Here is a 57,671-nt window from a genome sequence, read left to right on the forward strand (position 1 = left end):
TCACTTTGCTCAGCCACTACTGAGCATTCTCCGGTAAAATTACGAGAACATTTTGCGTTCATCGCACAGCCTGAAGGAGTAGTTTTGCGTTATTTTCTAGCGCTTGGGTCGCTCGTGCTCGGAATTGTGTTGCTGATTTTCGGAGCGGGGCAGCGTGCTTTCCTAGCGGGTCAGCATGATATCCATATGGAGGGTTCCCTGCCAGCAGCTAACTACGTGGTTTTGGAGGGCGCAGAGCTGAGTAAAATCCCTGGCACCCAGCGCTTTGACTTCGGAAAACAAGATGCCACCGTAGTTATCGGAAATACGGTAGATGTGCGTGCCTGGGTGGCGGTTTCAGGGCACACCCCGGTGCAGATTGATGCTGAAAATCGCGCTTTTGTGGCGGGGCAAGCGAGCGCTGCCGATGCTGAGGTGACATTGCCGGAGCAAGCTGTGCAACTTTCTGACAGCGATCTGTGGAGCTTTGTCGCAGCCAGCGACGGTGACAAAACCCTGAATTTTGAGACCACGGTGCAGCCGTGGCAGGCCGTGCTGGTAGCGCAAAATGCCGATACTGCTGCCAGTGCTTTTTCTGTGCACTGGCACGAAACATACAACACTCCGTGGGCGGGGCCGCTATTGAGCGCAGGTGCGCTTTTTACGCTGTGCGGTTTAGTGCTTTATATTTTGTTTGTGGATCGTGACCGCCGTGGGCTCGGCCCGCAGCGTGGCAAGCGCGGGCCGCTGCCCGGTATTCGTGGCAGTTTTAAGCGTAAGGCGAAAGTAGATCCAATCTACCAAAACAGCGGTGCCGTAGCCGCTGCAGAAGATGCAGTTGCCACTACAGAGACACCTACTGCAGACACTGTTTCGGAAACCGGCGCTATCGACACGGTAGAGACTGATGCTAACACCGGAGCAGAGGCTGCAGGTGAGCCGGAAGCTACCGCGGCAGCTGACGAGCCGAAAGGGGCTGCGAAAATGCAGGCAAACAAACCAGCGGCTGCGCGTCGCCGCTTAGCCGCTGTGGTGGCATTGCCGTTGGTGACAGGGTTAACCTTGGCTGGCTGCTCTGCGGAGTACTGGCCACAATTTGGCGCTGATGATAAGCCGAACGCGGTTGACGGGGTGCGCGTGCCAACAGTCTCTGAAACACAGCTCTCAAAAATTATTGAAGATGTTGTTTCGGTAGCGTATGAGGCTGACACTAAAACCGACGCGAAACTGCTGGAGAGTCGGTTTACCGAAGATGCTATTAAGCAACGCGAAGCTAATTATAAGATCAAAGCCGCTGTTGCCGAGTACCCGGTGAAGCTGCCATTCTTGCGCTATGAGCGGCTCGGCTACGAACTTGTGCAGCAGACCGAAGGGTGGCCGCGCACTGTGTTTGTAACTCTTGCAGCGGCTGACACTGCTGAGGGTGTTACTGCTGGAACCGCAGGAGCAGACAGCGGAGCGATTGGTGTGCTGTTGCAGCAAGCATCACCTTTTGAAAACTTTAAAGCCGCGCGGGTTTTGACGCTGCGTGGAGCCTTGCCGGAAGCCAGCCCGACCGAGGAAGGAACCGCGGTGCTCGACAATAAACTGCAAACGCTGCAGTTGAGCCCTGAAAATCTTGGCACGATTTATGCTCAAATGTTGGCACAGGGCAGCGCAGCAGTGCCACAGGCGGAGCTGTTTAACACCACTGGTGACCCGGTTCTGAGCAGCGGTGGTAACGCGTGGGTGGAGGCTGAGCAAGCTCGTACGGCGGGGCAGGAAGCCAGTGCTTCTTATTCTGTTGAGGCGCAGGTTGAAGGTAATGCTTTGGCGTTGTCAACCGGCACCGGCGGCGCGATTGTGTTTACAACCGTGCTAGAGAACCGCACCGTACAAGCAGGAGATAACTCGGAGATTACGGTCAGCAATGTGGTGAAAGCCATTTCCGGACTTGACGGTAAAAAGAAGAAGGTTGTGCAGCAGGTGCAGCACCAGCTAGTTTTCTTCGTGCCACGCGCTGAAGCAAATGAGAAAATTCAACTTTTGGGTTCTAGCAGCGAGATTATCGGAGCGCACGAATAATGAATGGGTCAAAGATTATTGGTGGCGGGGTTGATTTGAGTCACCTGGCTGCTCGCGCGCAACGGCGCAGCGGTGCACAGCAAGAGTTCACAATTAACGGACACCAGGCACGGGCTGCGGTTACCCAGCCTTCAATGAGCGCTGATTCTGTCGGCTCGGCAACGGTGAGCACAGGGGCAGATTATGCGGCTGGTGGTGCTGCAGCTGGTGCAGTGAGCGGTGCAGGATTACCCGCCGCGGGCCCTAATAACCCGGCACAAACTGTTGATATTCCTGCGGTGGTTTTCTCGGTATCTGACGCCACCCTCGACAACGCAGTGCAGCTGTCAGCCGTGGTTCCGGTGGTTCTTCTGTTGACCTCAGCTGAAGCCGAAGCACAGCAGCCGCAGCAGGAAGTCCTGGCGGATTACGTGCGGCAAATGGGTGGCAAAATCGCTTTGGGACTGATTGACGCTGCGGCGAATCCGCAGATTGTTGCAGCTCTGGCTCCCGAAACACTGCCCACAGCGGTGTTACTGCTAGGGCGCCGCCCAGAGCTTTTATATCAGGGTGCACAGAGCGCTGAAACCCTGGCGCAGGTGCTGCCGCAGATCGTTGCGCTGGCGGCACAGCAAGGTGTTGTCGGTGTCGTGAGTGCTCCTGACCTGGTTCTTGGTGAGGGGCTCCCGTCTGCTGCCCCGGAGCCACAGTTAAACCCTGAGCATCAGGCTGCTTTTGATGCTGCGCAGCTGGGCGATTATAAAACCGCAATCGCTGAGTATGAAAAGGTGCTGGCAAAGGCCCCGCGTGATGACGAAGCCAGCGCGGCGCTCGCGCAAGTAAAGCTGCTAGACCGACTCCACGGGAAAACTATGCAGGAGATTCGGGAAGCTGCGGCAGCGGATCCAGAAAACCTTGAAAATCAGATGCTGGTTGCTGACTTAGATATTAGTGGCGGGCACTTTGAAGATGGTTTCCTACGGCTGTTGGAGCTGTTTGAACGCTGTGCGAACGATGACAGGGCTGCTGTGCAAAAACGACTTCTGGAGCTGTTTGAAGTTGTCGGTGTGACCGACCCCACGGTGGTACTGGCACGGCGAAAACTCGCGAATTTGCTGTACTAAAATCCCAAAATTACGGGTTTCGATTTCGATATAGTGTGAATGCTCTGCCCTGCGGTAGTGCATTTCGTTGCCGCAAGGCATTATTTCGCACTGGTCGTGAGCGGGGAACTGGCAAAATTACACTGCAAGTCGTGAATGGAAAGGGAAACAAATTGCGCGCGTACTTCGACCATGCTGCCACCAGTCCGATGCCAGAAGAAGTCTTGGCTGCTTACACCACAGCTTTACGCGCAGTTGGGAATCCAGCCTCGCAGCATGCTGATGGTCAACGGACCCGCGAAATATTGGAGGCGGCGCGCGAAAAGCTTGCGCGGGGGATGGCAGTCACACCTGCGGAAGTGATCTTTACGGCTGGTGGTACCGAAGCGGTAAATCTCGGTATTAAAGGTCTTTATTGGGTGCGTAACAAAGACGCGAAACGGCCGGTGATCCTGGCCGCGATGGCGGAACACAACGCTACTATCGACACCGTGGAGTGGCTCGCTAAAACCCAGGGCGCGGTGGTGCAGTGGTTGCCTGTTGATTCAAGGGGATACCTCAGTCCCGAGGTGCTAGAACAACACATTCTGCAGCACGGCGCTGCTAACATCGCGTTGCTAACGGTGATGTGGGTCAACAACGAAATTGGCACAGTGCAGCCGGTGCCAGAACTGGCAGCCCTGGCAAAACAGCACGGCATTCCTACTCACACCGATGCGGTAGCAGCGCTAGGGCACCTCGATATTCGACACAGTGGGGTGGCTGCTATGAGCCTATCAGCACACAAAATTGGCGGTATTGTGTCCAGCGGTGCGCTGATCTTGGCGCGTGATACCCAGGTAGAGGCTTTGTTGCACGGCGGATCACAGCAGCGTGCGCGCTCGGGATCGCAGGACGCGGCAGCCGCAACCGCCTTTGCAGCCGCTTTTGAGCTTGCTCACACGCAGTGGGATAGTAAAGAAAAACACCTGGCGCAGCTGCAACAGCGACTAATCAGTGAAATCAAAGCGATTGACCCCACTGCGGTGCTGCGCGGTGCGACTCCGGTGGCACCGCAGCAGCTGCAGGCGGGGCAGCGGCCACCACGAGTTTACAATAACGTGCACTTCACCTTCCCTGGGCTGCAAGGGGACAGCCTGTTGTTTCTGCTAGACATGGCGGGGGTTTCGGTATCTACCGGATCGGCCTGCAGTGCTGGTGTGATTCAGGTGTCGCATGTGATGACAGCAATCGGGCTGTCAGAGCAGGAGGCGGCTGGTGCGATTCGTTTCAGCTACCACGACCGTACTACAGAGGCCGAGGTGCAGTTGCTACTGGAAGCTCTGCCCGCGGCCCTGATAGCGGCGCGTAAAGCTGGTTACACAGTAGCGGGATAGCAGCCGCTGCTGCGTAGCTTGCCAGCACTATCAGCTTAACGCGTTAAAATAATCAGTTGTGAAAGTTTTAGCAGCAATGTCAGGCGGTGTAGATAGCGCTGTCGCCGCAGCCCGCGCGGTTGAAGCTGGGCACGAGGTTGTCGGTGTGCACCTGGCTTTGAGCCGAATGCCGGGCACGCTGCGAACTGGCAGCCGTGGTTGCTGCACAGTTGAAGACGCAATGGATGCCAGACGCGTTGCTAACCTGCTCGGTATCCCTTTCTACGTGTGGGATTTTTCAGAGCGCTTCAAGCAGGATGTGGTCGACGATTTCGTGGCTGAGTACGAAGCAGGACGCACTCCGAATCCTTGCCTGCGCTGCAACGAGAAGATTAAGTTTGAGGCTTTGCTAGACAAGGCTATTGCGCTCGGCTTCGATGCCGTGGCGACTGGCCACTATGCGAATCTGGTTAGCACTGCGAACGGCTTAGAACTGCATCGCGCTAGTGCAGAGGCTAAAGATCAGTCTTATGTGCTTGGAGTTTTGACTCAGAAGCAGCTGCGGTACTGTTATTTTCCGCTCGGTGACACTCCCTCGAAAGATTTGGTGCGAGCTGAAGCGGCTGAGCGTGGCATCCAGATAGCAAAGAAGCCTGACAGCTACGATATTTGTTTTATTCCCGACGGTGACACTCGCGGTTGGCTTGATGAGCACACAACCCGCGTGCCGGGGGAGATTGTGGATCAACAGGGCACCGTCGTTGGTACTCATGACGGGGCGCAAGGTTATACGGTGGGGCAGCGTCGCGGGCTTCGGCTCGGGCGCCCCGCGGCAGATGGAAAGCCGCGTTTTGTGCTGTCGATTCGCCCAGTTTCAAATCAGGTTGTGGTGGGGCCGAAAGAGGCGCTGCAGATTGGGCAGCTCGCCGGTGGCAGGATGAGTTTTACAGGCCCCGCAGGCTTTGATATGGCACAGCCGTTTTCTTGCGAGGTGCAAATTCGAGCGCACGGCGACACAGTTCCGGCAACAGCGCAGCTGGTGTCGGTGACAGCTGCAAATCGCACCGAGCACACTCGAAAAGATGCTACTCATGAGCTGGTAGTAACTCCGCAGCAGCCGTTAACCGGGGTAGCCCCGGGACAGAGCGCGGTGCTGTATCAGGGCACGCGCGTGCTGGGGCAGTTCACTATTGATCATGCGGTTTCTGTGACTGCGATGTAGTTTTCAGGGTGGCGGATCCACCACAGCTTTAAATACCGCACAACACTTGTCGACTGTGTGTGACAGTTGTGCGGCTCGCAGGACAGTATTGTGCCTGTCTGGGAGCGGATTCGGCTGCCGCCACGAATAATAAGACAAGGGTCGAGACAACCGGAGCTGCCTCGACCCTGTGGTTCACCCTGCTGACTAGGCTACGTCAGCATCCACCCAGCCTTGAGACTTGGTGACTGCCTTCTTCCAGTTGCGCAGCAAACGGTCGCGCTCGTCGACGCTCATCTGTGGCTCCCAGCGGCGGTCTTCCTGCCAGTTAGCTGAGAGCTCGTCCATGCTTGCCCAGAACCCAGTTGCAAGACCCGCAGCGTACGCGGCGCCCAGCGCGGTGGTTTCCGCAACCACTGGGCGCACTACCGGCACACCGAGCACATCTGCCTGGAACTGCATCAGGGTGTCGTTGGCGATCATGCCGCCATCGACCTTCAGCTCGGTTAAATCTACGCCGGCGTCAGCATTAACCGCGTCGAGTACGTCACGGGTCTGGTAAGCAACTGCTTCCAGCGCCGCGCGAGCGATGTGGTTGCGATTTGAGTAGCGGGTGAGGCCGGTGATTGTGCCGCGTGCCGAAGCATCCCAATAAGGAGCGAACAGGCCGGAGAACGCCGGCACGATGTAGACGCCGCCGTTATCTGCTACCTGACTTGCGAGTTCCTCTACCTCAGGAGCAGCTGAGATAATACCCAGCTGATCGCGCAGCCACTGAATTAAGGATCCGGTAACCGCGATAGAGCCCTCAAGAGCGTAGTGGGTCGGGCCGTCACCGATCTTGTAGCCGACGGTTGTTAGCAGGCCGTTCTTAGAATGCACAATTTCTTCGCCGGTCTGGAAGATCAGGAAGCAGCCGGTGCCGTAGGTATTCTTGCTTTCGCCAGCGGTGAACGCTGCCTGCCCGAAGGTTGCAGCCTGCTGATCTCCCAGAATGCCGGAGATTGGAGTCTCACGCAGTAGTGAGCTGTCTTCGCAATGCCCGTACACTTCTGAGCTAGAGCGAATCTCAGGCATCATAGACAGCGGAACTCCGAAGTCTGCCAGGATGTTCTCATCCCAGGTGAGTGTTTTTAGATCCATGAACAGAGTGCGGCTGGCGTTAGTGACGTCGGTTGCGTGCACACCGCCGTCGGTGCCGCCGGTGAGATTCCACAGCACCCAGCAGTCGGTGGTGCCGAATAACAGGTCGCCTGCTTCAGCCTTTTCTCGGGCGCCCTCGACATTGTCTAGAATCCACTTGATTTTGGTGCCTGAGAAATACGTTGCAAGCGGCAGTCCGACTTTCTCCTTGTAGCGATCAGTGTCGCCCTGAGCGAGTTCGTCAACAATTGCCTGGGTGCGGGTGTCCTGCCACACGATTGCATTGTAAACAGGTTCTCCGGTGGTTTTATCCCACACCACAGAGGTTTCACGCTGATTAGTGATACCAACTGCGGCGATGTCGTGACGGGTGATGTCTGCGCGGCTCAGCGCAATGCCGATAACCTCTTGGGTATTCTGCCAGATTTCGATTGGATCGTGTTCAACCCAACCAGCCTGCGGCATAATTTGCTCGTGTTCTTTCTGACCGACAGAAATAACGTTTCCCGCCTTGTCGAAAACAATAGCGCGGGTCGAAGTTGTGCCCTGGTCGATGGCAATTACGTACTGTGACATGACTTTTCTCTTCTCTGAGTCTTAAGCAAAGGGTATAAGGGGAGTGCCGTCCACTCGCGGAACGGCACTCCCTAAGTGGTTAGGCTGCGAGGCTCAGCAGTGAAGGCGCGAGCAGTGCAGCGAGGGTGCCGCCGATTAGCGGGCCAACAACCGGAACCCATGAGTAACCCCAGTCGCTACCGCCCTTGCCCTTGATTGGGAGGATTGCGTGAGCGATACGTGGTCCGAGGTCACGGGCTGGGTTGATAGCATAGCCGGTTGGGCCGCCCAAGGAAACGCCGATACCTACAACGAGCAGCGCAACTGGCAGCGCAGAAACACCGCCGAGGCCAGCAGGTACGCCTACTTCTGCCACGCCGTAGTCAGCGAAGCCGAAAATCACGAAGACCAGCACGAAGGTTGCGATAATCTCGGTTACCAGGTTCCAAGCGTATGAGCGGTTAGCTGGTCCAGTTGAGAACACCCCGAGCTTGGTAGCCGCATCCGGCTCCATGTCAAAGTGCTCTTTGTAGCTGAGCCAGCACAGTACTGCGCCGATGAACGCACCGAGCATCTGTGCCGCAACTGCCACACCGAACTGTGCTGCGGTAATTTTCCCCGCTACCAGCAAGCCGATTGAAACAGCAGGGTTCAACTGAGCACCTGAGTACGCTGAAACCAGTACGCCTGCGAAAACCGCCAGGCCCCAGCCCCAGGTCACCATCAGGAAGCCTGCGCCGTTACCTTTGGTTCCTTTCAAGGCAACGTTCGCAACTACGCCGCCACCAAGCAGCAGCAGCATTGCGGTGCCAACTACCTCTGAGACGAAGTAGAGTCCAAGGTTAGTGTCCATTGTCAGCAATGACCTTTCTTTTCTAACAGCGGCAAGTGCCGCAAAGGGTGTCTGATGAGTTCATCAGATGTTTCTATTGTTCAGGGTTGCCTACGTTTGCAACTCCTGCCACGCCGGGAACAACCCGATGGTTGTCGTGCAAAATTTTTTCCAGGCGCGAAATCTCTGTTTTTTGTTGTGCTGCATCCCAGTCTAGCGCTGTGCCGATAGCTGCTGCGGTGTCGCTTAGAGTCTCCGAGCTCATCCCTCCCAGGAAAGCAATTGAGGTGCGTCGCAGTAGCAAATCATCAAGGTGTGCAACCTGCTCAGTAGTAGCTAGGTATTGCAGTTCTTGTAGCGAGTAACCCGGTGCGGTGGCGAGTTCATCATCACCTTGCTGTAGGTGTGCTAGCACCGCTGCAGCACGGGTGCCGTAGCGGTGAAACAGTGTTGTGGCTCGATCCACGCCCAGATTGCCGCGATGCTGCTCAATCCAGTTGCGCTGCGCAACCGCGGTGAGTGGATAGTTTTTGCCGCCGCCGATTGCGAGGTCGAGGGTGCTTACCAGGCGCGGTGCCTGCAACTCTTTTAGTGCATCGTTAGTGAGGTGCTCTGCAAGCGCACGGAAGGTTGTCCATTTGCCGCCTACCAGGCTCAACACTGGCACGCTGTCAAGTTCGGCGCGTTCGATTCGGTAGTCGCGGGAGACAAAACCAGGCGCGGTGTCGTCGTGTTTCGGCAACGGACGGATGCCGCTAAAGGTGTAGACAATTTGCTCGCGCTCTAGTTTGATGCTCGGGAATACGTGCCGCACTAGGTCGAAGAAGTAGTCGATTTCGCTATCGGTGCACACAACCGGCTTACTAGGGTCGGCGTTAACGTCGGTGGTGCCGACCAAGACGCGGTTTTTGAACGGGTAAATCAGTACGATGCGGCCGTCAGAGTGCTCGAAGAAAATCTCGTTGCCGCGGGTTGCCGCGTACAGTTCGTCGTTATGAAGCACAATGTGGCTGCCTTTGGTGCCGCCCATGAAGCTGGTTTTTTGGCCCATGGCGTCGTTGGTGAGGTCGGTGCGGGCGCCGGAAACATTGAGCACCACTTTTGCGCGGAAGCTGAACTCTGTGGCGGTGATGTTATCGCGAAGGATCACCGCACCGTCGCTGTACCCAACTGCCTCCACATAGTTGACGGCGCGGGCCCGATCACCGCCTGCCTGCAGTCCGTCTGCTAAGACGTCCAGGGCGATGCGCTCAGGGTCGTGCATTGAAGCGTCATAGTAGGTTGCGGTGTATTTAACGTCGCTGCGCATCTGCGGGAAAGTAGCGAGTGATTTTTTGCGACCTACGAAGCGGTGCCGCGGCACACTGCCGCCGTCCCGTGAGAAGGTATCGTAGACGGTCAGTCCGATTTTGATGAGGCAGGCACCGCGCTCTTTTGGTTTACCTTTGCCGTGTGTCACCAGCATTCGCCACGGTGCTGACAGAATGCCGGAGAAGGTGGAAAAGATTGGCATTGTGGTGCGCAGTGGTTTGACATAGTGCGGCGCGTTTTTGATGAGACGGTTGCGCTCCGTCACTGATTCTTCTACCAGTCGAAATTCGCCGTTTTCCAGATAGCGAATGCCGCCGTGCACCATGTGGCTGGAGGCTGATGAAGCTCCGGAGACGTAGTCGCCGCGCTCCACCAGAGCAACATCGATGCCCTGTAGGGCGAGATCGCGGAAAGTTGCGATGCCGTTGATTCCGCCGCCGATGATGAGCACGTCTGCGGTGGCGCGCTGTTGCAACTGCTGCACTGCGGTGCGGGGCACTGTTTGAGTCATTTGATTTCCTTTTTAGGTATCTCTTGCCGCGCTATCTGCCGGATAGCGTGGATAACAAACTTCTAATACAAACTTTGTCTAATTTTGCACATTTTCGCAACCTTAATGGGCAAACGTGCACTAGTATAATTATTTCCAAGCAGAATTACGCTTAGAAATCATAAAAGTGGGGAAAAATGAATATTGAGCGTGAGAATGTGCGCATTAAGGATGCCATTCGTGCTGCGAAGTTATATTACGAAGCAGCAGAAACCATGGAGTCGATTGCACTGCAGCTGCGAGTCAGCAGATCATCAGTGTCGCGGCTGCTGAGTTTCGCCCGCGAACGCGGTCTGGTTGAGATTCGCATCAACGAGCCGCGTGAGCAGCAGCGGTTATTAGAAGAGAGATTTCTGAAAAAATACGGGGTTAAAGCACATATTGTTGCTGCTCCAAGCGGAGTAACCGAACTAGAGAAATTAGAGATTGTGGCGCAGGCTGCGGCACCAATTATTGCTGCGGCTGTGATCCCGAAACAGATTGTGGGCCTGGCCTGGGGGTCAACTCTCTCTGCAATTACGCGGTTTTTGCCGAATAAAGAGGTTTATGATGTGCAGGTCGTGCAGATGAACGGCGCTGCTAACGTTCGCACCAGCGGCATCAGCTACACTGCGGGGTTGTTGGCGCGTTTTGCGCAGCGCTTTGGCGCGGTTATGAACCAGTTCCCGGTGCCGGCGCTGTTTGATGACCCGCGCACTAAAGAAGCGATGTGGCGCGAAAGCTCTGTGAAGCGTGTTTTGGAGCTGCAGCGTCGGGCTGGGCTGTTTATTTTTGGCTTGGGATCACCCGGTGCCGGGGTTCCTTCACATGTTTTTGCGGATGAATACCTGAACAGTGCTGACCTGGAGCTCATCAAAAAAGAGGCTGTTGTCGGGGACTGTGCAACTACTTTCTTCAGGAAAGACGGTAGTAGTCACGATATTTCTTTGAACGAACGCTCCAGTGGTCCGACTTTTGAGCAGATTAAGGCTATTGCGCACCGGCTTTGCGTGGTCGCCGGGCGTGGGAAACGTGATGCTTTGTTGGGCGCTTTACGGGCTGGTTTGATTACCGAGCTAGTGGTTGATGAGCACTGTGCCAGGGCAGTGCTGGATAAGGCGCAGGCTCAGGCTTAGGGAGGCGAGTGCGACTCTGAGGGGCAGCTTCCTGGGATAGAAACAAGTTAGGCTGTTGGAAAATCCAACAGCCTAACTTTTTCAGGGTGGCTAACGGGACTTGAACCCGCGACCCTCGGCACCACAAGCCGATGCTCTACCAACTGAGCTATAGCCACCATGTTGCTTACCGGGGTAAGTAACTTCTAAAGTATAACCAGAAAGCCAATTGAAAACCAAATGTCTGGCGTGTCTAGGCAGTGCCAACGTTCTCGGGCAGAGGTGCCCGCGGTAGAGCTTTAGGTATCAGCGGCGGGTGCCGAAGCAGTAGCTGGTTCTGACGCACCCGACCCCGTCACCAGCGCTGCGAAGTTCGCGACTGTAGAGCTCTGCTGTTGCCGGGCTGCCGCGGAATCTGGACCCGGTTGCGCGACAAACACGGTGTCGCGGAAGTAAGCTAGCTCGCGAATTGATTCCGCGATGTCGGCCAGCGCCCGGTGACCGCCGTGTTTCACCGGGGCATGCTCATAGCTCGCCGGGAACCAGCGGCGGGCGAGCTCTTTAATGGTGGAAACGTCGATGCTGCGGTAGTGCAACAGGGCATCAAAATCAGGCATATAGTGCGATAGGAAGCGGCGATCCATGCCGATGGTGTTACCCGCAACCAGCGGGCGACTGCTGCCGGAGATGTGTTCCCGTACATATGCGCACAGCTGCCGCTCTGCCTCCGCAACGGTGGCTCCCGCAGCAATTTGCGGCAGCAGCCCGGAGGCAGTGTGCATTTCGGTGACAAAATCATTCATGTTTGCGAGCGCTTCCGTGCCGGGGTTAATGATAATCTCAAAACCCGGATGCACCGGCTGCAAATCAAAATCGGTGATAATTACGGCAACCTCGGTGAGGCCGTGTCGCTGCACGTCGAGCCCCGTCATTTCGCAGTCGATCCACACAATACGAGCGGCTGGATAGTTAGACATGAAGCTCCTTTAAAGCAATAGCGCACAAAACTGACTCAGAGTCTCTAAGCTATATTGTATGGCTATTCTTCCAATTACAATCTGCGGGGAGCCGGTATTGCACGAACCGGCGGCTCCCGTGACCGAGTTTAATGACGAGCTGCGCACCCTGGTGGCTGACATGTTTGAGACCTGTGCTGCGGCTCCCGGCGTGGGGCTTGCAGCACCGCAGGTGGGTGTCGGCAAGCGGATTTTCGTGTGGGATTATGCGGACCAGGATGTCGCGCCTGCAAAGGGCGTGGCGATTAACCCCGAGCTGTGGTTGAGCCCGCTTGAGGTGTCGCCGCTTGATGAGCAAAGCGAAGCAGAGGGCTGCCTGTCTTTCCCGGGTGAGTACTATCCGCTGCGGCGTGCGGCGAAGGCACGGCTGCGGGCACAGGATCTTGACGGCAACTGGTTTGAGTTTGAGGCAAGCGGCTGGTTCGCGCGAATCATGCAACACGAGTTTGATCACCTGCTGGGGTATCTTTATGTGGATCGGCTCGACGATTTCGAATACCGTGAGGCGATGCGGGTAAAGCGTAAAAAGAAGTGGGGTGTGCCGGGGCTGACCTGGCTGCCTGAGGTTCCCGCAGCCGACACTGCCGAGTAACCGTGGCCGCTGCAATATGCGGCGACCGGTAAAGCAAAGCGCGCTGTCTGACCGAGAGGTGAGGCAGCGCGCCCGCATTTTTATGATTATTTATCGCCCGATGGATCCGGCTGACGAATGATTGGGATTGTGCCAGTCTCCGGGCCGATTTCCAGCGCTGCGGTGTGCGTGATTTCAGCCGCGTCAGACTGCTGCATCTGGCGCATTGTGGGTGCCAGCTGGGTGGCATAAGGGTTGCTTTCTGGTGCTAAGAGCCACGCTGCAACCGTTGTTGCGAGCAGCGCTGCAGTAACCCAGAAGCCTAGCTCGAAGCCAGACATATCCACAATCAAACCGATTAAGAGCGGCCCGATTACGCTGCCTAAATCAAGCACCATTGAGTGCATTGAAATCACGCTTGCGCCGTTGCGGTTGCCGATAACGTCAGCCACCGCCGCGTTCTGGGCAGGGTTCAGGAGGGCTGATCCAACCCCCGCAAAAACCATGATGATGAGCACGCCCGCTAGCTCAGACATGAAAGGCAGTGCGGCGTATGCCAGAGTGCTGATACTAAAGCCTAAAAGCACCAGCGGTTTTCTACCGATTTTGTCGTTCCAGCGCCCCGAAGGAATCACTAGCGCGGCGTTGCCCGCGGCATAAGCAGTTAGTGCCCAACCAGGAGCAGCAAGATTGTTAGCACTGATTGCCGCCACAAACAACGGCACTACCGAGATGCGCACACCCCACACCGCCCAACCGGTCGTGAAAGCAGAGTACAGGGCCGCCCAGAAAGTGCGGGAGTGCAGTGCTTCGGAGAGACTGATTGGAGTGTTGTGCTGCTGCACGGGTTGGCCCTGCGCAGTGTTGATTTTCCCTAGCGAAACAGCCACAAAAATCCCGGCGATAACCAGTAGTCCTGTGTATACGAAGAACGGTGCCTGCAGACTGATTGCCGCGACTACTGCGCCGATTGCAGGGCCTATGAGGGCGCCGAGCAGGAAGCTCGCAGCATTGTAGCTGAGAATTTTGCCGCGCATATGCGCGGGTGAGAGCTTGATGACCAGGGTGCTCGCGGCAACCGTGAAAAGCACTGAGCCGATACCGCTGAGAGTGCGGAAAGTCAGCAGCATTGGATAGTTGGTAGCGAAGCCGCAAGCCAGAGTTGTTGCCGCAACAAAAAAGAGGCCTGTGATGTATGACAGGCGCTCATTGGTGCGTTTTACAAACCATCCGGCGAAGGGCGCTGCGATGATTCGCATCAGGGCAAATGCGCTGACGATAGCGCTCGCAGCGGTAATCGAAACCCCGTACGAGGTCGCGAGCTGGGGGATGATAGGGGCCACAATCCCAATGCCTAGCGCGATACAAAACCCGCCCGTAATCAGCGCCCAAATCTCTGTCGGAATCTTGTTACTCTGCATACAACTCCTAAGAGAATCAAGGTTTTCAGCGCCCCCAGCAGGACTCGAACCTGCAACCAACGGATTAGAAGGCCGTTGCTCTATCCTTTGAGCTATGGGGGCGTACAAAGCATAATCTTAGCACCGCGCAGCAACTTGTAAGTTCAGTAGGCTGAGTGCAGCGAGCTAGAGCGGCGTGGAAATTTGCCGCTGTTTGTGTGCAGGCTGTAAACTGGCTGAGTAACTTATCTACACGGAGGCGAAGTGAGCAATCCACATAACGACCCAGGTCACGGCGATTCACCTGCTGCATGGACAGCAGTTGTAATCATGCTGCTAGCTTTTGCTGCAGGCGGTGTGTTCTTCTTCCTTAATATGCCAACCTACGTTTATGTCAGCGCTGGCGTTTTTGTGCTCGGCCCAATTGTCGGGTGGGTTCTTGCGAAGGCCGGATACGGCGTTAAAGGTCCGAAATATACCCCTAAAAAACACTAAATTTTGTTAGGCGACTTATACGCGAGCGCGTTGTCTGAGGCGCGCGCTCGCGAAGAACAAATTGGAATATCTGCTCTTGAAGCGATGATTGCGGAGGGAGCAGCTCCGCTTGATGCCTTAACGGCGCTCAGCCCTACCGAAACTGTGCGGGTGATTGCCGAGGTGAAACGCTCTAGCCCGGCGCAGGGTGATTTGGCACAGATTCCTGATCCGCAGTTGCTGGCACAGCAGTATGAAGCTGGCGGTGCTAGCGCGATTAGTGTGCTCACTGAACAGCAGTACTTTAACGGCAGCCTGCAAGATTTGGCTGCGGTGCGCAAAGCAGTAAGCCTGCCGATTCTGCGAAAAGACTTTATTGCAACCGAGTATCAGCTGCTGGAGTCTCGTGCTTTCGGCGCAGATATCGTACTGCTAATTGTTGCCGGTTTGGAGCAGCCATTGCTGCAGCGGCTATATGATTTTGCCGGGGAACTGGGGCTGACCGCACTGGTTGAGACCCACAGCGCTGAAGAAGTGTCGCGTGCTGTTGATTTGGGTGCGGAGCTGATCGGGGTGAACGCGCGTAATCTCACTACCTTCGAGGTTGATCGCGGGCTGTTTGAGCGGGTTGCCGATCAAATTCCTGCGGGTATTACGCGGGTTGCCGAGTCAGCTGTGGCATCGCTATCGGATGTGGAACGTTACCGAGAAGCGGGTGCTGACGCGGTACTGGTAGGGGCCGCCCTGGTGCAAGATAGCGACCCGGCGCAACTGGTGGCAAGTTTTGCCGCTGTCAGTTAACCTAACTGCTTGCCAGTATTTTGTAATCTTTTACTTCAAGTTGAGTCCATAGACATAGTGTTTGCTGTGCCGGTCAGTGGTATTCTAGATGAAGTACTTAGCCGTTAGTCGGCACCGGTTGTGCGCCGTGATGTTGGTTTTCTAAGCGCAGCAGTTTACGAAATAAGAGGACCCGTATGTTTGTCAGCAGTATTCCCAGCCCCGATGTGTCTTTTTTTGAGATTGGGCCACTGCGAGTGCATTTTTACGCAATCTGCATCATGGTGGGAATTGTTTTTGCCGCGGTTATCAGCGGTCGGCGCTTGACAGCCCGCGGCGGCGAACGCGGTGTTGTGATTGATTTCGTGGTGTGGTCAGTGGTGCTCGGTATCATCGGCGCGCGTCTTTACCATGTGCTGACGCACTGGGCTGATTTCTTCGGTCCAACTGCAACCCAGAACTGGTGGGAAATTTGGAACGGCGGGATCGCTATTTTTGGTGCGCTTGCAGGTGGCGCGCTCGGTGTTTTCTGCGCTTCGCGACTAACTGGGATTCGCTTCTGGTCATTCGCGGACGCGCTGGCTCCGGGCTTGCTTGTGGCACAGGCGTTTGGGCGCCTCGGTAACTGGTTTAATCATGAGCTGTTCGGGGGCCCCACCACGCTGCCGTGGGGGCTGGAAATTTCACCCGATAATCCAGCCGTGCCTGTCGGTTTGCCGGCTGATACTCTGTATCACCCGACCTTCCTCTACGAGATTCTCTGGAACCTCGCCGGTGTTTTCGTGCTGCTGTGGATCGAGCGTAAACTGCGGCCGCGTTGGGGTAAGCTGTTCGCCTGCTACCTCATCTGGTACGGCATCGGCCGCTTCTGGATCGAGGGAATGCGCTTGGACCCGAGCTATAGTGTGTTCGGTTTGCGTACCAATGAGTTGGCGGCGCTGCTGGTAATTGTGCTGGGTATTGTGCTTTGGATTGTGCAGAGCAAACGGCACCCCGGCGTGGAAAAAAATATTTACTTGCCTGGGCGGCAGCGTCCTGGAAAATCAGTGTTGGCAGAGACCGCTGACGCTGAGAAATTCCACCATGTGCTGGTGCGGGAGTCGGCTGCTACGACAGGAAGTGCCAGCCCGGTTGCTTCGGTGCCAGAGGTCACTGAGAAAGCGGCAGCAGCATAGCCCGCAACGCGGTTTTGGGTTGAGCTGAAAACAAAAGGAGTTAAAATATGCGTCACGCGAAGATTGTAGCCACCTGGGGGCCAGCGGTTTCGAGTTATGAGGCGACGCTGCAGCTGCTGCAGGCTGGTGTAAATGTGGCGCGCCTGAACTTTTCACACGGCACCCACGCAGTGCACGAGGGAATCCTACGAAATATTCGCCGAGCCGAGGAACAGGTGGGGCGTCCGATTGCGGTGCTCGCTGACCTGCAGGGGCCGAAGATTCGGCTCACAACTTTTGCTGACGGCCCGCACGAGTTAGCGGAGGGGGATCCGTTCGCGATTACTGTGCGTGATGTTGTGGGAGACCGCACCATCTGCGGTACCACCCATAAGGGTCTGATTGGTGACGTTGCTGTCGGTGACCAGCTATTGATTGATGACGGCAAAGTCGCGCTGCGAGCCGTGGAGGTTACTGCAGACACTGTGCATACCGTGGTGGAAGTGCCGGGGACGGTCTCCAACAATAAGGGGATTAACCTGCCGGGGGTTGCGGTTAATGTGCCCGCACTGTCTGACAAAGACGAAGAAGATTTGCGATTCGCCCTAAAAATCGGGGTTGACTATATTGCGCTGTCATTTGTGCGTGACGCTAAAGACATTACCCGGGTTCACGAGATCATGGCGGAAGAGGGTAAAACTCTGCCGGTGATTGCAAAGATTGAAAAACCGCAGGCTGTGCAGAACCTGGAAGCAATTATTAAGGCTTTTGACGGCATTATGGTTGCGCGCGGTGATCTTGGTGTTGAGCTGCCTTTGGAGCAGGTGCCGCTCGTGCAGACCGAAGCAATTGCGCTGGCGCGCGAAAACGCCAAGCCGGTGATTGTGGCAACCCAGGTATTGGAGTCGATGATCGAAAATCCGCGGCCAACCAGGGCGGAAGCATCTGACTGTGCTAACGCGATTTTGGATGGTGCTGACGCGGTGATGCTGTCGGGTGAAACCAGCGTCGGCGCGTACCCGATCACTGCGGTGGAGACTATGGCTCGTATCATTAAAGCCACGGAGCAGCACGCGCTGGAGCGTATTGATCCACTGAAGAAAAAGCCACACACCCAGGGTGGTGCTTTGACTCTGGCGGCGAATGAGGTGGCGCAGTTCGTGGGTGCGAAGTTCGTGTGCGTGTTTACTGAATCGGGTGACACTGTGCGGCGGATGAGTCGTTTGCGGGCGCCGCTGCCAATTTTTGGTTTCACACCGAGCCAAGAGATTCGACGTCGTATGGAACTAACCTGGGGAGCGCGCAGTTATTTGGCGCCACGAGTTGATTCTTCAGATGAGCTGTTTGTACAGGTTGATGACTATCTCTTGGAGCACTATCGAAAAGCAGAGGTTGGTGACCTTGCACTGGTGATTTGCGGCACCCCTCCGGGGATTACAGGAACTACCAACACTCTGCGGATTCACCGCATGGGGGAATCTACTGGGCGGTTAGCGGATGCGAAGCCGCGCAAGCACCTGCTGCAGCAGCACGACACCGCGTAGCAGCGTGTGGATGTGCATAACTAAGCGTTATGCGGTATGCTTAAAAAGCTGCTACAGCAGCGCGCCGGCTTGGTGGAATTGGTAGACACACTGCACTCAAAATGCAGCGCCGAAAGGTGTGAGAGTTCGAGTCTCTCAGCCGGCACAGAATATTCAATACTTTTATACTAAATTCGAGATTTATAAGGTATTCTGAAATCGTGAATGAAGAAGTAACTACTCAAAAGCGCGTAGTCGTTGCCGAAGACGAGTCTCTGATTCGTCTCGACATTGTGGAGACTCTGAAAGATCACGGGTACGACGTTGTTGGCGAAGCCGGTGACGGTGAGGAAGCTGTGCGTCTTGTTGAAGAGCTGAAGCCTGACGTCGTTGTGATGGATGTCAAGATGCCGAAGCTTGACGGCATCTCTGCTGCTGAAAAAATTAATAAGCAGCACATTGCTCCGGTGGTGTTGTTGACCGCGTTCAGTCAGCGGGAGCTGGTCGAGCGTGCCGCAGAGGCAGGGGCGTTAGCATATGTCGTGAAGCCTTTCACCCCGGATGATTTACTGCCCGCGATGGAAATTGCGATGAGCCGCTTCCAGCAGATAGTTTCGCTTGAGAGCGAAGTTGCTGATTTGGCTGAGCGTTTCGAGACTCGCAAACTGGTGGATCGGGCAAAGGGTATTCTCAATGACAAGATGGGCCTGACCGAACCAGAGGCTTTCCGCTGGATTCAAAAAGCGTCAATGGATCGCCGCCTCACCATGCAGGACGTCGCGAAAACCATCATCGACCAGCTCGGTCCGAAAAAAGACAACAGTCGTTACGAAAATAACTAGTTACTGTACTGCTGGCTGTTCGTTACTACAGCTGTGCTGCGGTTTTGTGGCTGCGCAGTGCCAGTTACAAGGTTTACAAATACCAGAGCGACCCACCATCGGCGGGTCGCTCTGGTATTTGTGTGCGGTGTTCTCGTAGCTGCTTAACTGTTTGCGGCAGCCGGCAATTTTTTGTAGAAGTTAGTTATGCGCACCGTAGAGCAGCGTTTGCCGTCGCTATCGCGGGTGATAACAATCTCGTGCACCGCTAAGGAACGCCCAACATGCACCGGAGTGCACACTCCGGTGACAGTTCCAGAGGTTGGGCTTGCGGTGTGGGTGGCATTAATGTCTACTCCTACACCTACATAACCGCTCGGCGCAAGAAAATTCGCGTGCATTGATCCGAGGGTCTCTGCTAACACCACGTAAGCGCCGCCGTGCAGCAGTCCAATTGGCTGGGTGTTGCCAGCAACTGGCATCTGTGCGACGGCTTTCTCCTTGGTGAATTCCAGTGGCGTAATTCCCATTTTATCCGCGAGGGCGCCGAAACCGCGCTGTTTTACATACTCCATCCCACACTCTGGTTTTTCAAAGCTGAGGCTGCGTGGATCCACCGCAGCACTGTTTGTTTCTGCCATTGCATCTCCTTAGTTGCTCTGGTGATATTGTACCGGGCATGGCGCAGCGACTGTTGCCCTATTGCTGTTGTGCCGCACTCCGGCTGGTGTGTTTCAGGTATTGTGACTGGCTCGTGACGTGCTTGCGGCTCGCTGCTCCCTGACAAAACCCAGTGGCAGGCGCTAGGCTGAGAGAGTGTCTGATAACAAACTCATGATTATTGACGGCCACTCACTGGCGTTCCGCGCATTCTACGGCACCCCTGTTGATCGTTTTATGACTGCTAACGGGCAGCACACCAACGCAATTTACGGTTTCATCTCGATGCTGTTGCGGATGCTTGAGGATCACAAACCCTCCAGTTTGGCAATTACCTTTGACGTTTCTAGACACTCTTTCCGCACTGAAGAATACCCGGAATACAAGGGTACCCGTGGTGCAACGCCACCAGAATTTAAAGGCCAGGTGCCGCTGCTGCAGGAAACGCTGCAGGCGATGGGCATTACGGTGCTGCAAAAAGCTGGTTTTGAGGCTGATGATTTGATTGCAACGCTGACCTCGCGGGCGGTTGCGGCCGGCGATAAAGTACTGGTGGTTAGCGGGGACCGGGACACGATTCAGCTGGTCACAGATGATGTGACACTGCTGTATCCAGCGAGCCAGGGGGTGCGGGAGATGAAGGCGTATGATCCCGCGGCAGTTTATGAAAAATACGGTGTTGCGCCGGAGCAGTACCGTATTATTGCGGCGCTGGTGGGTGAAACCAGCGACAACCTCCCGGGAATTCCGAAAGTTGGTCCGAAAACCGCGACTAAGTGGGTACAGCAGTACGGCACTTTTGCTGAAATTATGGCGCACCAGGACGACATTAAGGGTGTGGTTGGTCAGAACCTGCGAGACAATGCGCACCTTGCTGAGCGCAATTATCGCCTCAATAAGCTGCTGCAGGATGTGGATATTGATGTGGATCTCGCCGCCCTGCGCCTGGCTCAGCCGAATATGGAGGAGATGCTCGCCGCGTTTGAGCGGCTTGAGTTTCGCACCCTGAAAGCGCGGGTTATTAAGTTCTTCGCGGCTGACCAGGGCGTTGCAGCGGGGGCGGGCAGCGAGGCAGGAGCGAGCAGCACCGCCGGGGCGGGAAATGCAGTCGCTGCGGCCGGCGGCGAGGCTGTTGTTGCAAACACTGTGACCGGAGTTTCACAGATTGCAGCGGCCGCTGGGGGCACGGGTGAGATTCAGGCGCGGTATCTGCGCCCAACAGAGGTGATGCCGTGGGTTGAGAGTGTCGCTAATCCAGCGGTGGTGCTGGTGCAGCACCTGGATGATACCGCGGAGATCTTGGTTTATCTAGCCAGCGAATCCGAAACTGTCGCGTTTAGCTGGAAGTTAGGGTCGCAGGATTTTTTGAAGTTTAAAAATTGGCTTGCGAGCGCAAAGCCGAAACAGCTCTGGTCGCAGGCGGGTATGGTGCACGACGAGATTAAAATCGGCGGTGTCAGCGTTGATTTCAAACTGCTGGCGCAGCTAAAGCGCCCAGATCTTGATAACAGCACTTTCTTGAAGGCAATTGCAAACGTTACGGATATTAAACCTGCGCCGTTTGCGGGCGCGGAGCGAGCTAATGCGCTGCGCCTTGGTGCGCAGCAGGTGCTTGAGCAGCTGACCGATGCAGAACGGAAGCTGTACACAGAAACTGAGATGCCTTTGGCGCCAGTGTTGGCACAAATGCATCAGCGTGGAGTGGCGATTGACACCGCGGTGCTTGAGCAGCAGGCGGCGCAGCTGGGGGCGGAAATTGTGGTGCTTGAGCAGCGCGCAGCCGAGCTGATTGGGCGTGAAGTTTCGTTGACCTCTACGCAACAGCTGCAAACCGTGCTGTTTGAAGATTTACAGATGCCAAAAACTCGCAAGATTAAAAGTGGGTATTCCACCGATGCGGCGGCAATTGAGGAACTGCAAATGCAGGCTCCGCACGAGTTCTTGGATGTGTTAGCGACGCACCGTGAGCAGAATAAACTGAAACAAATTATTCAAACACTGCTGGATGAAGTGCAGGAGGATGGGCGGATCCACACCCGCCTGCTGCAGCTTGGGGCGGTTACGGGACGTTTATCTTCCGATCGCCCGAACCTGCAGAACATTCCGATTCGTACGACTGCTGGGGCGGAGATTCGGCGTGCGTTTACGCACGGACCCGAGTACGAAGGGATTTTTACCGCGGACTATTCGCAGATTGAGATGCGGGTGATGGCGCACCTCAGCGGTGATGATGAACTGATTGAGGCGTTTAACGACGGTGAGGATCTGCATCGCTCCGTCGGCGCGCGTGTGTTTGGGGTTGCTCCTGCTGAGGTCACCTCGGAGATGCGCAGCCGGGTGAAAGCGATGAGTTACGGTCTGGCTTATGGGCTGGGGGCTTTTGGCTTGGCAAAGCAGCTGGGGATCTCGCAAGCCGAAGCGAAGCAGCTGATGGGTGATTATTTTGTACGGTTTGGGGCGATTCGTGATTATCTGCGCGACGTTGTTGAAAATGCCCGGGAACTAGGATACACCGAGACCATGTTTGGGCGGCGGCGGCCGTTCCCAGGGTTGAAATCACCGAACCGTATTCTGCAGAAAAATGCGGAGCGTGCCGCGCAAAACGCGCCTATTCAGGGAACTGCGGCTGATATTATCAAGCGTGCCATGGTTGCGATTGAGGCGCGGATGAAGAAAGAGAAGTTGCGCAGCCGAATGATTCTGCAGATTCATGACGAACTGATGTTTGAATGCGCTGCCGGGGAGCGGATGGCCCTGGAATTGTTAGTGCGTGAGGAAATGGCGAACGCTGCGCAGCTGCGTGTGCCGCTTGAAGTATCAGTGGGATTCGGAGCAAACTGGCAGGAAGCCGGGCACTGACGGCGCGGTAGTATTGCGGCTCTTAGGGAAAACAGCTACACTTTAATAGTCACTATTCTGTGATGAACTATGTCCATTTTGGCTAGAAGATTTTCTAGCCCCGATTTAAATCCATTCTGGAGACCACTTACATGACAAGCAAAGCGACCAAGGCAACCCAGGTAGCCGTAGACGACATCGGCTCAAAAGAAGACTTCCTTGCCGCGGTCGAAAAGACCCTGAAGTTCTTCAATGACGGTGACATGATTGAGGGCACCGTAGTGAAGATTGACCACGACGAGGTTCTGCTCGACGTTGGTTACAAAACCGAGGGTGTTATTCCCTCACGCGAGCTTTCAATCAAGCACGATGTAAATCCGGGCGAGGTTGTTGAAGTTGGCGATACTGTTGAAGCTCTCGTGCTGCAGAAAGAAGACAAAGAGGGTCGCCTGATTCTGTCTAAGAAGCGCGCACAGTACGAGCGTGCCTGGGGCGATGTTGAGACTGTTAAAGAGAACGACGGCATCGTTACCGGTACTGTTATTGAGGTCGTAAAGGGCGGCCTGATTGTTGACATCGGACTGCGCGGCTTCCTCCCAGCGTCGCTTATCGAGCTGCGCCGCGTGCGCGATCTGACACCTTACCTGGGGCAGGAAATCGAGGCAAAGATTCTTGAACTTGACAAGAACCGCAACAACGTAGTTCTGTCACGCCGCGCAATGCTGGAGGAAACCCAGTCTGCAAGCCGTTCTTCATTCCTGCAGGAGTTGAAGCCAGGCCAGGTACGCAAGGGTGTAATCTCATCTATCGTAAACTTCGGTGCCTTTGTTGATCTCGGCGGCGTTGACGGTCTCGTGCACGTTTCAGAACTCAGCTGGAAGCACATCGAACACGCTTCAGAGGTTGTTGAGGTTGGCCAGGAAGTAACCGTTGAGGTGCTTTCTGTAGAGATGGATCGTGAGCGCGTTTCACTGTCTCTCAAGGCAACCCAGGAAGACCCATGGCAGGTATTTGCTCGTACTCACGCCATCAACCAGATTACCCCTGGTAAAGTTACCAAGCTCGTACCTTTCGGTGCTTTCGTGCGCGTTGCAGACGGCATCGAGGGTCTGGTACACATCTCTGAGCTGTCAGCTGCGCACGTAGATTTGGCAGAGCAGGTTGTGTCTGTAAATCAGGAAGTATTCGTTAAGATCATTGACATCGACCTTGAGCGTCGTCGCATCTCACTCAGCCTGAAGCAGGCAAACGAGGGTGTAGATCCGGAAGGCACCGAGTTTGATCCAGCTGCTTACGGGATGATCACCGAGTACGACGAGAACGGCGAGTACAAGTACCCAGAAGGCTTCGACCCGGAAACCCAGGAATGGAAAGAGGGCTTCGAGGCACAGCGTGAGGCTTGGGAACAGGAATACGCTGCTGCGCAGGCACGCTGGGAAGCTCACAAAGCACAGGTTGCTGCTGCACAGGCGCTAGAAGCTGCTGCACCAGCTCCAGCTGAAGAGACCCCTGCAAACTTCTCAAGCGAGGCTACCTCAGCAGGTACCCTGGCTGACGACGAAGCGCTGGCTGCTCTGAAGGAGCACCTGGAGGGCAACTAACAGTCCTAGCTAACACAGCTTAAATTTGGTGCGGTTCTGCGATAGGGCCGCACCAAATTTTGTGTTGGCGCAAAACAGTGCGTAAATTCCTGCAAAATATAGATATGAAGGTAATTGCATTAACCGGCGGAATCGGCGCAGGTAAATCTACAGTCGCGAAAATGTTTGCGGAGCTTGGAGCCGCGACAATAGACGCGGATCAGCTCGCGAAAACCGCCGTCACCGCGGGTAGTCCAGCACTGCAACAAATAGCGGCGAGTTTTGGGTCGGAGGTGCTAACCCCGGATGGGGAGCTAAACCGCAGCCGGCTCGGAGAAATCGTGTTTGCTGATCCACAATCCCGCAAAAAACTAGAGGCAATAGTGCACCCTGAAGTGCAGCGGCTGTTTCAAAAACAGCGTAAAGAGCTGCTCGCGCAACCAGATGCGACGCGCCCGGCCGTGTTAATCTACGAAATTCCGTTGCTGGTGGAGAGCGCCGCCGCGGCACAGTATGACGGAGTTGTGGTGGTCACAGCAGCGCTAGAAACCCGGCTGCAACGCCTCACCGAGCAGCGCGGGATGACGCACCAAGCAGCGCAGCAGCGTATTACCGCGCAGGTCAGTGATACTGCGCGAATCGCGGTTGCAGACTGGGTTATCACCACCGACGAGTCACTTGCAGACACGCTGCGGCAGGTTACCTCCGTGTGGCAAGAGCTGCTTGCGTAGCTGCCAGCAGAGCCGCGGCAGACAGAAGCTGCTCACTGCTCTAACTGTTGCCTTAGGGTGGCTGTAACGCAGGCTACAGCAGGTGAGAGATCCAATCCAAAGCGATCTGCGCGTAGCAGGCGATAATCGCGTAGCTAATCAGGGTCAGTGGCAGCGCCCATGCCCCGAAGAAAATAGCGGCTTTAGAATTTTTGTCATTACCAAGATATCCGTGCCGCAAAGCATAGCCCAGAGTGAACCAGAACAACGGGATAGTAACGAGCCATACCACCATGCACCACGGGCACAGAGTTCCAATGTAGAAAACTGATTGAATACTGAGCCAGAAAACAAAAGCGATGCCGAAGGTGAGTCCGGCTAAATAAAGCGCCCAAAACACGCGATTAAATTTTGCTCCGGAGAGAATCGCCGCTCCCACAACCAGCGGCGCAACAAAAGCACCGAGGCCTAAGAATGTGTTAGAGAACCCGAAAACTGAACCCTGCCAGCTCTCCATGTTCGGGCCGCAAGTGACCAGCAGGCTGAAGTCACAGTTCGGCACATATTCAGGGTTTTTGAGCTTTTTGACGTATTCTGTTGCGAGCTCCCAAGAGCCTATCCACCCCACAATTGCGAAAATTATCGTGGAAATAGCGAAAAGGCGATGCCGATTTTGTGAGGTGCTGGCTGTCATGTTTTTATCATAGTCGCTTTGGCTGAACGCCCGAATTAAATTTTGCGGAGCAGGTGATGTCTGCATAAGCAATAAAAAACAGATTTCTTGTGTCATAATTATTTACAGGTTTGTGTTACAAACTGCAAGATTTTGACTGCGGGAGCAGCAGTCGGCTCGGCGAGTTAGTTTCAAAAGGGCAAAGCTCAGGAAACAGCGCCGAGAACGGAAAATCCCTGTGGTGACAGGCGAAGGAGTGCACCCAAGTGGTGAAGAAAAATAAACAAGAAATTGAGCAGACAACGGCGCTTGCGGCGGATGTAGCAGCAGTGCCAGAAGAAACTGTAGCTGGCGTTGCAGCCGAAAGTTCTGCTGCGGTTAAGCCGGTGACCGACAGTTTTGGGCAGCCCCTGGTGCTGCCGCTGGAGGAAATGGATTCAGCAGCGCGTTTTGCCGCAACTAAGCGGCTGCTTTTCGTGGCACCAGATGTGCCGCCGGTGCCCCCGCGCCCGCGCCGCAACAACGATTTACGGCGCTTTGACGAGCTTTTTGAGCGCTCTTTGAAGCAGGAGCGAGATGCGGAGCGACGCAGCAGCCGTGACAGTAAAGAATACGACAACATTGCGGAACGTGACGAGCGTGCCGCAGAGCAGCCGCGCGCCGCGCGCGGTAAAACGCAAGACAAAAACAACGCTGCTGCAGAGCCCCAAAAAGTCAAGGGCTCTACGCGGCTAGAGGCTAAAAAGCAGCGCCGCCGCGACAGTCGGGAAACTACTCGACGCCGCTCAGTGGTGACTGAGTCTGAGTTCCTGGCACGTCGGGAGGCTGTGGATCGCGTAATGGTGGTCAGCACCAAGAGTGACCGCGTGCAAATCGGTGTGCTCGAAGACAAAGTGCTGGTGGAGCACTATGTGGCGCGATCTACTGAAGCGTCTCTGATTGGGAATGTGTATCTCGGCAAAGTGCAGAATGTGCTGCCTAGTATGGAGGCAGCGTTCGTGGATATCGGACACGGCCGCAACGCGGTGCTGTACTCCGGTGAAGTTGATTGGTCAGACTACACTGGCAGCAATAGCTCTCGCAAAATCGAGAAGGTGCTGAGCCCTGGGGACACGGTTTTGGTGCAGGTTACCAAAGATCCGGTGGGGCAGAAGGGGGCCCGGCTGACCAGCCAGATTTCACTGCCGGGTCGCTTCCTGGTGTATGTGCCTGGAGGCGCCATGAACGGCATCAGTCGAAAATTGCCTGACACTGAGCGGGCACGGTTGAAGAAGATTTTGAAGCAGAACGTGCCGGACGGCGCGGGTGTGATTGTGCGCACTGCAGCTGAGGGCGCTTCTGAGCAGCAACTGGCCTGGGACGTTGAACACCTCACGAAACTGTGGGAGAGCATTTCTGCGCGAGCTAATAAAGGCAACGGGCCAGCGTTGCTGCATGCAGAACCTGACATGCTGATTAAAATTGTGCGCGACGTCTTTAACGAAGATTTCCAGGAGATGATTGTTGAGGGTGAGGAAACCTACCAAACAATCGTCAACTACCTGCAGCAAGTGGCTCCGGATCTGCTAGAGCGGATCAAGCCGTACGAGGGCGAACGCGAAGTGTTTGATAAGTATCGCGTCACCGAGCAGATTCAGAAGGCTTTGGAGCGCAAAGTATGGCTGCCTTCCGGTGGCTCGCTGGTGATTGACCGCACCGAGGCGATGACGGTTATCGATGTTAACACCGGTAAATTTGTTGGATCTGGCGGCAACCTCGAAGAAACCGTGACCAAAAACAACCTTGAAGCCGCGGAAGAAATTGTGCGTCAGCTGCGGCTGCGTGACTCCGGCGGTATCATCGTAATCGACTTTATCGATATGGTCTTGGAGTCAAACCGTGATCTGGTGCTGCGGCGCCTGATTGAGTGCCTGGGGCGTGACCGCACCAAGCATCAAGTTGCCGAGGTTACCTCGCTTGGCTTGGTGCAGATGACCCGGAAGAAGCTCGGGCTGGGGCTGCTGGAATCATTTAGTGAAAACTGTGACACCTGTGATGGTCGTGGCGTGGTGGTGCAGCAAGAGCCTGTCACCAACCGGAAACCGGAGCCGCAGCAGAAGCGTCGCCGCAAGCAGCAGCAGGAAAAACAGCAGCAGCGGCCGCTCGCGATTACCGACGACGCCAAAAACATGATTGCGCAAGTTGCTGCCTCCACTGTGAGTACCGCTGATAGCAGCGGTGACAACGCAGCAGCGAGTGGCGCAGTGACCGGCGGCGCAGACAGCAGCGGTGACTCTGGTGCTGGCACAGCGGAATTGCGCAGCTCTGGCGCGGCATCACAAGAAGTTGCCACAGTAGCAGTTGCGGAGCAAAAAACTAGCGCTAAAACCCGGAAAACAGTGGGGCGGAAAACCGCATCCAGCACAGTCGCCACAGACACTGCAGCTGATTTCACTGCGGATGCTGTTGGCGCTGCCGTAGAGCAGGCCGGAGTTGGTGAGGTGGCGGCCCCCTCCGCTGTAGACCCAGGAACTGTGGAATCGAGTAGCGTAACTAACGTCGCCGCGGTAGCCGGCGCACCTACCACGGAGACAGTCAGTACTAGTACTGCGGGCGGGTCGCGTCGTGTCAGCACTAAGATGGAAAATTCCGCTGCGCGGCAGGCTGATGACGCTGTTGCGGCGGTGAAGGCAGCGCAGCAGAAGCAGGCTGCTGGCGGAGCTCAGGCGGTTGAGAGCGCTGGTGTAGGCGCGGTAACGCCTGCGGGCCGAGAGGTAAGTGGCGGTGGTGATGATCCACAGCAGGAATTAGCGGCAGCAGTACGTAGTGCTGCAAAAACTCGCCGGCGGATTGTTGCACCGCAGCAGGGGGATGGCGCCGTGCAGCCGCAGGAGGCGCTGGATTTGCTCACGGCGGCGTTAGATTCTAAGGCAGCGCAGGTGCATCCGTCGGAGCCGAAACGGTCTCGTGACGGTGGCGCCGAAGAGCTGATGAAGAAGCACGGTGACCAGGCCGATAAACTAGCTGGGCTGTTTGACGTGCTGGGAGCGCTCCCGGAGCCACCCGCACCGGGGAAGGGGCGCGGGCGTGCTGAGAAGGAGGAGCGGTTAAAACAGCGTACTACCGGATCGCGTCGGGTGCGTCGTGAGCAGCAGTAGCTGTAACGCGCGGGTTATGGCCGGTAAAAGAATAAGACACACGCAGCTAAGCATTTGACCCCGGCCCTATAAATCCAGTAAACTCATCTATTGGTTCTGTCTTTTGGCGGATTAGAAAGTTTGAGTAGGTGCGCAGCGCCGCTCTAAGAGGGATTTGTTTACGGTTTCCGTAAACTTCAGAGTAAGAAAAGAGAGTCAATTGGTTTACGCAGTTGTGCGCGCCGGTGGCCGTCAGGAAAAGGTTGAGGTTGGCTCAACCATCATCGTTAACCGTGTAGCAGGCGACGAAAACGGCAAAGTTGAGCTGCCAGCAGTGCTTCTGGTTGATGGTGACAACGTAACCACCGATGCTGCGAAGCTCGCTAAGGTTAAGGTTACCGCTGAGGTGCTGGAAGATCTGCGCGGCCCTAAAATTGTAATCCAGCGTTACAAGAACAAGACCGGTTACAAGGCTCGTCAGGGTCACCGTCAGGATCTCACCCGGCTGAAGATCACTGGCATTAAATAAGACTTTTCAGGGTTTAAGGAGAGTATAAAATGGCATCCAAGAAGGGCGTAGGCTCCAGCAAGAACGGTCGCGATTCAAACCCACAGTACCTGGGTGTGAAGCGTTTCGGCGGCCAGCAGGTTAACGCAGGTGAAATTCTGGTTCGTCAGCACGGCACCAAGTTCCACCCAGGCGCTAACGTAGGTCGCGGCGGCGACGATACCCTGTTCGCACTCGCAGCTGGTGCTGTGGAGTTCGGCACTCGTCGTGGCCGGAAGATTGTTAACGTAGTTCCTGCGTAACAAACACAAATTTTTTGCAAAGGGCGAGCATAATTGCTCGCCCTTTGCTGTACTAGCAGCGAAAATTAGGTTAGGGTAACAGACATGGTAGCTTTTGTAGACCGGGTGCAGGTTTATTTGACAGGCGGTAACGGTGGTAACGGGTGCGTGTCTGTAAAGCGCGAGAAGTTTAAACCGCTCGCCGGTCCTGACGGCGGTAACGGCGGTAACGGCGGCGACATTATCCTGCTCGCAGACTCCGGCGTGACAACCCTGCTGGAATACCATCGTCGGCCGCACCGCAGCGCCACAAACGGCGCATATGGCGCAGGCGACTGGCGTAACGGTGCGCACGGGGAGTCACAGACTCTCACCGTGCCGGTGGGCACTGTTGTGAAGGATCAGAACGGCGGGGTGCTCGCCGACCTGACTCAAAACGGCGACAAGTATGTTGCTGCGCGCGGCGGTGTCGGTGGTCTGGGAAACTCTGCGCTGGCTAGCACTAAGCGCAAAGCACCCGGGTTTGCGCTGCTCGGTATTGAGGGCGAGAGCGTCACGCTCACCCTGGAGTTGAAAAGCATCGCTGATGTTGCACTGGTGGGATACCCCTCAGCTGGTAAATCCAGTTTGATTGCCGCAATGAGTGCTGCGAAACCCAAAATCGCAGACTATCCGTTCACAACTCTGCACCCGAATCTCGGTGTGGTGGAGCAGGGCGAGCATCGTTTCACGATAGCGGATGTGCCTGGTCTAATAGAAGGAGCCAGCGACGGCAAAGGCCTGGGGCTGGATTTCCTGCGTCATGTGGAGCGCTGTGCGGTGCTGTTACACGTGCTAGATTGCGCGGCGCCGGAGGTGACGCGCGATCCACTGAGCGACCTTGACGTAATTCTGCAAGAGCTTGAAAAGTATCCGGTTCCTGAGGGGCAGGTGCCGCTGTTGCAGCGTCCGCAGCTGGTGGCGCTGAATAAGGTGGATCTGCCCGACGCCCGTGAGCTCGCCGAGTTCGTAAAGCAAGATCTAGAAGACCGGGGATACCGGGTGTTCTTAATCTCCACCGTGACTCGCGAGGGGCTGAAAGAGCTCGGCTATGCGCTGGGTGAAATTGTTGATAACGCACTGCAGGAGCGCCTGGCTGTGGAGGCTGAAACCGCCAAGCAGCGGATTATCCTGCGGCCGGAGCCGAAGGGACGGCAGGCCGGGTTTACGATTCGGGTTGAGGGCGGCACTGACGGAGCGCTGTACCGGATCCTTGGCGAAAAACCAGAGCGCTGGGTGAAACAGACCGATTTCACCAACGACGAGGCTATCGGGTATCTTGCGGATCGTCTCAACAAGCTTGGCATTGAAGAGGGGCTGGTGAAGGCCGGAGCTGTGGCGGGCTCTGCCGTGGTAATCGGAGAGGGTAAAGGTGTGGTTTTCGACTGGGAGCCAACCTTGACCAGCGCGGCAGAGGTGCAGATTGGCGCTCGCGGCACAGATAATCGCATCGACCAATCACATCGCCGCACTACTAAAGAACGGCGTGAGCAATACTACGAGTGGATGGATGCGAAGGCGGCGGCTCGAGAGCAGCTTGAAAAGGAGCGCGGCTCAGGAATGTGGGGCGACGCTGAATGAGCTTAAAAACCTTGCGGCACACTGGCCGAATCGTGGTGAAAGTTGGCTCATCATCGGTGAGCGGCGAAAATAGCGCCCAGATTCAAACTCTGGTGGATGCACTTGCAGCGCTGCGCGGTGATGGCTGTGAAGTGATTTTGGTGTCTTCTGGTGCGATTGCAACCGGAGTGCCGCTGCTGGGGCTGGAAACCCGGCCCACAGATTTGGCAACACAGCAGGCGGCGGCTGCGGTCGGGCAGAACATGCTGATTAACAACTATCAGGAAGCGCTGTCGCGTCACGGCCTGATTGCCGGGCAGATTCTTTTGACACCCGGTGATTTTGAGGAAGAAGAGAGCCGCTTTAACGCCAAAAACGCGCTGCACCGCCTGTTGCAGCTGGGCGTTTTGCCGATTGTGAACGAAAACGACACAGTGGCTACGCGCGAAATCCGTTTTGGCGACAATGATCGCTTGGCGGCACTGGTTGCGCGCCTGATTGGGGCCGATCAGCTGGTGCTATTGAGCGACGTTGACGCGCTTTACACCGCTCCACCGCATGAACCCGGAGCTGAACGCATCACATTTGTGCCTTTCGGTGACGATTTAGATCAGGTGCGGATCGGCGAAGCTAAATCCGGCTGGGGTACCGGCGGCGCGCTTACCAAGGTTGCAGCCGCCCGGATGGCTGCTAACTCCGGCTGCGAGGTAGTGCTCACTAACACCAAGTTGCTGCCGGCGTTGGTCGCGGGGGAGCAGCACGGCACCTGGTTTGCAGCGCGCCCCTGGAATTCTTGACCGTGCGACTGGCGGTTTCAGCTTGCCAAAGACTGCGGTGTCATAACGACTTCAGTCCACGGTGTAATATCACAGAGCCAGCGGGATTTGCCTGACGGTGTTAGCGGTGTCAGGCTAACACAGTCTGCCGCGGCAGACTAACATAGTAATATGGCACAACCAGCTGAGCTGACAGAATTGTTTCAAAGCGCTAAGCGCGCAGCTAAAACCATTGCGCAAGCCGGAACCCCGGTGAAAGATGCGGCGCTGGAGCAAATTGCTGCACTGTTAGTTGAGAGTGCCCCGCAAATTGCCGCCGCTAACGAGCTAGATATGCAGCGTGGTCGGGATGCGGGGATGGCTCCCGGCTTGCTTGACAGGTTACTGCTAGATGAACCCCGGGTGCGGGCGCTGGCTGCGCAGGTGCGCGAGGTTATCGCGCTTACTGATCCGGTAGGGCAGGTGGTGCGCGGATCCACCCTCCCTAATGGTTTGCTGCTGCAACAGGTGCGGGTGCCGTTCGGCGTGATTGGCGCTATTTATGAGGCACGCCCGAACGTCACTGTGGATATTGCGGCGCTGGCGTTGAAGAGCGGTAACGCAGTGGTGTTGCGCGGTGGTAGTGCGGCACAGCGCACGAACGAGCAGCTGGTTGCGGTTTTGCAGGAGGCGCTGCAGCGAGTTGGGCTTGACGGCGCTGCGGTGCAGACCGTGGATGCTTTTGGGCGTGACGGCGCTGCGGCGATGATGACCGCGCGCGGCTATCTGGATGTTTTGATTCCGCGCGGCAGCGCTGGTCTGATTGCGACAGTGATTAAGGAAGCCACAGTGCCGGTGATTGAAACCGGGGCGGGTGTCGTGCACATTTACGTCGATGCGGCCGCCGAGCTGACACAGGCGCTGGAGATTATCGAAAATGCAAAGGTGCAGCGGCCGGGAGTGTGTAATGCGGTTGATACCGTGTTGCTGCACCAGGAGGTTGCAGCTGATTTTGTGCCGCTATTGGTGGATCGGCTCACCCCGCAGGGGGTGACTCTGTTGGGAGACGCGGCAAGTTGCCAGCTTGACGAGCGCATCTCGGAGGCGACTGACGAAACCTGGGGCACGGAGCATCTGGCTTTGCGGTTGGGGTTGCGGATTGTATCTGATTTAGATGCTGCGCTGCAGCACATTGAGGTTTATTCAACCGGACACACGGAGGCGGTGCTGTCGCAAAACGTAGCCGTTGTTGAGCGCTTTTTGCGGGAAGTAGATGCGGCCAGCGTGATTGCGAACGCTTCAACCCGTTTCACTGATGGCGGCGCTTTTGGGTTTGGTGCCGAAGTTGGGATTTCAACACAGAAGTTGCATGCGCGCGGGCCGATGGCGTTGCCCGAGATGACCAGCACAAAGTGGATTACGCGTGGAAGTGGGCAAATTCGCTCGTAACACGGTAAGATTAATTGACACAGAAAGATGGGAATTATGTTTAATAGCGTATTCGTGACTGAGGGTGCACACGTCGTTAATGAGCTCGTAGCTCCTGCGCCTGTTTTTGGTGCAATTGCTTTTGTTGCTTTCACCGCACTGGCGATTGTTACTTTCAGCTTCCGCGATGTTGCTAATCGCCACTCTGAAAAAGCTGCAGCTTATAAAGAGAAGTTTGGCGGTCAGGCGCCACATCACCGGTGAGTTCTAAACCTCGTCGTATCGGCGTTATGGGTGGGACTTTTGACCCCATCCATCACGGGCATTTGGTGGCCGCAAGTGAGGTCGCCGACAGCTTTGATCTCGACGAGGTTATTTTTGTGCCCACCGGGCAACCGTGGCAGAAGTCGGGGGTTAGCGACGCGGAGCATCGCTACCTGATGACGGTTGTTGCCACAGCAAGCAATCCGCGTTTTACTGTCAGTCGCGTAGATATTGATCGTGCGGGGCCAACATACACCGTTGATACCCTGCGAGATTTACGGGCTCAGTATCCTAACGATGAGCTTTTCTTTATCACCGGCGCTGACGCTATAGGGCAGATTATGAGCTGGAAAGATATCGATAAGGTGTGGGATTTGGCACATTTTATTGGTGTTTCCAGGCCCGGTCATGAGCTGTCATTAAGCGGTTTGTCGGAAAATAATGTTAGTTTATTAGAAGTCCCGGCTCTGGCTATCTCCTCAACGGATTGTCGGAGGCGTGTCGCGCGAGGTTTCCCGGTGTGGTACCTCGTCCCTGACGGTGTGGTGCAGTACATTGCTAAACACCGGCTGTATTTGACCAACTAAGGTACCTAAAGATGAACGAGAACACTCCAGAACGGCAGCTGACCCGGCGTGAGCTGCGTGAGCTTGCAGCGCAGCAGGCAGCGCAGACAACTGGTGAGTACACAGATACCGCAACCACGGGGTTTGCGGTGCACGCAGAACCGGGCTACACCGCTGAGCAGCTGCGGATTGTTGAAGAATTAACTGCCGCAGTGCAGGTTTCACGGGTTACCGCTGCTGGCACCGAACTGTCGCGGCGCGAATACCGTGCGGCACGGGAAGCAGAGTATCAGCGTTTGCTGGCTGAGTGGGAAGCTGAGAATGGCCCACTAGCTGCATACGGGGTGCCAGTAGCTGCTGATGCTGATGCAACAGCAGCTTTTGAGCCGGTTGCGGCTGTTGCGGTCACACCTGCCGCGGCTGAAGATGAAGATACCGCAACGGGCGCAGCTGAAGCTGCGGCAGAGGTAGCGCCCACACCGCAACCTGCAGTGGAAGAGAACACCGCAGTAGGTGCAGCAGGTTCGGGGACAGACGTACAGCTGGAAGCGCCAACTGCGCTGGCGGAGGACGCCGCAGTAGAAGCTGAACCGGTTGTGGAACCAGTAGCTGTAGGGCACGATGGTGGTGCCACTACGATAGAAGGCGCTGACAGCGGCGCTGCTGTGGAAGAGATCGCGCTGGAAACAGATGAGGTCGCGCTGGAAGCAGATGATGTGGCGCCGGAAGCTAACGCCTTTGATGCAGAACTGCCTGCGACCCAGGCTTTCAGTGTTGCAGAGCTTGCGGAAGCCGCAGGCGCAGCGGAGGCTAGTGAAGCCGCGGCTAGTGCAGAGTCAAACACCAAGAAACGGCTTTGGCCATGGGGTAAAAAGGATAAAGAGCAGCAGCCGGAAACCGCTGCCGCAGATGCAGCTGCTGCGGAAGAAGAAGCCGATATTGCTGCCGCTGTTGTTGCTGATGTTACCGGTGCCGATAGTATTGCTGAAACTGCGGAAACCGCGGAAGCGCCGGAAACTGGTGGGGCAGTACTAGTTGACCAGGCAGCTGATGTCACAGAGGAGGCGGCAGAAGAAAACGCTGGATCTGTTAATGAGCCAGAGCTGCTGGAAGCAGAACTGGTAGCTGACCCAGAACCTGAGGTGACTGTTTTCACAACCGAGAACGAAGTTATCGTTCCGGCTGTCGAGGAAGCACAGGTAGCTGCGGAAGCGGAAATTGTTGCCGGTGATGCCGCGGCTGACGATGCGGATGCGGATAGTGCCACTGCGACGCCGGAGTCGGTGGAGTACTCATTCCCAGATATCGCACCGCTAGACGAAGAAGTATCAGTTTTTGATGCCGGCAGCAACAGAGAAATGTCTGCAACCACCGGTTTTGATGCTCTAATTAACCGTGCAGTTGAGGAGGAAACCTCAGCTTCCGTGACCAGCGGCACCGCCGCCCTGATTCTGCCGACGCTGCCAGAAGAAGCAGTTTTGAAGGCAGCGCTTGACGAGGAAAGCGGTGTGTTCGTGTCTGGTTCTATCCAGTTACCGCAATCAGTTGGGGAGACCGGTGGGCATCACAGCCTGCACGGCAGCGATGCCGGGGAAAAAGAAGTGCTGGATGAAATTTTTGAAACCAGTTCACACACTCAGCCAGTTTCGGCCCTGCGTGCGGTTTCGTCGCAGCACGCGCAGGTGACACAGATGCTTGCCGAAACCAAAAAAGACGACAGCAAAGCACCACTGGTGTTTATGATTACGGGCGGAGCTCTGGTGGTTGCTGCGGGAGCTGTTGTGGTTGCTGCCCTGAACGGAATGTTTGGTTAAATAAATGGTAGAAAAATTAACTGCTGCGCAGCAGCTGGAAATCGCGTTGCAGGCGGGTCAGAAAGTTGATGCGCTAGATCCCGTGGCGCTCGAGGTTTCAGAGGTTTTCGGCTACGCGGATGTGTTCCTGATTGTTGGCGGCACCGTTGAACGCAACGTACAAGCAATCGCGCGCGAAATCGAAGATGCATTGAACCTCTCGGGTGTGAAAACCCTGCGTCGTGAAGGGCGAGAAACCGGCAGGTGGATCCTGCTTGATTTCGGTGACCTTATCGTGCATGTTTTCCACCAGGAAGAGCGCGAGTTCTATAGCCTCGAGCGGCTGTGGGATGACGGCAGAAAAATTGACGTGTCACAGTATTTAGCTGGCTAAAACACGATGCAAGCAAGGAACACGCTCGCTTTGCGTGTTCCTTGCTTTTTATGTATACTAAAAAAGTTGTCGGTCGAGTATTCGGCCGATTTCAGGGCCTGTAGCGCAGTTGGTAGCGCACCTGCATGGCATGCAGGGGGTCACGGGTTCGATTCCCGTCAGGTCCACAAACTGTGAAGTCCCAGGGTGAATTTATTCATGCGCCTTGGGACTTTTGCTTTGCAGAGTAGTATCATCCCGTGGAGACAGTGTATTCAGCGAAGGGGAGTAGCATGAATGATACTTACGCGGCTGAGGCTGCGAAGCGCGACCTGAAAACCGCCGTGCTAGATACAGCTGTTGCTGTCGCAGTGGCTTGATGGCAGCTGCGGTTTAGTGGCTCGGTTACGCAGTGAGGTTCATGGCAGCGGTGGCAGCGTGCCTAGCGAAGAAAAGAATCAAGCAGGAAGGCTGAAGATGCAAAAGCTCTCTCTAGACGTATGTGTTATCGGGTTCGGAAAAGCCGGTAAAACCATTGCTGCGAAACGCGCTGCAGCAGGCGATAAAGTTGCGCTGGTGGAGGCGGATCCGCAGATGTATGGCGGCACCTGCATTAATATCGGGTGCGTCCCGACAAAATTTTTGCTCACACAAGCCGCAGCCGGACAGCCCTACAAGGATGCACAGCAAGCGCGCAATAATTTCATCGCAAAGCTCAACAGCGCCAACCAAGCAATGGTGGAAGGCAAAGGGGTATTGCTGGTTACCGGAATCGCCAGCTTTAGCGGCCCCAAAACTATCGTTGTGGGCGACCAGCTGGAGCTTACCGCCGACACCATCATCATTAACACCGGGGCCGTGAGCACGGTCACGGCGGCGGGACGGATCCACGATTCCACATCTATTCAGCAGTTGACAAGTGCACCGGAGTCGCTGGCGATTGTTGGTGCCGGGCCGATTGGGCTGGAGTTCGCGACGATGTTTAAGCGCTTTGGCACCCGGGTCAAAGTTTATAACGGGGCGCCAGAGTTTTTGGGTCAGTATGACTCAGACATTGCGCAGGCGGTGCGGGAACATTTGACGCAGCAGGGCATTGAAATTGTGGATCAGCGAGTGGAAGCTCCGGAGCAGCTGCAAGAAGAGTTAGTGCTGATGGCGGTGGGGCGCCGTCCAGCCGTGGCAGGGCTGCAGCTGGAGGCTGCCGGAATTGCCTACACCGAGCGCGGAATCACCGTCACCGAGCACTGCGAAACTAATATTCCGGGAGTGTACGCGGTTGGTGACGTGACCGGGGCGCCGCAGTTTACATACGCGTCATACGATGATCACCGCATTGTGATGGCACATCGATGGGGCAAGCAGGAGCGCAGCCGGAAAGGGCGAGTGTTGCCGAGCACAGTGTTTATTGATCCACCCCTAGCAACCGTGGGCTCAACCGCCAAGGAAGCAGCCGCAACGCGGGAAATTGTGGTGCGACAGGCGAATATTGCTGACCTCGCAATCGTGCCGCGGCCGAAGATTCTGGGGCAGACAGCGGGGGTTGCGAAATTTGTGGTTGATGCCGCAAGCGATGAGATCCTCGGAGCTACACTGTTTTGCGTGGACGCGCAAGAGCTGATCAATATGGTGGCGCTGGCGATGCGACACGGCATTACCGCGCAGCAGCTGGGAGCGGGAATTTACACGCATCCCGCAACCGCCGAGCTGTTTAACGCGGTGCTGGAGTAGTCGCGTGTTTCTGGTGTGGAGTGCAGTTGAGCTGTGCTGAAAGCGCAAAAGCATCGAGGGACATGATAATTTAAGGGGCATTTGTGGATCGCGCCAGCCGGTTGTGGCTTGAGCAATGATTACGGCTGAGTAACAAATAGCTTAATCTTAGTGTCATAAGTTTACGTTGTGTAAAAGTTCCGGCTAAAGTGGTCACAACTGGTTAGATTTTTAACTCACAGCAATCTGTGGGTTGTGTCAAAATCAAACCAGACGACACAGTACCAAGGAGTCGATTTTGAACAAAAATACCAAATTTACAGGTGCGCTTGCGCTGGCTGCTGGTTCAGCACTGTTGCTATCAGCATGTGCACCAGGCGGCCCAACCACCGAAAACAAGGCTGATGCAAGCAAGACCAGCGGTCAGCAGTACACCGTGCAGCCAACCAACACCGGTTACGCTGATCTCGGTGACGTGACCACCGCTGAGGGTGAGATCCGCTGGGGTAGCGGTGATAACTTCACCTCATACAACTACCTCAACGCTGACAACTACTCTACATACAACGGTTATGTATATGAGCGGATGTCAAACGGCTTTAACTACCGTGGCACCGATGGTGTAATCTACCCGAACGAAGAGTTCGGTAAGTACGAGAAGATCTCTGAGTCACCACTCAAGGTTAAGTACACCATCAACGAGAAGGCTGTATGGTCTGACGGTGAGCCAATCACTGCTGGCGACTTCATCTTCAAGTGGGCTACTGAAAACCCAGAGACCAAGGATGCCGAGGGCAACACTGTATTTGATCCAGTATCGCTCGACTTCGGTACCCAGGTGCCTGGCGGTGTTGAGGCTGAGTCATTCAGCTCTAAAGAGTTCGTGGTGACCTACCCAGAACCATACGCAGACTGGGAGATTCTGGTTAGCGGTATCCTGCCAGCACACGTTGTAGCGAAGCAGGTTGGCATGACTAAGGACGAGCTGCTGACCGCTGCACAAAACAAAGACGGCGAAGCTTTGAAGAAGGCTGCTGAATTCTGGAACACCGGCTGGAACGTAACCACCAAGCTGGGTGACCCAGAGCTGTACCCATCATACGGTCAGTACAAGCTGGTAGCTTTCTCACCAGGCCAGTCAATTACTCTGGAAGCTAATGAAAACTACTGGGGTACTCCAGCAGCTACCAAGACCCTGACTGTCCGTATCGCTGATCCGTCAACTCACGCACAGGCGCTGCAGAACCGTGACCTGAACGCGATTCAGCCACAGGCTACCGTTGACACTCTGAACCAGCTGCAGGGCATGGGTGACTCAGTTGTGATTCACCAGTTCCCAACCATGACCTACGAACACCTGGATTACAACTTTGGTGGTGGCGTATTTGCTGCTAGCCCAGAGCTGCGTGAGGCATTTGCATACTGCGTGCCACGTCAGCAGATTGTAGACAACCTGATTAAGCCAATCAACCCAGAAGCTGCTGTGCTTAACGCGCGCGAGTTCTTCAACTTCCAGCCTGAGTACAAGGACGTTGTAGATTACAGCTACGACGGCCGCTACGATGAGGTAAACATCGAAAAGGCTAAAGAACTGATTGCAAAATCAGGCGTTGCTAACCCAACCGTACGTCTTGGCTACAACAAGCCAAACCCACGTCGTACCGATACCGTTGCTCTGATTAAGGAATCATGTGACCAGGCTGGCTTCAACATTGTTGACCAGGGTTCGGATACCTTCTTCGCTCCTGACGGTGACCTGAGCTCAGGTAACTACGATGTGGCACTGTTCGCTTGGGCAGGTTCAGGTCAGATTGCAAGTGGTGAGAACATCACTGGTTCAAAGGGCCAGCAGAACTACGGCCAGTTCAAGAGCGACGCTGTTGACGCGGCATGGAAGACCGTTACCGGAACTGTTGATCCAAAACAGCAGCTGGAAGGTCGCAAAGAGGTAGAGAAGCTGCTGTGGGAGAACCTGTTCAACATCCCACTGTACACTCACCCAGGTATCGCAGCTAACAACTCAGATTTGGCTAACGTACGTGCGAACTCAACCCAGTCTGATCTGGTTTGGAACCTCCACCAGTGGGTATTCATTAAGGATAAAGCAGAGTAAATCTGTCCTTTAATTGAGCAAAAAATTGTTGGGCTCAGGGGGTTTTGTTCCCTGAGCCCTTCATTTTGTATTAGAGTTTATGTATGTTGCTACAGCAGTAGTTGCAACTACATAGAAAGTTAAACTTCCATGTTGAAATATATTTTGCGCAGATTAGGCAGCTCCGTGCTGGTAATGTTTGGCGCCTCAATACTAATGTTTGTGCTGGTGATTAATGCCGGCGACCCGCTTGCTGATCTTCGTGAGAATACTTCAGCAAACCGCGATTACCTGATGCAGCAGCGCATCGAAACCATGGGCCTTGATTTGCCATGGTATGAGCGCTACCTGAACTGGCTCGGCGGTGTTTCAAAGTGCTTTATTGGTCAGTGTGACTTCGGAATGAACCGTTCTGGCCAGAGCGTTAATGAAACCCTGCTGCTTGCCGCTTCAGCGACGCTGCGTTTGGTGATTATCGCGACGCTGCTGGCAATCGTGATCGGTATCGCAGTTGGTATCGTGACCGCGATTCGTCAGTACTCTGGTCTTGACTATGCAGTAACCCTGCTGACCTTCCTATTCTTCTCATTGCCTGTGTTCTGGGCGGCAGTGCTGCTGAAAGAATACATGGCGATTGGGTTTAACAACTGGATTGCAAACCCCGAATACAGTCCGCTAGCAGTGACGATAGTGGCAATTCTGGGCGCTCTGGTTGTGCAGGCAGCAATGGCCGGCGACCTTAAGCGTCGTCTGCTTACCGCAGGTGTCACCGCCGCCTTCATCATCATCAGCATGATGGTTATGAATTTCATGAACTTTGCACAGCACCCACAGCTGGGCCCTGCGGGTGTTCTCGCTATCGGTGTTGCGGTCGCGGTTATTGCAACCGTGCTGATGGCTGGTCTGCAAAACCGCAAGGTGCTGCTGAGTGGTCTGATTACCGCGGCGATTGGTTTCGTAGCCTACTACGCAACCTTCTGGCTGCTGGATGATCCAAACTGGTTCATTTTGTTCCTGCTGGCGCTGCTAGCGGTCGGTATCGGAATCGCTGTCGGTAACATCGTCGGCGGCTACTCTCGTCGAGTTGCAGCAACCGTGGGCGGAATCACCGCGTTTATGATGGGTCTCGCGATCCTCGCCGACAAGGTATTCTTGTACTGGCCGGTCTATCTCAACCGAGTGAGTCGCCCGATTGGCACAATCGGTTCTGAGACCCCGAACTTCAGCGGCTCCTTCTGGGAAGTCTTCATTGATAAAGGCACTCAGCTGCTGCTGCCAACCATCCTGCTGACTCTGGTATCTATCGCGAGCTATTCACGCTACACTCGTGGATCAATGCTTGAAGTATCGCGCCAGGACTATATCCGCACTGCACGTGCAAAGGGGTTGAACGAGCGTCAGGTTATTCTGAAGCACGCTTTCCGTAACTCACTGATTCCAATCACCACCATTATGGCTTTTGACTTTGCGGGTCTGATCGGTGGTGCGGTTATCACTGAGAAGGTATTTGGCTGGAAAGGCATGGGTGACCTCTTCAAGGTTGGCCTGGAACAGGTAGACCCAGCACCGGTTATGGCGTTCTTCGTGGTAACTGGCTTCACAGCAATTTTGTTCAATCTGCTGGCAGACATCCTGTATGCCGTGCTTGACCCAAGGATTCGAGTGTGAGCATCATGAATAACCAGAATCTTAAACCACAGACAAACAGCATCGACATCAACAACCTTGCTGAGGTTGAAGACGCGAAACTACGCCAGCAAACTGGCAAATCTTACAGCCAGGGCCAGCTGGTATGGCGCCGTTTCCGGAGCCACACCGGCGCCGTAATCTCAGGCATCGTGCTGCTGGTAGTTATCCTGCTGGCTTTTACCTCAATCGGTGTGGGTAACATCCCTGGCTGGTGGAATAAGTCATACACTGCCACTGGTGCTGTTATCAACGGCGGTGTGCCTGACATTTCAGTTGGTCATCCAATGGGTCAGGACCACCTTGGCCGTGACTACTTCGCGATGGTAATGCGCGGCACCCAGCAATCACTAGTGATTGCTTTCGTGGTGGGCCTTATCTCAACCTTCATCGGTGCTATCATCGGAGCCATCGCGGGCTACTTCCGTGGTTGGGTCGACTCTGTGCTGATGCGTATGACTGACCTGGTGATCGTGATTCCACTGCTCGCACTGGCTGCGGTGCTCGGTAAACTGTCCTCTGTGTTTAGCGAGGGTGGCATTCTGCCGCTGGCAATTGTGCTCGGCCTCGTTACCTGGACCTCGCTAGCCCGTTTGGTGCGTGGTGAAGTGCTTTCACTGCGGGAGAAAGAGTTCGTGGCTGCTGCGGTCTCAATGGGCGCAAAACCAGCACGTGTAATCTTCAAGCACCTGCTGCCAAACACCATCGGCGTTATTGTGGTGAACGCAACCTTTGCGATTTCAGCTGCGATTTTGCTGGAGACCTCACTGTCATACCTCGGATTCGGTGTGAAAGCGCCTGACACCTCACTGGGTCTGCTCATCAGCCAGAACGAGAACGCCTTCACCACTCGGCCATGGCTGTTCTGGTGGCCAGGTCTGATGATCCTTGCAATCACCCTGTCCGTTAACTTCATCGGTGACGGTCTGCGTGACGCATTCGATCCACGCCAATCTGGAAAAATTAAATCCCGTCGTGCTGCGCTGCTCGGATTCTTCGGGCGTAAAGAGGCACTGGAGGCTGTCGCCCCGAGCAAGGTAGCTGCTGCCAAAGCCGCCGCTGCTCAGGACGCAAAAAGCGTAGAAGGAGACACTGATGGCCGCTAGAAAGAAAGATCTGCCGACAATCACCACCTCAACCAACGTGGTGTATCGTCACGACAGCCGCGACGGCAAGCCAATTCTGTCCTTCCAGGACGTGAAGGTGAGCTTTGACACCGAGTTCGGCCAGGTTGACGCTGTAAAGGGCGTGAGCTTCGATGTGAAGCCGGGCGAGGTAGTGGCGCTGGTGGGTGAATCTGGTTCTGGTAAATCAGTGACCAGCTCCACCGCTATGGGTCTGCTGCCGAAAAACGCGCACATCACCGGTAAAGTGCTGCTCGGCGACGACGACGTGCTGCAGATGTCAGCTGGGCAGCTGCGCCGCCTGCGTGGCCGCCGTGTCGCAATGGTGTTCCAGGAGCCGATGACCGCACTGAACCCAGTGCTCACCGTTGGTGACCAGCTGATGGAATCACTCAACGTGCACAACATCGCCTTCGGTAACGAGGCGAAACGGCGCGCGGTTGAGCTGCTGGAAATGGTTGGTATTCCGGATGCGGTAAACCGTCTGAAGCAGTACCCGCACCAGTTCTCTGGCGGGCAACGGCAGCGTATCGTGATTGCGATGGCGCTCAGCTGCTCCCCAGAGGTGATTATCGCTGACGAGCCAACCACCGCGCTTGACGTAACCGTGCAGGCCGAAATTCTGGAGCTGCTGCGCAGCCTCAAGGACAAGCTGAACACCGGTATTCTGCTGATTACCCACAACATGGGTGTGGTTGCGGATATGGCGGATCGGGTTTGCGTGATGCTGCGCGGCGAGCTGGTAGAAACCGGTGACGTGCGCCAGGTGATGCAAAACCCGCAGCACCCTTACACCCAGCGCCTGCTGTCAGCGGTGCCGCGTCTGGGTGAAACCCTGACCGTGGCAGAGCCAAACCCAGTAACCGGAGCGGTAGCTGCCAACACCAAATACGCTGTGGAAGCAAACAGCATTTCTATTGCCTACGAACACCGCGGCAAGAAGAAAGTTGTTGTGCACGATGTGTCGTTCAACGTGGCACCGGGTGAAATTCTTGGTCTCGTGGGTGAATCAGGCTCTGGTAAATCAACCATCGCCAAGAGCGTGCTCGGTCTGCTACCAATCACGCAGGGCAGCATGAAGCTGTACGGGCGCGAGCTCACCAGCCTCAGCAAAGCTGAAACTCGCGCGATGCGCAAGCAAATCGGAGTGGTCTTCCAAGATCCGGCAGCGTCACTTGATCCACGATTCCCAATCGGTGACATTATCACCGAGCCAATGGTGATTCACGGGGTTGGCGACAAAAACAGCCGCATTGAGCGCGCCTACGAGCTGCTCGACGCAGTGAAGCTGCCACGCTCTGTTGTGAACCGCTACCCACACGAGCTCTCCGGTGGTCAGCGGCAGCGTGTTTCAATCGCGCGTGCTCTGACGCTCGACCCAGACGTGCTTATTGCTGACGAGCCAACCAGTGCGTTGGACGTGTCAGTGCAGGCAGCCGTGTTGGATATGTTCGCCGAACTGCAGAGCCGTTACGAGTTTGCCTGCCTGTTCGTTTCGCACGATCTGGCAGTCGTTGATATGCTCGCCCACAAAGTGCTCGTCTTGAAAGACGGTCGCGAGGTAGAGCAGGGTAGCACCCGCGAAGTGCTGCATAACCCACAGGCAGACTACACCCGCCGCTTGCTGGCTGCAGCGCCAGTGCCAGACCCAGACGAGCAGCGCTCTAAACGCGAAGAGCGCAATCGTATTCTGGGCGTAAGCGGGTTGTCAATCTAAAAACACTAAGGGTGTCGGAAACAAAGTTTTCGACACCCTTAGCAGTGACACTAAACTTCACACTTTGCCAACTACCACAGAAGGAGAGAAATGGCGCAGGTTGCAGGCCTCCCAGAGGCCCTGAAAATCGATCGTGAGCACACCGCAGTAGACGCGATTGCAAACAAATACTATGAAAGGCTGCTGGAGCTGGATCCAGCTGCAGCAACCGTGGCCGGCCGTGCCGGGCGCGAAACCGAGTACGCTGATTACAGCCCAGCCGGTGAAGAGCTCTACTATCAGGCTGCGCGCGATGCGCTAGCAGAACTGAGAGAGGTAGCACCGGCCGATGAGGTGGACGTGGTCACCATTGACGTCATGCAGGAACGTCTCGGCCTGCTGCTGGAGCAGCGGGAAGCTGGCCTCGGCAGCTGGGAGCTGAACCCGCTAGCCACAATCCCACACGAAATCCGCATGACCTTCGACCTGATGCCACGCGACACCGCCGCAGAACACGCGCACATCGTGGGTCGTATGGCAAATGTGGCAGCAGCCATCGACGGGCACATCGAAACCCTGCAAGACTACGCCAACAAAGGCAGCGTTGCTGCAAAACGCCAGCTCAAACTGGTAGTTGAGCAGTTTGCCGACTACGGTAAAGACGAGGGCTTCTTCGACCAGCTCGCAGCCGACGCCATCGCAGCCGATGCCGGCCTCACCGCCAGCGCACAGGAGGCAGCAGCCTCAGCCAAGGCAGCGTACACTAAACTCAGCAACTTCATCGCAGAAACCCTGCTGCCACTTGCTCCTGTCGAAGATGGTGTGGGCGTCGAGCGCTACCAGCTGCACTCCCGCTCATTCCTCGGCACCACCGTGGATCTCGCAGAGACCTACCAGTGGGGTGTTGAAGAGCTGGCACGCATCATCGCAGAGCAGGAAGAAGTAGCTGTCGGCATCAAGCCGGGCGCGAGCATCGCCGAAGCAAAAGAGGTGCTTAACAACGACCCAGCCCGCAAACTGCACGGCACAGACGCGCTGCGCGCTTGGATGCAGGATCTCAGCGACAAGGCAGTTGCCGCGCTGGCAGGGGAACACTTCGCAATCGAAGGCCCAATGACCAAGCTGGAATGCATGATTGCACCAACCCAAGACGGTGGTATCTACTACACCGGTCCGTCGAGCGACTTCAAGCGTCCGGGCCGGATGTGGTGGTCAGTACCGCCAGGGGAGACTGAGTTTACCACCTGGGCAGAAACCTCAACCGTATACCACGAGGGTGTGCCAGGACACCACCTGCAGATCGCAACCGCAACCGCGATGGCAGAATCCCTCAACAGCTACCGTGCCGAGGGAGTTTGGGTCTCCGGTCACGGCGAAGGCTGGGCGCTTTACGCAGAGCGGCTGATGGAAGAATTCGGTTTCCTGAGCGATTTGGGTGACCGCATGGGCATGCTTGACGCGCAGCGGATGCGCGCCGCCCGTGTGGTCTTCGACATCGGTGTGCACTGCGGTTTTGAGATTCCGGCAGAGTGGGCTGAGAAGATTGGTCACAGCGGCGTATGGACCGCCGAAGCAGGCTACGAGTTCCTGAAGCAGAACCTCGATACTTCACCGGGGCAGCTGGACTTCGAATTCCACCGCTACCTCGGCTGGCCAGGACAGGCGCCAAGCTACAAGATCGGGCAGCGTGTCTGGGAACAGCTGCGGGAAGAAGCCCTGGCAAACGGCATGAGCCTGAAAGAGTTCCACACCGAGGCGCTGAAGCTTGGCACCATGGGTCTGGACAGCCTCCGCAAGGCACTTGCTAAATAGTAAGGCGTTGGCTATCTAAGCAAAGGCTGGCGACACAGCGAGCCTCTTGCTAGCAGCAAAGCTCTGAAAATAGGCAGACAGCAGCTGCGTAACCCTTTAAAGCGGTGCGGTGGATCATTCCGCCGCACCGCTTTGCTATGCCAGTCACAGGCGAAAAACAGCGTTCAGGATTCTCACAGTCGGCACCAATAAAGTAAGAAACTTGTGTGCCGCTACAGGCGGCATCGGAAGCCCAGATGAAGGAGCTACTTTGGCATCGGCCGCCGCCCAAGACACCACTAAACGCTTAGATATGCTCGACGTGCTGCGCGGTTTCGCGCTGTGCGGGATTCTGTTCGTGAATATGCCACCAACCTTTAATGCTGAGTGGCCACAGTATGCCGCTGGTCACATGACGGTGCACCTGTTTTATGACCTGTTTATCCAGCAGCGTTTCTTCCCGCTGTTTAGCTTGCTTTTCGGCATCGGTTTCGCGCTCTTGTGGTTTAAAATTGAGCACCGGCGCCGTCGGCCACGGCTGATTTTGTTGCGCCGTTTCGCTTTGCTCCTGCTGCTGGGAATCCTGCATCAGCTGCTGCAGCCCGGCGAAGCTCTGCTGCCTTACGCCATCTGTGCACTGTTGCTGCTCTTGCCGTTGACCTTCTTGCCGCGACGTTGGTTCGGGTATGTCACCCTGATTGGCGGCGCCGTGCTGACGATGCTGTCGCTGTGGTACACCGGGGGCGGTATCACCCTGATACCGGGAATTTTCTTGCTCGGAGCGACGCTGGGCACGCCACGGAGCGGCAAAGCGGCTATGAAGGCAGCACCGTCGCAGGCGAGTGCCGGAACAGAGTTGCCGCTGATCGTCGCACTGGAAAGATTCGCCTGGTGGCAACCCGCGGCAGCCGGCTTCGGAATCATCGCTGGCAGCCTATGCGTGTGGCTAGCCTTCACAAACGAAAACTACTATCGCAGCGAAACGTTCATGGCAGCAACCGGACTGCTGCTCATGCTCACCTACGCCTGTAGCATCGTAACCCTGGCGCACAGTAGCATCGGGCCGGTGATTCGACAAATATTTCGCCCGCTCGGAAAAATTGCGCTCACCAATTACCTCGGCGCCACAGTGCTAATGACAGCAATCAAGCTAGTCACGGCGCAAGCAGGGTGGGTTTGGGACAGCGGCCAGAAAATGTGGCTGACAATGACAGCGCTGTGTTTTGCGATACTGCTTTTACAGTGGATCGGCAGCGTCCTGTGGCTCACCAAATTCAAGCAAGGCCCACTCGAACAGCTGTGGCGGCGAGTTAGCTACTGGGGAGACAGGTAAAACTCTGGGGAGACAAGTAAAACTCTGGGGAGACAGCGCAGCGGCGGGCTTGGCGGAGATAATTTTGGAACTCCGCCAAGCCCGCCGCTGCGCGTACGCTAAATACCCTCGCGGGCGTTGCTTTCGTCTGTGAGCTGTGCCAGGACCTCTGCAACCCGCGGGCTGCTCACTGTGGTGGTTGCCGGATCCTGCGCCGCCAAATCGTCGAGCACCGCCCGCACGTACTCCACGTCTTTATCGCCGCGGCCAGAGAGATTCACCAGAATGCAGAGTGGTTGCTCGCCCGGCTCCACAGGGGGAGCCGCAGCGGCAAGTTTTAAAGCATACGCTAGAGCGTGCGACGACTCCAGTGCCGGAATGATACCCTCGTAACGGCACAGCAGTCGGAACGCCTGCAGTGCCTCCGCGTCAGTCACCGCAACATACTCTGCTCGCCCGGTCTCCAACAGATAAGCGTGCTCCGGGCCGATCCCTGGATAGTCTAGCCCGGCAGACACCGAGTGCGAGGTGAGCACCTCATCATTGTCATCAAGCATCACGTAAGAGCGTGAACCGTGCAGCACCGCGGGCCGCCCAGTGCACAGCGGTGCGCCGTGGCGCCCGGTCTCAAGGCCCTCGCCGCCAGGCTCAACACCAATCAAACGCACCTCAGGGTCGTCAAGATAGTTCGCAAAAGCGCCGATTGCGTTGGATCCACCACCAACAGCAGCCACAACCACATCAGGGAGACGGCCCGTGCGCTCTAGCATCTGCGGCTTAGACTCCCGCGAAATCACCGCCTGGAACTCTTTCACCAGCTTCGGGAAAGGGTGCGGACCAGCCGCTGTGCCCAGCAGATAGTGGGTGTCAGCAAGGTTTTCAGCCCAGTCAGTGAGCGCGACATTAATCGCGTCAGACAGCCCGTTGCCGGCATCAGCCTGCACCGGAACCACCTCAGCGCCCATCAACCGCATCCGATAAACATTCGGCTGCTGCCGGGCAACATCCTTAGCACCCATGTAAATCGTGCACTTCATGCCCATCAACGCCGCCACCATCGCGGTCGCGGTGCCGTGCTGGCCCGCGCCGGTCTCCGCAATCAAACGTTTTTTGCCGAGCCGCTTCGCGAGCAGCGCCTGCGCAATAGTCTGATTGCCTTTATGAGCGCCGCCGTGCACCAAATCTTCCCGTTTCAGGAAAATCCGGGCGTTACCCTTGCCCTCAAGCGGCAAATTCGCACACTCCGTAATTGGAGTCGGACGACCCAGAAAGTTCTGATACAGTGACTCCAACTCCGCCTGGAAAGTTGGATCCTCCAGCGCCTCAACATAGGCTTTTTCAAGCTCATCCAGCGCCGGCAGGAAAAGCTCCGGAACATATTGACCGCCAAAATCCCCAAAGTAGGCGTCAATCAGAGTTTTGCGGGTGTTTTGTGCGGCAGTCATTATTTGTCCTTCCCGAAGATTGTGTGCGGCGTAGCTGGCCTACAGCACGCGCTCCGCCACAAAAGCGCGCTGTGGCGCGACATAGCTGTTTTGAGACTCAATCAGCTGCAACTCCCGCTGCCCAGAATCGAGGGTGTTTTGCAGCAGCTCAAAAATACTCGCGGTGGTGAGTTCCAGCGCCTCTCGCAGCGACTTGCCGCTCACAAAGTGCGATGCAAACAGCGCCGCGGTCACATCACCAGAGCCATTCGCCTTAAACGGCAGACGCGGGGTGCGGATCAGCCAGCCTTCGTCACCCGAAACTGCCAGCATCTCAATCTCGTCATCGCCAATCTCAGGCCGCTCCACACTGGTTACCAAAACTGTCTGTGGCCCAATCTGCTGCGCCTGCTTTACCGCTTCAAGCGTTGAAGCTAAGTCGCTCGGAGAAGTGCCGGTTAAAAAGCCCAGCTCAAACTGGTTCGGAGTGATAATGTCAGCGTGCTGCACTACCCGGTCGCGGATCAGCTCCTGCACCTCGGGAGCCACAAAGCAGCCAGACTTGGCATTACCGAGCACCGGGTCACAGGAGTAAACCGCAGCCGGGTTACGCTCTTTGGTCTTCGCGACCGCGTCGAGAATCGCATCGCCGATCGATGATCCACCCTGATAACCAGAAAGGATCAGCTCACAGTCTGCAAGCCCGCCACGCTCGTCAATACCGGTCACGATTTCGCGCACATCATCGCCGCTCATCAGCGGGCCACGCCACGCACCATAGCCGGTGTGGTTAGAGAAACACACGGTGTAAACAGGCATAACCTCGTGCCCTAGTCGCTGCAGCGGGAAAACCGCTGCGGAGTTACCGACATGACCGTAAGAAACAGATGATTGAATAGATAAAATGCGCATAAACTAATTTTGACACACTCCCGCACGAGAGCGCACTGCCGCGCGGTAACACAGCCACCGCGCCCGCAATGCTTACGATAGGCTAACAGGTATGACAGCGGCTGCGAACTTTACGGGAGGAGCTGGGCGTTACGCTCCCAGCCCCTCCGGGAACCTGCACCTCGGCAACCTCCGCACCGCGTTAGTCGCGTGGCTGGCAGCACGCAGCACCGGCCGTCGCTTCGTGCTGCGCGTCGACGACCTTGACCGTGCCCGTGACGCTGGATATGCCGCTGCCCAGCTGCAGCAGCTCGCAAGCCTCGGGCTGACCCACGACGGTGAAATCGTATACCAAAGCGACCGCACCGCGCACTACGCTGCAGCACTAGCAGAACTCACCGCAGCCAATCTCACCTACGAGTGCGTGTGCAGCCGCAAAGACATTCTCGCTGCACCCACCGCGCCGCACGCACCGCCAGGCGCCTACCCGGGCACCTGCCGCAACCTTGACCCGGCACAAAAAGCTGCGGCGCTCGCAGCCATCGCACCTAGACAGCCGGCAATCAGGCTGCGCACCCCGGTCACTGCAGGCACTTTCACCGACCAGATTCTGGGCGAGCAAAGCGCGGACATCGACGATTTCGTGCTGCGCCGCGGCGACGGTACCTACGCCTACAACCTCGCAACCGTGGTAGACGACGCCGCAGCCGGAGTCGACCAGATTGTGCGCGGCGCTGACCTCGCCAGCTCCACCCCCCGGCAAATACTGCTCGGGCAACTTTTGGGGCTGCCGCAGCCCAGCTACGCCCACGTGCCGCTGGTGCTAAACCCGGCAGGTGCCCGCCTGGCAAAGCGTGACGGCGCGGTAACCCTGGTTGATTTAGCTGCCCAAGGCATCACCCCGGAGCAGGTGCTGCAGGTGCTAGCGCAATCCTTAAACCTCGCGCACCCGGGCGAAACAGTGACCGCGGCAGACCTGGTGCCGCGTTTTAGCCTACAACAGTTACCGCAGCAGGCATGGGTGGTGGATCCACCTGCCCTCTTTAAAACCGCAGCCTAGACCGTGGCAGTGGTGCGCGCACGCACCAAAAGATAGCTGCCGAGCCCCAGAAAACCCATCACCGCAGCAAACAGGAGCGGTGCCCGAAACCCTAAGCCGGCAGCGATAACCGCGCCTGCTCCGGCAGCTCCCAAAGCGTTTGCGGCGTTGAACGCGGCGTGCACCAGAGCTCCTCCCAAAACCGGAGCCTTCGCAGCGATATCCATCAGCCACAGCTGAGCCGGCGGCACCAGCATGCTGGAGGCCGCACTGCACACGAAAATCCCGAGGAAAAGCAGCGGTGCCAGATGCGCAATCAGTGCGGTCCCTGTTAACGCCGCGGTGAAGGTGAGTAGCGCAAGGCGTAGCGCTGCCTGTGGATTACGGTCAGCTAGTTTTCCGCCGAGCAAGGTGCCGCAAGTCATGCCGCAACCGGCGGTTGCCAGCGCCCACGGCACCAGGCCAAGCGGCAGCACAGCAAGCTCGGTGACCACCGGAGAAATATAAGAGTACAGAGCGAAATATCCCGCCATGCCGAGCGCCACCACGGCTACCGCCGCCCACAACATGCCGCTCTTAAAAGCTGCCAGCTGGGTGCGAAGAGTCATTGCGGTGGCTGGTTGCAGGCGCGGCACCGTGATCAAAATGGCCAGCAGTGCGACCGCGAAAACTCCGGCAATCACCAGGTAAGCGGTGCGCCACCCCGTCTGTTGGCCGAGCGCCGTAAACAGTGGCACCCCCAGCAGATTACACACCGTTAAACCCAACAACACATAGGCGACACCGGCTCCGCGTTTTGCCGGCCCTAGCAACTGTCCGGCAACCAGCGGAGCCACCCCAAAATAGGCACCGTGCGGCAGCGCCGCCAGAAAACGACTCACAACCGCCACCTCGAAGCTCGGCGCAACCGCGGTGAAAACTGTGCCGAGCGCAAAAATTCCGGCAAACAGGAGCAGCGATGCCTTATAGCTGAGACGAGTCGAGAGTGCAATCATTAGGGGAGCGCCGCACACCACGCCAACCGCGTAGGCGGTTACAAACCAGCTCGCAGTGCCCAGCGCAGCGTCACGATCTGCTTGATAGGCTGCGGCGAGCAGGTCCTGGGTCATCTCAGGCAGCAGACCCATCGCCACGAACTCGGTGGCACCGATCCCAAACCCGCCCAGGGCAAGCGAAATAACCGCGGCGGTGACCGCGAGGCTGCGATGTTTCATACTGGCTTTCAGGCTAGTTAGTGGTTGCTTCTGGCGGAGTCACCGGCAGCGGTTCCGGGCGTTTCGGATCAAGATTATCGCCGCTTGAGACCCCGCGAATGCGGCGCACAACCCACGGCACCAAATACTCGCGAGCCCACACAATATCGTCTTTGCGAGCCTCCCGCCACGACTTTTCCGGCACCTCTTGCGGTTGCAGCGGCACCAGCTGATGTGGCACATTCAGGGTATCCAAAACCGCGAGCGCCACCGTGTGATGGCCCAGCGGATTCAGATGCAGGCGATCATCAGCCCAGTAGCGTAAATCCTGAGTTTCCTTCAAACCCCAGCAGTTCACCACATAAGCATCGTAGTTATCGGCAATCACGCGCTGATTCATAGAGTAGACAGCCGCCTTACTGCGCACCGACTTGAAAACCGTCGCGTCAGCCACATCGAAGGCGCTAAACAGCACAATCGTGGCGCCAATCTCGCTGAAGCGGCGCACAATCTGCTCCATTTTTGCGGTCACCTCGTCGGGGTCGCTCTTGGGGCGCAGCACATCGTTACCGCCGGCCGAAATAAACACGATATCCGGTTTCAGCTCCAGCGCTTTATCGACCTGCTCCTCCATAATCTGCGAGATAACTTTCCCGCGCACAGCCAGATTGGCGTAAGCAAAATCAGGGTTTAAAAGCGCAAACTGCTCCGCCACCCGATCAGCCCAGCCCCGCAAACCACCGGGCACACTCGGCTCCGGATCACCGAGACCCTCCGCAAAAGAATCGCCGATAACCACCATTCGGTGCCACGGCAGCTGGCGCCCCACGTTAGCGGCAGCAGCCTCCCGGGCGCGGGCCGCCTGCACAGTGATGGCACCGGTGCTGGCGGCGCGATCCACCATCCGTAAAATCTTATTTTTAAAATCGCTGCTATTCTTGGCCATAGTGCCCCCGCTCATCAGCTGTTTGCTCAGGTTGCCAGTTTATCCTAGTTCTCTATGACCGAATCTGCTAATCCGCTACACGTGCCCGGCAGTTACGCTGCAGAGCACCTGTCGCCAGCCTTCCCAGAGCGTGCAGCCTGGGGCACCGCTGGCAGTTTGCGGGCGTGGCAGGAAGAGGCAATTAACAAGTACCTCGAAACTAATCCGCGTGACTTTTTAGCCGCCGCAACCCCGGGCGCGGGCAAAACCACCTTCGCGCTGCGCCTCGCCGCAATTCTGCGTGGCTCGAAAGTAGTAACACAGGTGATTGTGGTGGCACCCACGGAGCATCTAAAAACCCAGTGGGCAGATGCCGCGGCGAAAGTGGGCATTAAACTCAATCCGCGCTACGCTAATGCGGAGGGGCTCAACTACGGCTCCGGATATCATGGAATCGTGGTGACATACGCGCAGGTTGCTCTCAAACCGGTGCAGCACAAGCTGGTGTGTCAACGCGCTGACACCCTGGTGATTTTTGACGAGGTGCATCACGGCGGCGACGCCCTGAGCTGGGGTGACGGCATTAGAGAAGCATACAGCACCGCCACCAGGAGGCTGTCGCTCAGCGGAACCCCTTTCCGCTCCGACGACGCGCAGATCCCATTCGTGCAGTATGCGCCGCAACCGAACGGCACCAAACTCTCAATCACCGACTATGACTACGGTTACGGTCGTGCGCTGCAAGACGGAGTGGTGCGGCCAGTGGTGTTTATGGTTTACGCCGGGAAAATGCAGTGGCAAACCTCCGCGGGTGAAACCATGGAGGCCAGGCTCGGCGAGGGTAACACCAAAGACATTACCGCGCAGGCGTGGCGGACGGCGCTAGATCCCGCGGGCGACTGGATGCCCGCTGTGCTGCGCTCCGCTAACACGCGGTTGACCGAGGTGCGTCAGCATGTGCCAGATGCTGGCGGGCTCGTGATTGCAACCGACCACTCTGCGGCGAAAGCCTACGCAGCGATGCTGGAGCAGATAACCGGCGAAAAACCCGCAGTGATTCTGTCTGATGATCCCGGCGCCTCAGAACGCATCGAAACTTTTAGCGGCAACGGTAAAGAGCGATGGATGGTGGCGGTGCGGATGGTGTCAGAGGGTGTCGATGTGCCGCGGCTCGCAGTCGGGGTTTACGCCACCAGCAGCTCCACGCCATTGTTTTTTGCGCAGGCGATTGGGCGTTTCGTGCGCAGCCGCCGCCGCGGTGAACTGGCAACCGTGTTTCTGCCGAATGTGCCGAACCTCTTGGGACTCGCTGCCGACCTTGAAAAACAGCGCAACCACGTGCTTGATTTGGCGCGCGGCGCGGAAGAACTGCTGGACGCTGAACAGCAGCTGCTAGACGCCGCAAATCAAGAAGATCAAGCCTCACAGGCTCTGCTGAGCGAGTACTCCTACAAGGCGCTCGCGAGCGAGGCAAACTTTGATCGCGCGGTGTTTGACGGTGCAGAATTTGGTGGCTACGCCGCGGTTGAGAGTCTGGAGGAGCTTGACTTCTTGGGGCTGCCGGGATTGCTTGACGCGAGCGAGGTGCGTAACGTGCTGCTGCAGCGGCAGGCGCGGCAGGCGCGGCACGCGGCGGCGCGGCAGGGGATTACCGAGCACGCACCGGAGGTTGCTGAGGCTCCTGAGGCGCTGCACCGGACGCTCACCGAGCAGCGGCGGCTGCTGAACAAACTCGTCGGGATTTACGCCCGTATCACCGGCGATCCGCACGGCGCAATTCACGCGGAGCTGCGTCGCGTGTGCGGTGGTCCGCAGGTTTCCAAGGCTTCGGTGACGCAGCTGCAGGCGCGTATCGATTTACTTAAGCGCCGCATTCACTGAGATTTTCGGGGTGCGGATCAGCCACCCCGCGCGCCGCTCAGCCACTTTTAGTACCCTTAAAGATGTGGAGCAAACACCAGAATTTTTGGCTGCTAAGGAGCGCGTAGCACAGCTGACACAGCAGCTTGACAGTGCTCGCACTGCCTATTACACAGATGGTTCTAGCGAGCTAGCCGACGCGCAGTACGATGATCTACTCGCGGAACTTGCTGCGCTGGAACGCAGCTGGCCAGAGCTTGCCGGGCAGGATAGCCCGACCCGCGCGGTCGGGGCGCCGGTCGCCAGCGGCTTCGCCCCGCACCAGCATCTGCAGCGAATGTACTCGCTTGATAACGTCTTCAGTGAGGAAGAACTTGCCGGGTGGCTGGAGAAAACAGCAGCCGCTGTAGGGCAGCCGGTAACCTGGTTGACGGAGCTGAAAATTGACGGCCTGGCGATCAGTTTGACGTATCAAAACGGCGAACTGGTGACGGCTGCGACCCGTGGCGACGGTGTTGTGGGCGAGGATATCACCGCTAACGCAAAACTGATTCCGGCCATTCCGCAGCGGCTTGACGGGCTCGACGTGCCGCAAACAGTAGAGGTGCGCGGCGAGGTCTTTTACGAAACCGCAGCTTTTGCAAAGATTCAAGCGCGGCAACGTGAATTACAGGCAGAGTATGAAGCAAACTGGCAGCCCGGTCGTGGAGCGCAACAGCGCCCGCCGGTAAAATATCCGGAGTTTGCTAACGCCCGCAATACCGCTGCCGGCGCTATCCGGCAGCTTTCCCGCGGCAAAAACGAGCAAGAGCTGCTGTTGATGCGCGAACGGCTGGGGCAGCTTTCGCTCTACCTGCACGGCATCGGTGCTTGGGATGGCGGTGAGCTGCGGTCACAGGCAGAAACATATCGGCTTTTGGCTGGGTGGGGGCTCCCGGTGTCGCCGCACAACAAACTGTGTGAGAAGTCTGCTGAGGTGTTGGAGTTTATCGCGAGTTATGCGGCTCGCCGGCACAGTATCGAGCATGAGATTGATGGCGTTGTGGTGAAAGTTGACGCTTTGCAGCAGCAGCGGTACCTTGGAGCCACCAGTCGGGCGCCACGGTGGGCAACAGCTTTCAAATACCCTCCGGAAGAGGTGCACACCAAACTGTTGGATATCCGTTGCGGAGTGGGACGCACTGGGCGTGTTACGCCGTATGCGGTGATGGAGCCGGTGCACGTTGCGGGATCCACCGTCCGCAGTGCTACTCTGCACAATCAGGACGTGGTGCGCGCTAAGGGTGTGCGGCTTGGTGACATCGTTGTGCTGCGCAAAGCAGGCGATGTGATTCCGGAGATTTTGGGTGCGGTTGAGAGTGCACGCACCGGCGCCGAGCGTATCTGGGAGATGCCAAAAAACTGTCCGAAGTGTGACACTCCGCTGGTGCAGATGAAAGATGGAGATGTGGATCTGCGGTGCCCGAATGCCCGCGGGTGTCCGGCGCAGCTGGCCGGGCGTATTGAATATCTGGGCAGCCGCAAAGTGCTTGATATTGAAGCTCTCGGGGAAGTTGCTGCTCGCGCTTTGGCAGAGCCGTATGCGGCGGACAATCCTAGCCAGCGGGCAGAACCGCCGCTGCGAAGTGAAGCTGAGCTGTTTGATTTGCGGCTGGAAGATCTGGTGCCGTTGGCAGCCTATAAGCTCGATTCGGACAGTGGACAGCCGTACGAGCCGAAAGACCCCGAGACTGGAATGGTGCGGCCAGAGGCAGAGCTGCGGGAGCTATTAACTGCACCGTTTCAACGGTTGGAGAAGCGTTACCCGCCGGGCGCTGAGGAGCTGACTCCGGCTGAGCGGCGGCGCGCTAAAATCACCAAGAATCACGTTGTTGCGGTGCCTTCTAAAACCGCGGAAAAACTTTTAGAGCAGCTGGAAAAAGCTAAAACCAGCGAATTGTGGCGGCTTTTAGCGGCGCTTAGTATTCGCCATGTGGGGCCCGTTGTGGCGCGCGATTTGGCGGCCTGGTTTGGTTCCTTTGAAGCGCTGTTTAATGCCAGCGCTGAAGAGTTGGCCGCTGTGCCCGGAATCGCTGCAGAAACCGCGCAGGCGATTATTAATTGGTATCAGCAGCAAGAAAACCGTGACATTATCACCCGGTGGGAAGCCGCAGGAGTGCGACTTTACACCCCGGGGCACCCCGGCCCGGGTGCCGCTGCAGCGGCAGAGGGGCCACTAACCGGGCTCACCGTGGTGGCAACCGGCTCACTTGAGGGTTACAGTCGGGAAGAAGCGAAAGCAGTGATTCTTGCCGCCGGCGGGAAAGCTGCCGGCAGTGTCTCGAAGAACACCGACTATGTCGCCGCCGGGCCGGGCGCCGGCTCGAAGCTTGCGAAAGCAGAGGAGCTCGGGATTCCGGTGCTTGACGCGGCGCAGTTTAAGGTTTTGGTGACGATGGGGCCGGCGGCGTTAGAGCTGTGACGCCCGCGGTCAGTGAAATGCTGTGGCCGGGCCGGGCCGCACCGTCGTTAGGTCGCGCGGTTGCAAGGTAGCGCCACAACCCTAATTTTTCGGGTGATAAAAATATTTGCAGTGTAAACTAGATTAGTTATTTCTAATCCCTGAAAGACAGTGAGAAAAATGGCAGAAAACGCCGGAATTACGAGGGAAACTGTCGAGCACCTCGCGGGGCTTGCGCGCATCACCCTCTCCGAAGAAGAAACAACCACTCTAACTGCGCAACTCGGGCAGATTCTGGGCGCAATCGCGAAGGTTAGCGAGGTTGCCGGAGCAGATGTTCCAGCAACCAGCCACCCGGTGCCGCTACGCAATGTGTCTCGCCCTGATGAGGTGCGCGATGTTTTGACACAGGAGCAGGCACTGCAAAACGCTCCTGCGCATG

46 protein-coding genes and 4 tRNA genes (1 of these 50 only partly in view) are annotated in these 57,671 nt (G+C 56.6%); 37 read left to right on the forward strand and 13 right to left on the reverse strand.

Annotated elements, in window-relative coordinates:
• Window positions 1-84 precede the first annotated feature (84 nt).
• The 4 genes from F5897_RS00245 (at window position 85) to mnmA (ending at window position 5,702) form a co-directional block, all read left to right on the forward strand.
• Window positions 85-2,043 (forward strand): DUF8094 domain-containing protein, encoded by a 1,959-nt coding sequence (locus tag F5897_RS00245; protein ID WP_183304076.1) that lies wholly within the window; start codon window positions 85-87, stop codon window positions 2,041-2,043.
• Window positions 2,043-3,146, forward strand: a complete 1,104-nt coding sequence (locus tag F5897_RS00250; protein WP_183304077.1) for a co-chaperone YbbN — start codon at window positions 2,043-2,045, stop codon at window positions 3,144-3,146. The genes F5897_RS00245 and F5897_RS00250 overlap by 1 nt, the downstream gene beginning before the upstream one ends.
• A gap of 131 nt (window positions 3,147-3,277) precedes the next feature.
• Window positions 3,278-4,501 (forward strand): cysteine desulfurase family protein, encoded by a 1,224-nt coding sequence (locus tag F5897_RS00255; RefSeq protein ID WP_343048694.1) that lies wholly within the window; start codon window positions 3,278-3,280, stop codon window positions 4,499-4,501.
• Window positions 4,502-4,577: 76 nt separating this feature from the next.
• The gene (mnmA, locus tag F5897_RS00260; RefSeq protein WP_221221207.1) at window positions 4,578-5,702 is read left to right on the forward strand and encodes a tRNA 2-thiouridine(34) synthase MnmA; all 1,125 of its coding nucleotides are present in this window, start codon (window positions 4,578-4,580) and stop codon (window positions 5,700-5,702) included.
• A 186-nt stretch (window positions 5,703-5,888) separates the two neighbouring features.
• Here mnmA and glpK read toward each other — a convergent pair whose 3' ends face one another.
• The 3 genes from glpK to F5897_RS00275 form a co-directional block, all read right to left on the reverse strand.
• Entirely contained in the window at window positions 5,889-7,400 is a 1,512-nt protein-coding gene (glpK, locus tag F5897_RS00265) for a glycerol kinase GlpK (protein WP_124823958.1), read from the reverse strand.
• A 79-nt stretch (window positions 7,401-7,479) separates the two neighbouring features.
• Entirely contained in the window at window positions 7,480-8,232 is a 753-nt protein-coding gene (locus F5897_RS00270) for an MIP/aquaporin family protein (RefSeq protein ID WP_124823959.1), read from the reverse strand.
• Window positions 8,233-8,305: 73 nt separating this feature from the next.
• Window positions 8,306-10,033, reverse strand: coding sequence for a glycerol-3-phosphate dehydrogenase/oxidase (locus F5897_RS00275; protein WP_183304078.1), 1,728 nt, complete (start codon window positions 10,031-10,033; stop codon window positions 8,306-8,308).
• Between the two features lie 176 nt (window positions 10,034-10,209).
• Here F5897_RS00275 and F5897_RS00280 point away from each other — a divergent pair, with 176 nt between their 5' ends.
• Complete coding sequence (locus F5897_RS00280; protein ID WP_124823961.1) at window positions 10,210-11,187, forward strand: sugar-binding transcriptional regulator; 978 nt, start codon at window positions 10,210-10,212, stop codon at window positions 11,185-11,187.
• 85 nt (window positions 11,188-11,272) lie between these two features.
• Here F5897_RS00280 and F5897_RS00285 read toward each other — a convergent pair.
• Both F5897_RS00285 and orn read right to left on the reverse strand, forming a co-directional pair.
• Window positions 11,273-11,345 (reverse strand) — tRNA-His (locus F5897_RS00285).
• A 120-nt stretch (window positions 11,346-11,465) separates the two neighbouring features.
• Window positions 11,466-12,143 (reverse strand): oligoribonuclease, encoded by a 678-nt coding sequence (gene orn / locus F5897_RS00290; protein ID WP_124823962.1) that lies wholly within the window; start codon window positions 12,141-12,143, stop codon window positions 11,466-11,468.
• Window positions 12,144-12,201: 58 nt separating this feature from the next.
• Between orn and def the strand changes: the two genes are divergently transcribed.
• A complete protein-coding gene (gene def, locus F5897_RS00295; RefSeq protein ID WP_124823963.1) occupies window positions 12,202-12,774 on the forward strand; it encodes a peptide deformylase in 573 nt (190 codons plus the stop codon).
• An 86-nt stretch (window positions 12,775-12,860) separates the two neighbouring features.
• Here def and F5897_RS00300 read toward each other — a convergent pair whose 3' ends face one another.
• Together F5897_RS00300 and F5897_RS00305 are read right to left on the reverse strand one after the other, a co-directional pair.
• On the reverse strand, window positions 12,861-14,174 hold the full coding sequence (locus F5897_RS00300) for an MFS transporter (RefSeq protein WP_183304079.1): 1,314 nt from the start codon (window positions 14,172-14,174) through the stop codon (window positions 12,861-12,863).
• A 29-nt stretch (window positions 14,175-14,203) separates the two neighbouring features.
• Window positions 14,204-14,276: transfer RNA gene (locus F5897_RS00305), tRNA-Arg, on the reverse strand.
• 141 nt (window positions 14,277-14,417) lie between these two features.
• On the opposite strand from F5897_RS00305, the gene F5897_RS00310 reads away from it, so the two are divergent.
• The 6 genes from F5897_RS00310 to F5897_RS00335 all read left to right on the forward strand — a co-directional run bounded on the left by F5897_RS00310 (window position 14,418) and on the right by F5897_RS00335 (window position 18,926).
• Entirely contained in the window at window positions 14,418-14,648 is a 231-nt protein-coding gene (locus tag F5897_RS00310) for a DUF6704 family protein (RefSeq protein WP_183304080.1), read from the forward strand.
• 3 nt (window positions 14,649-14,651) lie between these two features.
• On the forward strand, window positions 14,652-15,428 hold the full coding sequence (trpC, locus tag F5897_RS00315; RefSeq protein ID WP_183304081.1) for an indole-3-glycerol phosphate synthase TrpC: 777 nt from the start codon (window positions 14,652-14,654) through the stop codon (window positions 15,426-15,428).
• A gap of 176 nt (window positions 15,429-15,604) precedes the next feature.
• Window positions 15,605-16,582, forward strand: coding sequence for a prolipoprotein diacylglyceryl transferase (lgt, locus tag F5897_RS00320; protein WP_124823967.1), 978 nt, complete (start codon window positions 15,605-15,607; stop codon window positions 16,580-16,582).
• Window positions 16,583-16,629: 47 nt separating this feature from the next.
• On the forward strand, window positions 16,630-18,105 hold the full coding sequence (pyk, locus tag F5897_RS00325; protein ID WP_124823968.1) for a pyruvate kinase: 1,476 nt from the start codon (window positions 16,630-16,632) through the stop codon (window positions 18,103-18,105).
• A gap of 63 nt (window positions 18,106-18,168) precedes the next feature.
• Window positions 18,169-18,250 (forward strand) — tRNA-Leu (locus tag F5897_RS00330).
• 55 nt (window positions 18,251-18,305) lie between these two features.
• A complete protein-coding gene (locus F5897_RS00335; protein ID WP_425485638.1) occupies window positions 18,306-18,926 on the forward strand; it encodes an ANTAR domain-containing response regulator in 621 nt (206 codons plus the stop codon).
• A 143-nt stretch (window positions 18,927-19,069) separates the two neighbouring features.
• Here the strand turns inward: F5897_RS00335 and F5897_RS00340 are convergent, their stop codons facing one another.
• Window positions 19,070-19,546, reverse strand: a complete 477-nt coding sequence (locus F5897_RS00340; RefSeq protein ID WP_124823970.1) for a hotdog fold thioesterase — start codon at window positions 19,544-19,546, stop codon at window positions 19,070-19,072.
• Between the two features lie 193 nt (window positions 19,547-19,739).
• Here F5897_RS00340 and polA point away from each other — a divergent pair, with 193 nt between their 5' ends.
• The 3 genes from polA (at window position 19,740) to coaE (ending at window position 24,714) form a co-directional block, all read left to right on the forward strand.
• Window positions 19,740-22,424: a DNA polymerase I gene (gene polA, locus F5897_RS00345; protein ID WP_183304140.1), complete on the forward strand. Its 2,685-nt coding sequence runs from the start codon at window positions 19,740-19,742 to the stop codon at window positions 22,422-22,424.
• Between the two features lie 131 nt (window positions 22,425-22,555).
• The gene (gene rpsA / locus F5897_RS00350) at window positions 22,556-24,004 is read left to right on the forward strand and encodes a 30S ribosomal protein S1 (RefSeq protein WP_124823972.1); all 1,449 of its coding nucleotides are present in this window, start codon (window positions 22,556-22,558) and stop codon (window positions 24,002-24,004) included.
• 104 nt (window positions 24,005-24,108) lie between these two features.
• Window positions 24,109-24,714 (forward strand): dephospho-CoA kinase, encoded by a 606-nt coding sequence (gene coaE, locus F5897_RS00355; RefSeq protein ID WP_183304082.1) that lies wholly within the window; start codon window positions 24,109-24,111, stop codon window positions 24,712-24,714.
• Window positions 24,715-24,787: 73 nt separating this feature from the next.
• Here coaE and F5897_RS00360 read toward each other — a convergent pair whose 3' ends face one another.
• Window positions 24,788-25,387, reverse strand: a complete 600-nt coding sequence (locus tag F5897_RS00360; protein WP_183304083.1) for a vitamin K epoxide reductase family protein — start codon at window positions 25,385-25,387, stop codon at window positions 24,788-24,790.
• Window positions 25,388-25,635: 248 nt separating this feature from the next.
• On the opposite strand from F5897_RS00360, the gene F5897_RS00365 reads away from it, so the two are divergent.
• From F5897_RS00365 to F5897_RS00450, 18 genes are all read left to right on the forward strand, one after another.
• Window positions 25,636-28,503 carry an Rne/Rng family ribonuclease gene (locus tag F5897_RS00365; protein ID WP_343048695.1) on the forward strand — a complete coding sequence of 956 codons (2,868 nt, stop codon included), beginning with the start codon at window positions 25,636-25,638 and terminating at the stop codon, window positions 28,501-28,503.
• Window positions 28,504-28,702: 199 nt separating this feature from the next.
• A complete protein-coding gene (rplU, locus tag F5897_RS00370; protein WP_124823975.1) occupies window positions 28,703-29,011 on the forward strand; it encodes a 50S ribosomal protein L21 in 309 nt (102 codons plus the stop codon).
• 29 nt (window positions 29,012-29,040) lie between these two features.
• Window positions 29,041-29,292 carry a 50S ribosomal protein L27 gene (gene rpmA, locus F5897_RS00375; protein ID WP_124823976.1) on the forward strand — a complete coding sequence of 84 codons (252 nt, stop codon included), beginning with the start codon at window positions 29,041-29,043 and terminating at the stop codon, window positions 29,290-29,292.
• Window positions 29,293-29,376: 84 nt separating this feature from the next.
• Window positions 29,377-30,891, forward strand: a complete 1,515-nt coding sequence (gene obgE, locus F5897_RS00380; RefSeq protein WP_183304084.1) for a GTPase ObgE — start codon at window positions 29,377-29,379, stop codon at window positions 30,889-30,891.
• Complete coding sequence (gene proB / locus F5897_RS00385) at window positions 30,888-31,667, forward strand: glutamate 5-kinase (protein ID WP_183304085.1); 780 nt, start codon at window positions 30,888-30,890, stop codon at window positions 31,665-31,667. The genes obgE and proB overlap by 4 nt, the downstream gene beginning before the upstream one ends.
• A 150-nt stretch (window positions 31,668-31,817) precedes the next feature.
• Window positions 31,818-33,074: a glutamate-5-semialdehyde dehydrogenase gene (locus F5897_RS00390; protein WP_183304086.1), complete on the forward strand. Its 1,257-nt coding sequence runs from the start codon at window positions 31,818-31,820 to the stop codon at window positions 33,072-33,074.
• A gap of 36 nt (window positions 33,075-33,110) precedes the next feature.
• A complete protein-coding gene (locus tag F5897_RS00395) occupies window positions 33,111-33,317 on the forward strand; it encodes a hypothetical protein (RefSeq protein WP_425485639.1) in 207 nt (68 codons plus the stop codon).
• On the forward strand, window positions 33,314-33,904 hold the full coding sequence (nadD, locus tag F5897_RS00400; protein ID WP_321193472.1) for a nicotinate-nucleotide adenylyltransferase: 591 nt from the start codon (window positions 33,314-33,316) through the stop codon (window positions 33,902-33,904). Before F5897_RS00395 ends, nadD begins: the two co-directional genes overlap by 4 nt.
• Window positions 33,905-33,915: 11 nt before the next feature.
• Complete coding sequence (locus tag F5897_RS00405; RefSeq protein WP_183304088.1) at window positions 33,916-35,697, forward strand: hypothetical protein; 1,782 nt, start codon at window positions 33,916-33,918, stop codon at window positions 35,695-35,697.
• A gap of 4 nt (window positions 35,698-35,701) precedes the next feature.
• On the forward strand, window positions 35,702-36,070 hold the full coding sequence (gene rsfS / locus F5897_RS00410) for a ribosome silencing factor (protein WP_124823982.1): 369 nt from the start codon (window positions 35,702-35,704) through the stop codon (window positions 36,068-36,070).
• A 94-nt stretch (window positions 36,071-36,164) separates the two neighbouring features.
• Window positions 36,165-36,237: transfer RNA gene (locus tag F5897_RS00415), tRNA-Ala, on the forward strand.
• A gap of 289 nt (window positions 36,238-36,526) precedes the next feature.
• A complete protein-coding gene (locus F5897_RS00420; RefSeq protein ID WP_183304089.1) occupies window positions 36,527-37,777 on the forward strand; it encodes an FAD-dependent oxidoreductase in 1,251 nt (416 codons plus the stop codon).
• Window positions 37,778-38,054: 277 nt separating this feature from the next.
• Window positions 38,055-39,869, forward strand: a complete 1,815-nt coding sequence (locus tag F5897_RS00425; RefSeq protein WP_183304090.1) for an ABC transporter family substrate-binding protein — start codon at window positions 38,055-38,057, stop codon at window positions 39,867-39,869.
• A gap of 129 nt (window positions 39,870-39,998) precedes the next feature.
• Window positions 39,999-41,516 (forward strand): ABC transporter permease, encoded by a 1,518-nt coding sequence (locus F5897_RS00430; RefSeq protein ID WP_183304092.1) that lies wholly within the window; start codon window positions 39,999-40,001, stop codon window positions 41,514-41,516.
• 5 nt (window positions 41,517-41,521) lie between these two features.
• Window positions 41,522-42,640: an ABC transporter permease gene (locus F5897_RS00435; protein WP_183304142.1), complete on the forward strand. Its 1,119-nt coding sequence runs from the start codon at window positions 41,522-41,524 to the stop codon at window positions 42,638-42,640.
• Entirely contained in the window at window positions 42,630-44,375 is a 1,746-nt protein-coding gene (locus F5897_RS00440; RefSeq protein ID WP_124823987.1) for an ABC transporter ATP-binding protein, read from the forward strand. The genes F5897_RS00435 and F5897_RS00440 overlap by 11 nt, the downstream gene beginning before the upstream one ends.
• Window positions 44,376-44,465: 90 nt before the next feature.
• Window positions 44,466-46,166, forward strand: coding sequence for a DUF885 domain-containing protein (locus F5897_RS00445; protein ID WP_183304093.1), 1,701 nt, complete (start codon window positions 44,466-44,468; stop codon window positions 46,164-46,166).
• Window positions 46,167-46,416: 250 nt separating this feature from the next.
• Entirely contained in the window at window positions 46,417-47,478 is a 1,062-nt protein-coding gene (locus tag F5897_RS00450; RefSeq protein WP_183304094.1) for a DUF418 domain-containing protein, read from the forward strand.
• Window positions 47,479-47,576: 98 nt separating this feature from the next.
• On the opposite strand, the gene trpB is transcribed toward F5897_RS00450, so the two are convergent.
• Both trpB and pdxY read right to left on the reverse strand, forming a co-directional pair.
• Window positions 47,577-48,902, reverse strand: coding sequence for a tryptophan synthase subunit beta (trpB, locus tag F5897_RS00455; RefSeq protein WP_183304095.1), 1,326 nt, complete (start codon window positions 48,900-48,902; stop codon window positions 47,577-47,579).
• A gap of 39 nt (window positions 48,903-48,941) precedes the next feature.
• On the reverse strand, window positions 48,942-49,793 hold the full coding sequence (gene pdxY / locus F5897_RS00460) for a pyridoxal kinase PdxY (RefSeq protein ID WP_124823990.1): 852 nt from the start codon (window positions 49,791-49,793) through the stop codon (window positions 48,942-48,944).
• 91 nt (window positions 49,794-49,884) lie between these two features.
• On the opposite strand from pdxY, the gene gluQRS reads away from it, so the two are divergent.
• Window positions 49,885-50,832 (forward strand): tRNA glutamyl-Q(34) synthetase GluQRS, encoded by a 948-nt coding sequence (gene gluQRS / locus F5897_RS00465; RefSeq protein WP_183304096.1) that lies wholly within the window; start codon window positions 49,885-49,887, stop codon window positions 50,830-50,832.
• Here gluQRS and F5897_RS00470 read toward each other — a convergent pair.
• Together F5897_RS00470 and F5897_RS00475 are read right to left on the reverse strand one after the other, a co-directional pair.
• Window positions 50,829-52,025, reverse strand: coding sequence for an MFS transporter (locus tag F5897_RS00470; protein WP_183304097.1), 1,197 nt, complete (start codon window positions 52,023-52,025; stop codon window positions 50,829-50,831). The genes gluQRS and F5897_RS00470 overlap by 4 nt on opposite strands.
• A 13-nt stretch (window positions 52,026-52,038) precedes the next feature.
• A complete protein-coding gene (locus F5897_RS00475; RefSeq protein ID WP_246332162.1) occupies window positions 52,039-52,950 on the reverse strand; it encodes an SGNH/GDSL hydrolase family protein in 912 nt (303 codons plus the stop codon).
• Window positions 52,951-53,004: 54 nt separating this feature from the next.
• On the opposite strand from F5897_RS00475, the gene F5897_RS00480 reads away from it, so the two are divergent.
• The 3 genes from F5897_RS00480 to gatC form a co-directional block, all read left to right on the forward strand.
• Complete coding sequence (locus tag F5897_RS00480; RefSeq protein ID WP_124823993.1) at window positions 53,005-54,810, forward strand: DEAD/DEAH box helicase; 1,806 nt, start codon at window positions 53,005-53,007, stop codon at window positions 54,808-54,810.
• A 64-nt stretch (window positions 54,811-54,874) separates the two neighbouring features.
• Entirely contained in the window at window positions 54,875-57,250 is a 2,376-nt protein-coding gene (gene ligA / locus F5897_RS00485) for an NAD-dependent DNA ligase LigA (RefSeq protein ID WP_183304098.1), read from the forward strand.
• Between the two features lie 159 nt (window positions 57,251-57,409).
• Window positions 57,410-57,671: the 5' portion of an Asp-tRNA(Asn)/Glu-tRNA(Gln) amidotransferase subunit GatC gene (gene gatC, locus F5897_RS00490; protein ID WP_183304099.1), read on the forward strand. It continues 47 nt past the right edge of the window; the window shows 262 of its 309 coding nt (coding positions 1-262); it begins with the start codon at window positions 57,410-57,412; its stop codon lies beyond the right edge, outside the window.

Origin of the sequence: Canibacter oris (assembly GCF_014197205.1) — a bacterium.
GTDB classification, from domain to species: domain Bacteria; phylum Actinomycetota; class Actinomycetes; order Actinomycetales; family Microbacteriaceae; genus Canibacter; species Canibacter oris.

Excerpts from the sequence above, each read along its gene's own strand:
- F5897_RS00250 (WP_183304077.1), top strand. The coding sequence starts at position 2,043 with ATGAATGGGTCAAAGATTATTGGTGGCGGGGTTGATTTGAGTCACCTG.
- mnmA (WP_221221207.1), top strand. The coding sequence starts at position 4,578 with ATGTCAGGCGGTGTAGATAGCGCTGTCGCCGCAGCCCGCGCGGTTGAA.
- glpK (WP_124823958.1), bottom strand. The coding sequence starts at position 7,400 with ATGTCACAGTACGTAATTGCCATCGACCAGGGCACAACTTCGACCCGC.
- F5897_RS00270 (WP_124823959.1), bottom strand. The coding sequence starts at position 8,232 with ATGGACACTAACCTTGGACTCTACTTCGTCTCAGAGGTAGTTGGCACC.
- F5897_RS00275 (WP_183304078.1), bottom strand. The coding sequence starts at position 10,033 with ATGACTCAAACAGTGCCCCGCACCGCAGTGCAGCAGTTGCAACAGCGC.
- F5897_RS00280 (WP_124823961.1), top strand. The coding sequence starts at position 10,210 with ATGAATATTGAGCGTGAGAATGTGCGCATTAAGGATGCCATTCGTGCT.
- orn (WP_124823962.1), bottom strand. The coding sequence starts at position 12,143 with ATGTCTAACTATCCAGCCGCTCGTATTGTGTGGATCGACTGCGAAATG.
- def (WP_124823963.1), top strand. The coding sequence starts at position 12,202 with ATGGCTATTCTTCCAATTACAATCTGCGGGGAGCCGGTATTGCACGAA.
- F5897_RS00300 (WP_183304079.1), bottom strand. The coding sequence starts at position 14,174 with ATGCAGAGTAACAAGATTCCGACAGAGATTTGGGCGCTGATTACGGGC.
- lgt (WP_124823967.1), top strand. The coding sequence starts at position 15,605 with ATGTTTGTCAGCAGTATTCCCAGCCCCGATGTGTCTTTTTTTGAGATT.
- pyk (WP_124823968.1), top strand. The coding sequence starts at position 16,630 with ATGCGTCACGCGAAGATTGTAGCCACCTGGGGGCCAGCGGTTTCGAGT.
- F5897_RS00340 (WP_124823970.1), bottom strand. The coding sequence starts at position 19,546 with ATGGCAGAAACAAACAGTGCTGCGGTGGATCCACGCAGCCTCAGCTTT.
- polA (WP_183304140.1), top strand. The coding sequence starts at position 19,740 with ATGATTATTGACGGCCACTCACTGGCGTTCCGCGCATTCTACGGCACC.
- rpsA (WP_124823972.1), top strand. The coding sequence starts at position 22,556 with ATGACAAGCAAAGCGACCAAGGCAACCCAGGTAGCCGTAGACGACATC.
- coaE (WP_183304082.1), top strand. The coding sequence starts at position 24,109 with ATGAAGGTAATTGCATTAACCGGCGGAATCGGCGCAGGTAAATCTACA.
- F5897_RS00360 (WP_183304083.1), bottom strand. The coding sequence starts at position 25,387 with ATGACAGCCAGCACCTCACAAAATCGGCATCGCCTTTTCGCTATTTCC.
- rpmA (WP_124823976.1), top strand. The coding sequence starts at position 29,041 with ATGGCATCCAAGAAGGGCGTAGGCTCCAGCAAGAACGGTCGCGATTCA.
- obgE (WP_183304084.1), top strand. The coding sequence starts at position 29,377 with ATGGTAGCTTTTGTAGACCGGGTGCAGGTTTATTTGACAGGCGGTAAC.
- proB (WP_183304085.1), top strand. The coding sequence starts at position 30,888 with ATGAGCTTAAAAACCTTGCGGCACACTGGCCGAATCGTGGTGAAAGTT.
- F5897_RS00390 (WP_183304086.1), top strand. The coding sequence starts at position 31,818 with ATGGCACAACCAGCTGAGCTGACAGAATTGTTTCAAAGCGCTAAGCGC.
- F5897_RS00395 (WP_425485639.1), top strand. The coding sequence starts at position 33,111 with ATGTTTAATAGCGTATTCGTGACTGAGGGTGCACACGTCGTTAATGAG.
- F5897_RS00405 (WP_183304088.1), top strand. The coding sequence starts at position 33,916 with ATGAACGAGAACACTCCAGAACGGCAGCTGACCCGGCGTGAGCTGCGT.
- rsfS (WP_124823982.1), top strand. The coding sequence starts at position 35,702 with ATGGTAGAAAAATTAACTGCTGCGCAGCAGCTGGAAATCGCGTTGCAG.
- F5897_RS00420 (WP_183304089.1), top strand. The coding sequence starts at position 36,527 with ATGCAAAAGCTCTCTCTAGACGTATGTGTTATCGGGTTCGGAAAAGCC.
- F5897_RS00430 (WP_183304092.1), top strand. The coding sequence starts at position 39,999 with ATGTTGAAATATATTTTGCGCAGATTAGGCAGCTCCGTGCTGGTAATG.
- F5897_RS00435 (WP_183304142.1), top strand. The coding sequence starts at position 41,522 with ATGAATAACCAGAATCTTAAACCACAGACAAACAGCATCGACATCAAC.
- F5897_RS00440 (WP_124823987.1), top strand. The coding sequence starts at position 42,630 with ATGGCCGCTAGAAAGAAAGATCTGCCGACAATCACCACCTCAACCAAC.
- F5897_RS00445 (WP_183304093.1), top strand. The coding sequence starts at position 44,466 with ATGGCGCAGGTTGCAGGCCTCCCAGAGGCCCTGAAAATCGATCGTGAG.
- trpB (WP_183304095.1), bottom strand. The coding sequence starts at position 48,902 with ATGACTGCCGCACAAAACACCCGCAAAACTCTGATTGACGCCTACTTT.
- pdxY (WP_124823990.1), bottom strand. The coding sequence starts at position 49,793 with ATGCGCATTTTATCTATTCAATCATCTGTTTCTTACGGTCATGTCGGT.
- gluQRS (WP_183304096.1), top strand. The coding sequence starts at position 49,885 with ATGACAGCGGCTGCGAACTTTACGGGAGGAGCTGGGCGTTACGCTCCC.
- F5897_RS00470 (WP_183304097.1), bottom strand. The coding sequence starts at position 52,025 with ATGAAACATCGCAGCCTCGCGGTCACCGCCGCGGTTATTTCGCTTGCC.
- F5897_RS00475 (WP_246332162.1), bottom strand. The coding sequence starts at position 52,950 with ATGGCCAAGAATAGCAGCGATTTTAAAAATAAGATTTTACGGATGGTG.
- F5897_RS00480 (WP_124823993.1), top strand. The coding sequence starts at position 53,005 with ATGACCGAATCTGCTAATCCGCTACACGTGCCCGGCAGTTACGCTGCA.